Raw genomic sequence first — 55,582 nt, 5'->3', positions numbered from 1 at the left:
TGCCAGTGTGGCGGCGGCTGCGGCTAGCCACCCCGCGGGCCCGTGAGCGGGGCCCGAGGGCGGCGCACCCCCAACGAACAGCGCACAGCGCAACAGCGCACCGTGCCCCGTACGGGAACACTCCCGTACGGGGCACCCGCACCCGCCGCTCAGGCGCCTTCGACGGGCGCCGGATTCTGCGTCAGCTCGTCCGCGTGCTCCCCGGTGACCAGGTACACCACCCGCTTCGCCACCGACACCGCGTGATCGGCGAACCGCTCGTAGTAGCGGCCCAGCAGCGTGACGTCCACCGCGGTCTCTATGCCGTGCTTCCACCGGTCGTCGATCAGGTGCTGGAACAGCGTCCGGTGCAGCAGGTCCATCTCGTCGTCGTCCTGCTCCAGCTGCATCGCGAGGTCGACGTCCTTGGTGACGATGACCTCCGCCGCCTTGGCCATCAGCCGCTGCGCCAGCTGCCCCATCTCCAGGATCGTGGCGTGCAGGTCCTGCGGCACCGCCCGGTCGGGGAACCGTAGCCGCGCCAGCTTCGCCACGTGCTGGGCGAGATCCCCGGACCGCTCCAGGTCGGCGCTCATCCGCAGCGAGGTGACCACGATCCGCAGGTCCGTCGCGACGGGCTGTTGCCGGGCGAGCAGCGCGATCGCCCGCGCCTCCAGGTCGTGCTGGAGGTCGTCCACCTTCTGGTCGGCGGCGATCACGTTCTCCGCCAGTTTCAGATCGGAATCGAGCATCGCCGTCGTGGCGCGCCCGATCATCGAACCGACGAGCCGGGCCATCTCGACCAGGTCGTCGCCGATCGAGTCAAGTTCCTCGTGGTACGCGTCACGCATACTGAGTCGTCCCTCTCTCACATCCGCCCGGGGCCTCGGGTACCCGTCGACCCCACGCTCCCACGTTCCGGCCCGGACGCGTCCGGTTCCGGCACCGCGGGTGAATCGGCCCTTTCCCCTCGGTGAACTCTGGGCGACGAGTGTCGTAGCTGACACCGGGATGGCTGTGGACGCTCCCCGGGGCGTGCCTAACCTGGAGACATGGACGTGAACGCGGCGGTCGCCGCAGCAGCAGCGATCGCCGGGGTGCTCACCGGCGTCATCGCCATGCTGGCGTTCCGCTGGAGCGAGCGCGACCTGAAACGTCCGGCCCGCAGCTCCCTGCACACCGAGCCGGTGCTGCCGCCGGGCGTGGACACCGTGCTCTCGGTGCTGCGCTCGTCGGCGGTGGTCCTGGACGAGGCCGACAGCGTCGTCAAGGCCAGCTCGGCGGCGTACGCCCTCGGACTGGTGCGCGGGGGGAAGCTGGCCATCGAGCCGATGCTCCAGATGGCCCGCGACACCCGGCGCGACGGGGAGATACGCCAGGTGGAGCTGGACCTGCCGCGGCGCGGCGCGGGTCGCGGCGGGGAGGCGCTGGCGGTCTCCGCCCGGGTCGCCCCGCTCGGGTCCCGGCTGGTGCTGCTGCTCGTGGAGGACCTCACCGAGGCCCGCCGCATCGAGGCGGTCCGCCGGGACTTCGTCGCCAACGTCAGCCATGAGCTGAAGACCCCGGTCGGCGCGCTGTCGCTGCTGTCCGAGGCGGTCATGGACGCGTCCGACGACCCGGAGGCCGTGGAACGGTTCGCCGGGCGGATGCAGATCGAGGCGACCCGGCTGACCAGCCTGGTCCAGGAGCTCATCGACCTCTCGCGGGTCCAGAACGACGACCCGCTGGAGTACGCGGAGCCCGTCCGGGTGGACGACCTGGTGGCGGAGGCGATCGACCGATGTCGGCACCAGGCGGGCACCAAGCAGATCACCATCGCCACCGGCGGCACCGCCGCCCTCCAGATCTGGGGCAACCGCGGACAGCTCGCGGCGGCCCTCGGCAACCTCGTCGAGAACGCCGTGAACTACAGCGCCGCCCGGACCCGGGTGGGCATCGCCGCCCGCCGGGTCACCCACCCCGGCGGCGACCTGATCGAGGTCGCCGTCACCGACCAGGGCATCGGCATCCCCGACCGGGACAAGGAGCGCGTCTTCGAACGCTTCTACCGGGTCGACCCGGCACGTTCCCGTGCCACCGGTGGTACGGGCCTGGGCCTCGCCATCGTCAAGCACGTGGCCGCCTCGCACGGCGGGGAGGTCACCGTGTGGAGCACCGAAGGACAGGGCTCCACGTTCACCCTGCGGCTGCCGGAGGCGGGAGCCCCCCGCGACCGCGCACCCCTGGAGCCCGACCAGGCCCCCGACACCGGCGATCCCGGTACCGGGGACGACGACCACGGGCAGTCCGGTACATCCGCTTCACCCCCGTACGCACCGCTTCCCTCCCCGGAGGTCCTTCCGTGACCCGAGTACTCGTCGTCGAGGACGAGGAATCCTTCTCCGACGCCCTGTCGTACATGCTCCGCAAGGAGGGCTTCGAGGTCGCCATCGCGGCCACCGGGCCCGACGGCCTGGACGAGTTCGAACGCAACGGGGCCGACCTGGTCCTGCTGGACCTCATGCTGCCGGGGCTGCCCGGCACCGAGGTCTGTCGCCAACTGCGCAGCCGCTCCAACGTCCCGGTGATCATGGTCACCGCGAAGGACAGCGAGATCGACAAGGTCGTCGGGCTGGAAATAGGAGCCGATGACTACGTCACCAAGCCGTTCTCGTCCCGCGAACTGGTCGCCCGCATCCGGGCCGTGCTGCGCCGCCGCGGCGAGCCCGAGGAGGTCACGCCGGCCGCGCTGGAGGCAGGCCCGGTCCGGATGGACGTGGACCGGCACGTGGTCACGGTGGCCGGCGCCAAGGTGGACCTCCCGCTCAAGGAGTTCGACCTGCTGGAGATGCTGCTGCGCAACGCGGGCCGGGTCCTGACCCGCATGCAGCTGATCGACCGGGTGTGGGGCGCCGACTACGTGGGCGACACCAAGACCCTGGACGTCCACGTCAAGCGCCTGCGGGCGAAGATCGAGCCGGACCCGGGCGCGCCCCGGTACCTGGTCACGGTGCGCGGGCTCGGCTACAAGTTCGAGCCGTAGAGCGACCCGCCGCGCCCGTACGGGCCGGTGGACGCACGGCGAAGGGCGGGACCCAGGTGGGTCCCGCCCTTCGCCGTACGCGTTCCGCAGGTCGGTCGTCAGCCGGTCGCGGGGGTCGACCCGCCGGTGTCACCGGTGGCCGGCGCGGAGGCACTGCCCGTCGCGCTCGACGCGCCGTCGGCGGGCTCCGCAGCCTCACCGGTGGCCTCGCCGGTCGCGTCCGCGGCCGGCGAACCGGTCCCGGACGGCTCCGCCTCGGCGGACGCCTCCTGGCCGGGGGCGGCCGGCGCCTCGGTGGGGCCCCACTCCTCGAAGTAGCTGGCCGCGGGGACCACGAAGCTGTCGATCTTCACGTCACCCGTCGAGCTGAAGGTGTACGTGACGTTCTGCGCGTCGCCGTCCTTCACGGACTCCCGGCCGCTCGGCAGCAGCGCGGACGCGTTGTCCTTGCCGCCGATCACCACGGAACCGCCGGCCGGCACGGTCACCTTCCCGGAGCCCTTCGCGGGCTTCAGTTCGGCCTTGTCGCCCGACCCGGTCAGGGTGATCGCGTCGAGGGTCTGGTCCTTGTCGCCGTTGTTGAAGAGCGTGACGGAGATGGCCGCGGGGCCCTTCGCCTCCAACTCGGGCTGGGTGACGATGTTGGAGTTCTGGATCTGGATCTCGCCGACGGTGACGGCGGCGTTGTCCGGCTTGATCCCCAGCGTTTGGGCGTTCGTGCCGGCGCCACAGGCGGTGAGCGAGGCGATCGAGAACGCGATGGCGGTGGCGGCGAGGGCGCCGCGTCGAAGGCTGCTGCTCACGGCGGCGGCAACTCCTTGAACGTGGGCGGTACGGAACGGTCCTGCGGTGGTGCTGGTCGTAGCGGTTCGTGCGGGTGGAGCAGGTGAAGCGGGTGTGACGACCCCGGAGCCCGGGTGCCGGGCCGATGGGGGCCCGTACGGCGAGCAGGGCGGCCATAAAGCCGCCCTAAGGGTGTGTCAGCGGGCTTAGGTTATCGACCCGCTGTCCGGGCACCGCACCCGACCCGCCCCTTGGCGGTCGGGCGGTGGCACGGGCGGTCGGTCCGCGGGGGGTGCGGGCCGTCCCCGGGGCCGCGAATTGTCCTCTCGTTGACCTTTCACATAAGCCCAGGGAAGCGGGCCGCTAAGCCCGCCGAAGCCGACCCCTCACCTCGACGGAGCGGACCGCAAAGCCGGGGGGAAGTCGACCGTCAAACCCGAGGAAGCGGACGGCGGGTTTTTCCGGCAATCCCGCGTATCAATCAACACCGTACGGTGGAATTGATCAACGCACTCGTGGTGATCAATTCCAGAACGCGGCTCCGGCCGCCGAACGGAGTAGCGGGAACACCGGGGAGTGCGCGGAACTGACCCGAACCGAACCCGGCAAACCGGGACGTTCGCCCCCTTGAGGTCCCCGGCCCGGGTCCGTAACGTGCACGTTTCACCCCGCCCGGACATCGGCTCCCACCTGCGAATACCCGCCGGGGCGCGGTCCCGCGACCCCCGCCGCAGCACGTTCCGGTTGTTGTTGTCAAGCCCCGAGATATGCCCTGACCTGCGAAAACGCCATTCAGAAGACGCCGTATCCGTGTTACCCTTGATAGCCACGGAAGGGGTACCTGTCACATGACGTTCAAGGTTGGCGACACCGTGGTCTATCCCCATCACGGGGCCGCGCTGATCGAGGCCATCGAAACTCGCCAGATCAAAGGCGTGGACAAGACCTACTTGGTGCTGAAGGTCGCCCAGGGTGACCTGACGGTACGTGTGCCAGCGGACAATGCGGAGTTCGTCGGCGTGCGTGATGTGGTCGGTCAGGACGGGCTGGACCGGGTCTTCGAGGTGCTGCGCGCGCCGTACGCCGAGGAGCCCACGAACTGGTCCCGTCGCTACAAGGCAAACCTGGAGAAGCTCGCCTCCGGTGATGTCATCAAGGTCGCCGAGGTCGTTCGCGACCTGTGGCGCCGTGAGCGTGAGCGCGGACTCTCCGCAGGTGAGAAGCGCATGCTCGCCAAGGCTCGCCAGATCCTGGTGAGCGAGCTCGCCCTCGCGGAGAACACCAACGAGGACAAGGCCGAAGCGCTGCTCGACGAAGTGCTCGCGTCCTGACATCCACCCCCGTGCCGACCCGGGAGCGCCCGATCCGGCGCGACCGGTTCTGACGCGGGGAAATGCCGTGGCGCCCGATGACCTGAGAAGGTCGCCGGGCGCTGCGGCATGTCCGCACTCCCTCCCCGCGCCCCAGCGGTCGCCGGGGTCGGGGAAGACGGTGTACCGGGGCGCCCACCGTGCGTCGACGCCCCGTTGCGGGCGGACGCACCGCGCATGCGGACGCGGCGCGACCGGAGCACCGGGCCGGACTCGTGGAATCGTCTCGAAAACGCCCCCGTGCCCCGCCGGTGCCGCCCCTGGCGTGCCGGGTACGCGCAGCGGCTCGACCAAAGGTCACGGAAGGGCTCCGGTCAAGGCGTCGCACCCAACACTCCCCCAACCACCGGCCGGGGGTACCCCCAGGCCATACCCATGTCGGCCGAGCACACAAACCTGAACGGAAGCGATGTCTGACGATTCGCGCCCCGCGCCTCCAGCCGCCCGGACCGCGGCCGTGATCCCCGCGGCCGGCCGCGGGGTCCGGCTGGGCCCCGGCACCCCCAAGGCACTCCGCCCCCTCGGCGGCACCCCGCTCCTGATCCACGCCGTCCGCGCCATGGCGGCCTCCCGCACCGTCGCGCTGGTGGTCGTGGTGGCCCCGCCCGACGGGGCGGCCGAGGTGCGCAACCTCCTCGACACCCATGCGCTGCCCGAGCGCACCGACTTCCTGGTCGTGCCCGGCGGCGACACCCGCCAGCAGTCCGTCCGCCTCGGACTCGACGCCCTGCCGGCGCACATCGACACCGTCCTCGTGCACGACGCGGCCCGGCCGCTGGTGCCCGTCGAGACGGTGGACGCCGTCATCGCCGCGGTGCACGCCGGGGCGCCCGCCGTGGTGCCCGCGCTGCCGCTCGCCGACACCGTCAAGGAGGTCGAGCCGCGCGACCCGGCCCGCCCCGACGACCCCGAGCCGGTGGTGGCGACCCCCGAGCGGGCCCGGCTGCGCGCCGTGCAGACCCCGCAGGGCTTCCACCGGGACGCCCTCGTGCACGCGCACGCCACCGTCCCCGTCGACGGGGAGGGCGCCACCGACTGCGCCGGGATGGTGGAGCGCACCGGGCGGCCCGTCGTGCTCGTCCCCGGGCACGAGGAGGCGTTCAAGGTGACCCGGCCGCTCGATCTGGTGCTGGCCGAAGCCGTACTCGCCCGCAGGAGGGCCAACGATGGCTTCTGAGGTGGTTCTCCCCCGGGTGGGGATCGGTACCGACGTCCACGCCTTCGAGGCGGGGCGCGAACTGTGGTGCGCCGGACTGCGCTGGGACGAGGCCGACAGCGGCGGCTACGGGCTCGCCGGGCACTCCGACGGGGACGTCGCCGCGCACGCGGCCTGCGACGCACTGTTCTCCGCCGCCGGGGTCGGGGACCTCGGGGCGCACTTCGGCACGGCGCGGCCCGAGTGGGCGGGGGCGTCCGGAGTGGCCCTGCTGACGGAGGCCGCGCGGATCGTGCGGGCCGCCGGCTTCGAGATCGGCAATGTGTCCGTGCAGGTGATCGGGGTGCGCCCGAAGATCGGACGGCGCCGGGCCGAGGCCCAGCAGGCGCTCTCCACCGCCGTGGGCGCACCGGTCACCGTGTCCGGCACCACCACGGACGGTCTCGGGCTCACCGGTCGCGCCGAGGGCCTGGCCGCGATCGCCACCGCCCTGGTCCACCCCCGCGACTGACCCACGTCCCGCCCCCGCAGCCACCTCTGCTGCCCCTGTCGCACCGGCCGTCCCCCGGGCACCGGCCGGTCGGCGGGGACGGGACCGGTCGGGTTCGAGGGCGGCCCGGCGGGGTAACGGTGGGTCGGCGCGATGTGCGCGTACCACCAGAACCGGCAGCGAAGGGGAACCCCGTGTCCACCCAGCTCTCCGACGACCTCAAGGCCCTGCTCGACGGCCCCGTCTTCATCACCGTCGCGACCGTTCAGCCGGACGGCAGCCCCCAGCTGTCGCCGGTCTGGGTGAAACGGGACGGGGACGACGTGCTGTTCTCCACCACGATCGGGCGCCGCAAGGAGCAGAACCTCCGCCGGGACCCCCGGATCACGGTGCTCCTCCAGCCCTTCGACGCCCCTTACTCCTACGCGGAGATCCGCGGCACCGCCCAGCTCACCACGGAGGGCGGCCCCGAGCTGATCGACGAACTGTCGGTCAAGTACACCGGCAAGCAGTACGCCGACTTCAACCCGGCCTCCGCGGACGACGCCCAACGCGTCGTCGTCCGCGTCACCCCGCGCAAGGTGGTTGGCCGGATCTGACCCTTGGGAACCGGTGTCCGGCCCACCACCGCGTTGTCGCGAAATCAGTGCCCCGTACGCCCTAGGGGTCGCGGGGCACTGCCCCGCGACCACTACCCTGGGGGGGTGACTATTCGCCTGTACGACACCAGCGCCCGGCAGGTCCGTGACTTCGCCCCCCTCGTTCCGGGCTGTGTCTCGATCTACCTGTGTGGCGCTACCGTGCAGGCCGCTCCGCACATCGGGCACATCCGCTCGGGCCTCAACTTCGACATCATGCAGCGGTGGTTCGCCTACCGCGGCTACGAAGTGACGTTCGTCCGCAACGTCACCGACATCGACGACAAGATCATCCACAAGTCCGCCGAGCAGGGTCGCCCCTGGTGGTCCATCGGCTACGAGAACGAGCGCGCGTTCAACGACGGGTACGCCGCGCTCGGCTGCCTGCCGCCCACCTACGAGCCCCGCGCCACCGGCCACATCACCGAGATGGTCGAGATGATGCGCGGCCTCATCGAACGCGGACACGCGTACGAGGCCGACGGCAACGTCTACTTCGACGTGCGTTCGTTCCCCGGGTACCTGTCGCTGTCCAACCAGGACCTCGACGAGCTGCGCCAGCCCGCGGGCGAGGGTGAGACCGGCAAGCGCGACCCCCGCGACTTCGCCATGTGGAAGGCCGCCAAACCGGGCGAACCGGACTGGGAGACCCCCTGGGGTCGCGGCCGGCCCGGCTGGCACCTGGAGTGCTCGGCCATGGCCCACAAGTACCTGGGCACCGCCTTCGACATCCACGGCGGCGGCATCGACCTGATCTTCCCGCACCACGAGAACGAGATCGCGCAGGCCCAGGCGTACGGCGACGAGTTCGCCACGTACTGGGTGCACAACTCGTGGGTCACCATGAGCGGCGAGAAGATGTCGAAGTCGCTCGGCAACTCCGTCCTGGTCAGCGAGATGGTCAAGCACTGGCGGCCCATCGTGCTCCGCTACTACCTGGGCACCCCGCACTACCGCTCCACGATCGAGTACAGCCCCGAGGCCCTGCGGGAGGCCGAGTCGGCGTTCGCCCGGATCGAGGGGTTCGTGCAGCGGGTCGTGGAGAAGACCGGGGGCCCCGTCGAACCGGCTAGCGAGGTGCCGCCCGCGTTCGCCGAGGCCATGGACGACGACCTCGGCGTCCCGCAGGCGCTCGCCGTCGTCCACACCACGGTCCGCCAGGGCAACAGCGCGCTGGCCGCCGACGACAAGGAGGCCGCGGTGGCACGGCTCGCGGAGGTCCGGGCCATGCTCGGCGTCCTCGGGCTCGACCCCCTGGACCCGCACTGGTCCGGGGAGAACGACCGCGGCGAGGACCTGCACGGCGTCGTCGACACGCTCGTCCGGCTGGTCCTCCAGCAGCGCGAGTCCGCCCGCGCCCGCAAGGACTGGGCCACCGCGGACGCCATCCGGGACCAGCTCAACCAGTCCGGGCTGGTCATCGAGGACGGTGCCCAGGGCCCCCGCTGGACGCTCGGACCGCGCTAGTGCCGCACGCGAGGTGCCGCCCGCTCCGCCGGGCGGCACACTCGTACACACATACGCACACTGACCCGTACGCGGAACCGTACGCGGTCTCATCCACAGGAAACGGGTAGGTCATGGCCGCAAACAACCGCCGCATGTCCGGCAAGAAGGGCGCGCAGGTCGGCAGTGGCGGCCAGCGGCGCAAGGGCCTGGAGGGCAAGGGCCCCACCCCGCCCGCCGAGATGCGTAAGGGGCACGTCAAGCAGCGCGCCGCGAACGCCCGCACCCGACGCGCGCAGGGTCGCACCGCGACGCCGCGCGGCCGGGGCGGCAAGGGCACGTCCGAGCTGGTCGTCGGGCGCAACCCGGTCGTCGAGGCGCTGCGCGGCGGGGTCCCCGCCTCCACGCTGTACGTCCAGCAGTTCATCGACAACGACGAGCGGGTCCGCGAGGCGTTGCAGCTCGCCGCCGAGCGCGGCGGGATCAACCTCATGGAGGCGCCCCGGCCCGAGCTGGACCGGATGACCGACGGGCTCAACCACCAGGGGCTCGTGCTCCAGGTGCCGCCCTACGAGTACGCGCACCCGGAGGACCTCGTCGCCGCCGCGTACGACGCGGGCGAGGACCCGCTGATCGTCGCGCTCGACGGGGTCACCGACCCGCGCAACCTCGGCGCCGTGGTGCGTTCCGCGTCCGCCTTCGGGGGCCACGGGGTGCTGGTGCCCGAGCGCCGCGCCGCCGGCATGACCGCCGGTGCGTGGAAGACCTCGGCCGGCGCCGCGGCCCGGACCCCGGTCGCCCGGGCGACCAACCTCACCCGGGCGCTGGAGGCCTACAAGAAGGCCGGCATCGCCATCGTCGGGCTCGCCGCGGACGGCGAGGCGGAGGTCGCCGACGTCGCCGCGCTCGGCGGTCCCGTGGTCATCGTCGTCGGCAGCGAGGGCAAGGGGCTGTCCCGCCTCGTCGGGGAGACCTGCGACGTGCGGGTGCGCATCCCCATGCCCGGCGGCGCGGAGTCCCTGAACGCCGGCGTGGCGGCGGGCATCGTGCTGTACCAGGCGGCCCAGTCGCGCCGCTGATCCACCCGCGGGGCCCGGCCGGTCAGCCCGTCCGGGCCGGCCGGTCCGCCACCCGCGCCCTGCTGGCGCGTCCCCCTCGGGACGGGCCCGGGGCGGGGTGCCGGCGCTTGTCGGGGGTCGGACATCTTGGGGTGGTCAAGGCAGTGTCCTAACCTCGCGTCACTCGGTTAGATGAGTGTGGACACCAGAACACCCCGCACACTCACGGGGGCCCGCTCGTCGGGATTCGACGACGCTCCCGCGCTGAGCATGGTGAAGGTGCCGAGCGATCCGGCGCAGGTCATCGTCAACCATGCGAGCTTCCGCGTGCAGCTCAACGCCACGCCGACGCGCTCCGCGCGGGTCGCGCGGGCCGCGGGCGCCGCTGACACCGGGCGCGTCCCCGTGGCGGGCGCGCGCCGGCGCGCGCCCGTCGTCTGGAGCGGCCGTTCGGCACCGGGCGACACCGGTGCCACCGGGCTGCTCCAGGCCGTGCGGGAGACCGGGGTACGGCGGGTCGTCGGGGCCGAACCGGGCGACGGTGGAGCCACCCAGGTCATCCCCCGGGTCACGCCCAGGACCGCGTTCGACGACACGGTGGAGACCCCCGGCGCCGGCGGTCCCGAGACCCGACTGCTGCCCGCCCAGATGCGCAGCACCGGTAGCGCCTACGAAGAGACGGCCGGCATGCCCGTCGTCGGCGCCGACGACCGCCGCCCCGACGACCACGCCGACTACGACGGGTACGCCGGCTACGGGGGCTACGGGCCCCACGACGACGGCTACAGGGGCTACGACGACGGGTACGAGCTCGACGCGGACGGCACCGGGGAGCCGCGGCACGGCGACGGCCGGCGACCCCACCACGCCTACTACCCGGGCCGCCGCCTCAACCTCGGCGTGGTCCTGCTGCCGCTGCGGGTCTTCCTCGGCCTGATCTCCGTCTACGCCGGCCTGGGCAAGCTGAGCGACCCCGTCTACTTCGACGGCGGCGAACGCGGCTCCATGGTGAAGTGGCTGAACTCCCTCCACCCCTGGGCCCTCGCGGAACCGTTGCGGGACTTCGCGCTCCAGCATCCGGTGGGCGCCGGGCTCACCATCGCCTTCCTCCAGGTCATCGTGGGCGTGCTGACCGTCCTGGGGCTCTGGCAGCGGGTCGCCGCGGTGGTCGGCGCGCTGCTGTCGGCCGCGCTGATCGTCACCGTCAGCTGGCGGACCGTCCCCGCGTACGACGCGCCCGACATCATCTACCTGGCCGCCTGGTCACCGCTGATCATCGCGGGCGCCCCGGTCTACTCCGCGGACGGCCGACTCGGCTCCGAGGCGTGGCGCACCCTGGGTCCGCGCGCCGAACTGTGGGAGCTGCGGCGCCGGGTGCTGCGCCGGGGCACGGTCGTCGCCTCCGTCGCGGTGGGCCTCACCCTGCTGCTGGGCTCGGTGCTCGGCGGCGCCGTGCGGGACGCCGACCGGGTCACCGTGCCGGGTCCGGGCCAGGCGCCGCGCAACGAGCTGCCCGGTTCACCGCTGCCGCAGGAGCCCGGCAAGCGCCGGGCCGAGCGGAGCGGCACCCCGTCCGCATCCGGTACGCCGACCCGACCGGCGCGCGAGGCGTCCCCGGAGCCCTCACGGGCGGCGGCCACCCCCGGCGCCGCGACCGGCGGCACCCCGCCGTCCTCGGGGACCGCCAGCGCCGGGACGCCCAGTCAGACCCAGGGCACGGCGCAGCAGCCCCCGGCCCGGCAGCCGGCGCCCACCAGGGCGCCCGCCACCAGTGCGGGGCCCACCTCGGGCGGCAGCGCCTCGGCGGGCGCCACCGGCGGGGTCACGGGCGGCGGCGAGTCCACCGGCAGCGCCACCGGCGGCAGCACCGGGACCGGCGGCAACGGGACGACCGGCGGCGGCGCCGAGCGGCGGCCCGGGCTCGTCGGCAGCCTGATCGGCGGCGACTGACCGGGCCCGTACGGCAACGCCGGAGGGGTCCGCGCATCGTGCGCGGACCCCTCGGGCGTTGCCGTACGAAGCAGGTCAGCGGGCTAGGGCGGCGAGCTCCTTCGAAGCCTCCGTGAGGTCCTTCGCCGTGTCGATGGCCCTCCAGTACGCGCCCTGCGGGATCGGGAAGCCGGCGAGGCGCTTGGCGCGCGCCAAGCCGGGGAAGGTGGTGCGCTCGTGGTCCCCCTGGTCCGGCAGCAGCTCGGTGAACTCCGCGGAGAAGACGTACACGCCCGCATTGATGAGGAACGGGGACGGCGGGGCCTCGATGAAGTCCGTGATGTGGCCGAATCGGTCCGTCTCGACGGCGCCCCACGGAATGCGGGGGCGGGCCAGGGCCAGGGTCGCGGTGGCGGCGCGCTCGGCGTGGAACGCGGCCATCTCGCGCAGCGAGAACCGGGTCCAGATGTCGCCGTTGGTGGCGTACCAGGGCCGGTCGGGGTGGGGGAGGTGACCGGCAGCGTACTTGAGACCGCCGCCCCGGCCGAGCGGCTCCTTCTCGACCACGGTGGTGACCCGCAACGGCAGGTCCGACGACTCCAGCCACTCCTGGAGGACCTCGGCGAGGTGCCCGCACGAGACGACGACGTCGGTCACGCCCTCCTCGGCGAGCCAGGCCAGCTGGTGCCCGATGATCGGGGTGCCGGTGCCGGGGATCTCCACCATCGGCTTGGGCCGGTCATCGGTGTAGGGGCGCAGCCGCGTTCCCTGGCCCCCGGCCAGGACGACGGCTTGAGTCGGACGTGCGTGGACGTGCGGATCGGTCATGACGGAACTGTACGTGGCGCCGCCGCGCGCCTCGCGGGGCGCACCCGCGACGGTGCGGGTGACCCGCGCGGGGCGCGCGGCGGCGGGTGCGGGCCATGAGGACCCGGGGGTGTCGGACCTGGGATGTCAGACCTGGGATGTCAGACCTGGGTGGCGACGCCCGAGGCGAAGGCCGTGTCACAGACCGGGCGGGAGTACGACTGCGCACGGGCGGGCCCGTAGGCGCGGACGGCGGCCCGACCGAGGGAGCGGGCGATGGAGACGCAGTGCTTGGACAGCGAGGGCCTGCGGTCGACCTCCTGCTGGAGGCGGGTCAGGGCGACGCCCGGATCCTTCTCCTGGAGTTCGACCAGCAGTCGGTCGCGTAGGACTTCGTGGGCGGCGGGGGCCTTGGCCTCGGCACGGCGCGGCAGGTTCTCCGCGGAGGCGGTGAGCACCGAGTCCTGGGAACCCGACCAGTTGACGGAGGTGACCGCGAGGGTGCCGGACAGCACCAGCACGACAGGCAGGACGAAGGCGAGGGAGCGGCCGATGCGGCGGGCAGGGCCACGCCTCCGGCGCTGCTTGTAGGTGTGGGAAAGCGTCACGCACGGAAGCGTAGCGGGCGGTAGTCATGCGAAGACACTTAGTCACTCTCTTGAGGGACGATGCAGGGCCTCATTCGCCCGCCCGTGTTGACGAACGCCGCTCGAAACGCCCGGTGTGCAGCGATTTCGGCCCCGGAGTGCCGCGGACGTGACGCGACGGAGCCCGGTGTTCCAGGGAGGACGTCCCTGGAACACCGGGCTCCGTCAAGGCGCTTCGGCCCGCGGCCCGCGGCCGACGATCAGTCGCTGAGGCGCTCGCCCGTGGAGGTCGAGAACACGTGCAGCTCGCCCGGCTTCGGCACGACGTGGATCGAGGTGCCCTTCTCCGGGACCTGGCGACCGTTGACGCGGACGACCAGTTCCTTGCTCTCGCCGTCGAGGTCGGCGCCACCGTAGACGTAGCCGTCGGCGCCGGTCTCCTCGACGACGTTCACCTGGACCGCGAGGCCGGCGGGCGCGTCGGAGGTGTCCTTGGCCAGGGACTTCGCGGCGGCGCCGTTGTGCTCGACGACCTCGAAGTGCTCGGGGCGGATGCCGACGGTCACCGTGCGGTCACCGCGCTCGGAGGCGGCCGACAGGGCGTCGCGGCTGACCGGCACCACGGAGTTGCCGAACTTCACGCCGCCGTCCGTGATCGGGACCTCGACCAGGTTCATCGCGGGGGAGCCGATGAAGCCGGCGACGAAGAGGTTCGCCGGACGGTCGTACATCTCGCGCGGGGAGGCGACCTGCTGGAGCAGACCGTCCTTGAGCACGGCCACCCGGTCACCCATGGTGAGGGCCTCGACCTGGTCGTGCGTCACGTACACGGTGGTGATGCCCAGCCGGCGCTGGAGCGAGGCGATCTGCGTACGGGTGGAGACGCGGAGCTTGGCGTCGAGGTTCGACAGCGGCTCGTCCATGAGGAACACCTGCGGCTCGCGGACGATGGCACGGCCCATCGCGACGCGCTGGCGCTGACCACCGGAGAGGGCCTTCGGCTTGCGGTCCAGGTACTCGCTCAGGTCGAGGATCTTCGCCGCCTCCTCGACCTTCGCGCGGATCTCCGTCTTGTTGACGCCGGCGATCTTCAGGGCGAAGCCCATGTTGTCGGCGACCGTCATGTGCGGGTACAGCGCGTAGTTCTGGAACACCATGGCGATGTCCCGGTCCTTCGGCGGCAGGTGCGTGACGTCGCGGTCGCCGATGCGGATGGCACCGCCGTTCACGTCTTCCAGGCCGGCGAGCATGCGCAGGGAGGTCGACTTGCCGCAACCGGAGGGACCGACGAGGACGAGGAACTCGCCGTCCGCGATGTCGATCTCCAGGCTGTCCACGGCGGGCTTGGTGGAGCCCGGGTAGAGGCGGGTCGCCTTGTCGAACGTGACAGAAGCCATGGCTGTGAAGCCCCCTTCACCGGCAGGAACGTGCCGGACGATCCGAGTAAAGGTGGTCCGCTCCGGGACCCCGGAACGGGCAACTCAGTGGTGTAGTCCACTCGGGTGAACTGCCTCAGGACGCTACCTGCCGTTCACCCGATCTGTCATCCGTTGCAGGGGTGTGAACTTCGTCGTTGTTTCCCCGCGGGCGGGCACCCTGCTCCCGGTACACTGCACGGGCACGCCTCCTTAGCTCAGCTGGTCAGAGCGCCGCTCTTGTAAAGCGAAGGTCGTCGGTTCGAATCCGACAGGGGGCTCCAGACACCACCTGGGAAAACGCCCTCACGATCATCGATCGTGAGGGCGTTGACGGTAGTCCTTGACGGCAGCCCCCTCTAACGGCGCCGCTTTAGCAGCCGATCCATGTGGCCCATGGCCTCTCGCCGGTCACCGTCGCTCACGTGCGTGTACACGTTCATCGTCACCGCGATCTGTGAGTGCCCCAGGATCTCCATCACGGTCCGGGGCGCGACTCCAGCCGCGAACAGCAGCGACGCGCACCCGTGCCGGGTGTCGTGCAGGCGGACCTTCGGGAGCTTCGCCGAAGACCCGATCCGCAGGAACGACCGGTACAGGTTGCGCGGCTCGATCGGCCGACCGGACCGGGTGGTGAACACGTGATCGCTGTCGTACCACTCGGGGCCAGCCGCCGCGCGCCGGTCGGCCTGGCGGAGCCGCTGCCACCGCAGCGGCGCTACGCACATCAGCGGGATCGGGATCATGCGGGCCCGCCGGTTCTTGGTCGAGTCCAGGTACAGCTCCTTGCCACCGCGGTTCAGCGTGGTCCGCACTGTCAGGACGCGCCGGTCGAGGTCCACGTCCTTCCACTGCAACCCGAGGATCTCCCCGCGCCGCAGGCCCAGGGCGACCGCCAGGACGAACGCCGCGTAGAGCGGGTCCGTCCGCGCTGCCTCCAGGAACGTCAGCGTCTCGTCCAGGGACCAGGGACGCAGTTCGCGCGGTTCGACACGTGGTGACGGAACCAACTGGACGACGTTGCGACTGATCAGCTCCTCCCGGCAGGCGGCCGTCAGCGCGGTGCGGAGCACGCGGTGAGCCTCCTTGGCCGTCGCGGCCGACGCCTTCGTGGTGACCTCCGAGATCATCCGCCGCACGTTCGCCGTGGTCAGGGACTCCAGCCGTCGGCTCCCCAGGAGCGGCACCAGGTAGAGCCGAACATGCATCTCGTACTTCACGTACGTGGTCCGCTTCCGGTTGGGCTTGATGTGGTCCTCCAGCCAGTACGGCAGCCACTCGGAGAGCTTGGCGGACCGGGAGGGCGTCGGGATGCCCTGCCGGTCACGGCGGACGAGCTCCTGACGCTTCTCGTCGCACTCATCCCAGGTGGCGCCGTACACGGTCTTGCGCTTGCGAGTGCCGTCGGGCTGCGGGACGTAGACGCGCGCTTCGAAGCGTCCGTCCTTGCGCTGCCAGATGCTCCCGGCACCGTTCGGATTCCTCTTGCGGGGTGCCATCAGGCCGCGTTCTCCTCGATCTGTTCTTGAATGAAGGCGCGCAGACTGCCAGGGGAGACACGTCGTGCGCGCCCGATGGTGAAGCTCGCCAATTGCCGGGATCGGATGAGGTCGTAGACCTTGCTTCGGCTCAGCCGAAGCGCGGTCATGACCTCGGGGACGGTGAGTGCGTGGAGCTCGCTCGGGACGACGGTGAACACGTCGATACCTCCGTGGAGGGGCGGGCAATACCTGAGCCAGGCGTCGGGTGGCTGGTGTTGTCCGAGGTGGGGATTTCTGCGTCATCGCGTCATCTGCGTCATCTAGGCGTCTGACCTGCTGTTTTCGGTGACGCAGAGGTCTACCGGCTGCGTCACCGGGTGACGCGGGCGTCTGCCCCGGGGTGACGCAGGTGACGCGGGGTGACGCAGGGTTCGGGGCTCTGCGTCACCCTTGTTCCCGCAGGTCGTCGGGGGTTTTGGGGCCGTTGGTGACGCAGGTGACGCAGCGTCTCTCTTCTTAGGAAAAGAGAGGGTGGGTGTCTGTTGTGGTCCGGCCCTCAGGGCTTGAAGAAGGAGCCGCTTCGCGGCGCGTCCTGAGCGCGGCGGCGAGCCGCCGAACAGCAAGAGGAGCACCCGGCGCGTACCGCGTGGTGCTCCTCTTGCTTGTCCCGCACACCCTGCGGTCAGAGCAGGGAGGGCTGCTCGTCGGCCGGGTGGTGGGGGCGGGTCATTTCGATAGACCGGGCGGCCTTGGTGCGGCCCCATTCGATCTGGACACCGCGGGCGGCGAGTACGGGCTGCAACCTCTTGAGGCGGTCGGAGAGGACTTTGCCGGTGGTGGGCCAGCCCTTGGGCAAGGGGCGGAAGTCCCCGTCGCCGGTGTAGAGCAGGGTGAGGGCGTGGAGCCACTCGGCGGACGTCATCCGCGTCGCCGCGCCCGGTTCGAGGGTGGCGGCGTGCTTGAGGACGGTCTGTGCCAACAGGTCGCCCTCGATGACGTCGTCGTTGAGGTCGTCGAGGCTGGCACGGTACGCCTCAAGCGCTCCGAGGCTGGTGGCCGTGTCGAGCTGCGCGCACAGGTGGGCGAAGTCCGCCATGCGCAGGTCGGTGGGAATGTCGGCCCGGGTGGCGCGGACGGTGACGGCCAGATCGAGGACGGACCCGAGGATCACGGGCAGCACCTCAGCGAACTCGGCCCACAGCTCCGCTTCCGTCCGCCGCACCATTGGCCGCTCCAGCCGGAGCGGGAGGAGGCGTTCGGCGAGGTCGGGGCGGATGACGCCGACGTCGATACCGGTGAGCAGGAGGGGGCGCCGGTAGCGGGAGCGGACGACGTCGCCATCGGTGAACAACGCGCGCTTGATGTTCTCCGCCCCCGTGACGACGCAGCACATCAGGTCGGACAGGTCCGGGCCCAGGTGGGAGAGGTTGTCGAGGGCGGTGACCCATCCGGCGGCGACGGCGGTGATCAGGTTCTCCTCGTCCTTCGGTGCGCGTCGCAGGTCGCCGCTCATGCCTTCGATGATCCGCACCAGCATCCGCCCGGCGGTCGACTTCCCTGCCCCCTGGGGGCCGGTGAGGAAGGGGGCGGGGACGGGGACGTCGGGGCCGAGGCAGCCGATCAGCCACGCGAGGGCCAGGGTCTCAGCCCCGGCGGTGGCGAAGTTGCACAACCGCAGCAGAGCGTCGATGCCCTTGCCGTCGGTGTCCTTGACCGGCAGGGGGAGTTCCCCGGTGAGTTGGGTGCGGCGCCAGCAGACCTCGCGCGGGTCGGGGGTGAGGATGTCCCACCCGGTGGGGTGGATACGGACGGACTGGCCGTCGTCCCGCCCGAGGTCGAGCCAGGTCGCCCCGTCGAACCCGGGGGCGACGCGGATGTGCACGGGCTGGACGTCCTCGGTGAGCGCGAGTGCTTCGATCAAGTCGAGTGCCTCCTTCAAGGCCGTGCCGTTGAAGACGCCCATGCCGTCGCGGAACATCTGGGCCATGAGTTCCTGGCGGTGGCTGCCGGTGGTGCCCTGGGAGCGGATCGGGCGGGCGACGGGATGGCCGTTGCGCTGGGCGTAGACGGTGCCGTCGACGGTGCGGAAGTACCGGAAGTGGGCCTGCGCGTAGTCGGTGATGATCTCGCGGGCCGGTGTCTTCTCGTCCTCGGACACCGGCTACATCCCCAGCGCGGTGCGGGCGTTGGACCAGGCGTCCGCGCAGTGCCGGGGCGACTCGCCCTTGACGTGGGCGGCGACGAACAGCCGCTCGACGTGGGCTTCGGTGAGGCAGCCGCACCGGCCGTGGGTGGACAGGACGGCGAGGAAGACCCGATACACGCTGTTGTGGATCGCGCTGTGGGCCTCCGCGATGCCCTGCTCCGCCATGGAGATGCCGCGTTCCAGGTAGGCGGGGGAGCGGTGACGGCACACCCCACCCCGCACCGCCGCGGGAACGGCGATGGTGCCCGGAACGGAGCGCTGAACAGGCTGGGTCTTCACGGCCAGCGCCCGGACGTCGTCTGGCAGGGCGGTGATGGTCCCGGTTCCGTGGCCGCGCCAACGGGCGTAGGCCATGCGCGATTTGATGTCGACGCCGGGCCGGACGGCGTTGGTGGACTGCATCGCACCGCGGTACACCCAGTGCTCGCCTCGCGTGGTGGCGACGGTCCGGGTCGGGGGCAGCTCGGCTTGGGCCCAGGCGACCGCGGCGGGGCTGTCGAGGTCGACCACGGTGAGGTCGGCGCCCCCGGGGTGGTAGGCCACGGACCCCGCGGCCCGCCACGCGGCCGACCACGCGGGGGAGGTCAGGGTGCGCGGGTCGGTGGTGGCGGCGGCCCACCCGTGGCACGGGCGCGGGCACTGGCAGGGCCCGCCGGCCTTCATGTGCGGCCGGTCCCCGCAGGCACTCTCCGTGCAGGAGGGGCAGTTGCCGAACGGGAGCTTCCCCGCCCGCAGGGGCAGCACCGGAACACCGGCTGCGGCGAGGTCGAGCGCGACGACGAGTAGGGGCGGAACCCTTCCGGGGGCTCGCCGAATGTCAGTCGGGTGGGTCATGCTGAGACCTCCACGGTTCAGTTGATAGGTGGATGAGGGCGGCCCCGGTCTTTGGCGAGAGGGGGGCCGCCCTTGCTTGTTGCTGGGTTAGGCGGGGTTCGGTGCGGAGATGACGATGGCGGTGGCGTCGTCGCGGTAGCCGGTCTCGTCCGGCTGTGCGGCGTTGACGAGTGCGTCGGCGAGGGTCTGCGGGTCGGTGGCGTGGTCGCGTACGAGGCGTTCCATCAGGTCCGTGGGGATCTGGTCGTGGACGCCGTCGGTGGTGAGGATCAGCAGGGGGTCGGGCACGTCGGTCTCGCGGGTGGTGGCGACGGTCGCGGAGTGCAGGGAGATGCGGACCCAGTCGCCGTAGCGGGCGGTGACGTCGACCGGCGGGCCGTACTGGCTGACCCATTCGGCCATGGTCTGGTCGGTGGTGTGGAGGGTGAGGCGGTCGCCGTCCCAGCCGTAGGCACGGCAATCACCGACCCAGGCGACGCGAGCACCGGCCGTGTCCACCAGGGCGACAACGGCCACCGCGTCAGCCTCATCACCGTCCAGACCCTCGTCGGCGACGAGGAGTCCGGCGCTGAGGACGCCGGACAGGGCACCGCGGTGCGCGCAGACGCGGGCGGCGGTCTCCGCGAGCAGGGGCACGGTGCGGGAGGTGTGGGGCCCGTGGCCGATGCCATCGATGACGGCGGCTCCGACGGTCCCGTCCGCGAGAACGTACACCCGGGCGGAGTCGGCGTTGTCGAGGGCGGTGCCCTCACGGGTGGCGTGTCCCGTACGAATCATGCGGGTCCTTTTCAGTGGTGGTGGACGGCTCCGTTGGCGCGGCCGAACAGGCCGTTGGCGGTGATGTTTTGGGTGATGTGGGTGGAGGCAGTCGGGGTCTGTCGGGTGGTGCGGAGGATGACGGGGATGGCGATGACCGCGGCGACGAGGAGCGCGGCGGCGGACCACAGGGCATGGGTCATGGCGATCAGTCCCGGGGCGGCGTAGGAGAGGCCGACGCCAGCGGCGGCGATGCCCCCGCCGACGGTGGGCGCGAGGAGCGCGGTGGTCTTGGCCCACGCAGGGATGGGTTGCGGGGCCGTAACCGGAATCTGGGGCGGGGGTGCGGGTTGGGTGTAGGCGAGGGTGCGAACCCCGTTGGGGAGGGTGACCCAGTCGACGCCGGGCGGGATCTCCGCGGGGAGGATCACCGGCCGCCGGGCGGGTACCCCGGGCGGGGTGTGAGGGCGCGTGGTGGTGATCTCGTACGTGGCGTGTTCGTGCACAAGGTGCCCCTTTCGACAGGGCGGGCAGCACCCCGTGTGTGGGGTGCTGCCCGGTGACTTGCTTGTCGTGTGGCTTGTCTTGTCGCTTGTCGTGTGGCTTGTCGCTTGTCTTGTCTTGTCGCTTGTCGCCTCCCAGGTCAGACACCGTTCCCGGGCCTCTCAGGGCCCGCCGGGGGTGTTCCTGCGGTGCGGGGGCGACAGGCGACAAGGTCAGCCGTCGGCGGGGGTGCCGGGGGTGTTGCGGTGGTGGACGTAACGGGTCTTGGTACCCGCACCGATCCGGACCGCGACACCCTCGTCAGCCCATTCCTTGAGCCAGCCGACCACGGTCTGTCGACTGGTGCCGTGCTGCTCGGCGAGTGCGCGGGCGATGGCTGATGCGCCGGTGCCCTCGTGGCCGGCGGCGAGGAGAACGGCGAGCGCGGCCGTGCGGGCTTCGCTGTCGCCCTGCTCGTTGCGGAATGCCGACAGGTTCAACCCCGCGGGCGGCTCCGGCTCCGGCTCGGCCGGGGCCGCGGGTTCGGGGGCGGTGCCGTACTGTGCGTCGATCTGGTCCATGAACGCCCGCACCGCAGCGTCCTCATCCACCCCCGCCGCCCCCGCCGGGGCCGTGGGGGGCTGCCCGGTGCGGTGCGCGGACAGGTTCAACCCACCCGTGCGGGGCGCCGGGGAGATGGCGTTCGTTTCCACGGGCGGCTCGGGCTGGAGGGTGGTGTCGTGCATCCACGCGGTGCGGGTGGTGTCCCAGCGGCGGGTGTAGGCGGGGCCGGCGGCTTTGGCGGACACGTCGTCCAGGCGTGGGTGGAGCGGGGAGGTGGCGTGGACGATGTCGGCGATCTGGTTCGGTGTGATCCGCCATGCCTTGAACAGGCCCGCGGCAGATTCGGGGGTGCCCATGAACCCGGCGCCCTTGTAGGGGGCTTGGGTGACCTTGAGTCCGCGGGAGCCGGGGAACACCTTCGACAGGTCCATGCCCTCGACCTCGCCGCCGGTCAGGCAGACGCGGGTCTTGGCTTCCCGGCGGATCATGAGGTTTCCGAGGACGGAGCCGGTGGCGCCCAACGCGGTGAGGACCGTGCGAATCCCCATGGCGCGTAGAAGGCGGATGACTTCCAGGATCTTGGCCGCGAGCTTCCGCATTCGGGGGTCGTTGCTGGCGAGGATCTCGGCGCCTTCATCGATCACGACCATGATCTGCGGGATCTGCTCGGAGATCGGGAGCAGGTCGGTGTTCGCGCGGGCCATGAGGTCCTGGTAGGCGACCTTGCGGTGCTTGCCGACCGCGACCGCCGCATCGAGCATCAACATCGCTTCCTCGTAGGAGGCGGCGAGCCAGTCGATCCCCGGCCGCACCGCCTCCCCACCACCGAGGGTGGGTCGGACCCAGGGCAGGCCGGCCGACCCGGCGTTGAGGTCGATGACCCAGGTCAGCATGTCCTTGGCGCGGGCGAACGAGGCGAGGACATCGTGGACGAAGTTCGTCTTGCCCGACCCCGTCGGCCCCACGATCAGCGCGCACTGCTCACGCAGGAACGCCCGCACCTCACGGCCATCGGTGCGCACCCCCCACGGCAGGCCGGTGTGGATGGACAGGGGGCTGTAGTCGGTGGGGTAGTGGATCTCCCCGGCGAGCACGTTCACCGTGGTGACGTCGATCAGGACGCGCCCTTGGTTGACGCCCTGAGAGGCAGCCGCGGTGCAGCCGTGCGGCAGACGCGCGTCGGCGGACAACTGCGGGGCGTACTGGGCGATCTTCTCGTGAGTGGTACCGCCCGGAGGGAGTTCAGCGTCGATGGTGAACCCGGTCCCGGTGGGCCACATCTCCACCGCCAACACCCGCAACGTCACCCCACACACCCGCTGCACCCGATCCACCCACTCCGCAGCGATCGCCCGCCGCTCCGCCGACAGCTCACGAGCAACCTGCCGGTCCGCAGCAGCCAGCGCCTCCAACTCGCGCGCTTCTTCGCGCAGGAGGGTGGAGCGGGCGGCGGCGCCGATCCCGACGCCGAGGGTGGCGAGGGACCCGAGAGCGGTCCAGGTGAGGGGGCCGGTGGTCATGGACCATGTGGTCCACCCGGCGCCCACGAGCCAGGATGCGGCTCGCATGCCGATGGTGCGGGCGGCGAGCCGGTCACGGAGGCTGGTGACGGTGTGGCCGATGGCCCCAGCGGTACCAACAACCATGGCCCATGCGGGGGGCATCCCGGCGGCGGCGCCGGTAGTGGCGACGGCGAACGCCCCGGTGGTGGCGGACAGAGCGCCGGTCACGGGTCCGTGACCGGCAGCCCAATCCCACACCGGCCCCTTACCAACCTTGGCCTTGAGCTGGGGCTTGGGGGTGTTGGCCTGTGTGGTGTCGCTCATGTCAGACGTTCCAACCCTTCTCCGCCTCGGGCCCGTTGCGGGGGTCCTCGTGCCGGGCGATGTCCTGCTCGTGGGCCTGCCGGAACAGCGGGCCCATGTCCTCAGCCACCGCCACCGCGCTCATCAACGCCCCATAGATCGCGTCGAACCCGTCCGCAACGACCTTCTCCAACGGGAACTCACTGTCGGAACGCTCCGCGAGCGTCTTCATCACGTTCGCCACCGACATCAACGCGACGGGCAGACCCTCGACCATGGCCAGGATCTCCATAGCCGAATCGGGGTCGTACTGCTGCGCGGCGGTCTCCATCTCCGCGGCGTGCTCCTCGAAGTTGAACCCGGAACCAGTCACGTTCACTCCCTTGGTTGTGGGTACCGGACCCTGCGGACGCTCCGCCTGGTCCCCGATCTCCTCGTCGCTGTCCTCGTCGTCGCCCTGCTCGGCCGCGGCCGTGTCCCGCTTGCTCCGCTCGTCCAAAGCGGCCCGCATCAGGTGCTTGTACAGGCGGCGGCCGGGGTGCTGGAGCCACTGCCAACCGAACTTGCGACCCAACGGCGTCGTGATCAGACCGACCACACCGAGCAACGCGGCCAGCAACGCCGCCAACAGACGACGACCCTGGAACCGAGCCGCCGACCTGCGCAACGCCTGACGCATCCGCTTCCGCGCCGCCGCGGAACGCACCTGCGCTCGGTGCTCCTTCACACGCGCCGCAGCCAACTGGTCACGACCCGACCGGCCCCGCTTCACCAACCGATCCCGAGCAGCACCCGCCCGACCCACACCACGACCCACCGACCGCCCCAACCCACCCCGGCCCCGACCTTGGCCCTGCCTGGGAGTAGAACCGCCGGCGGGGCCGGCGTTGGGCTTCGATCGGGCGGCCCGACGCGCATCCGCGACCGCCCGCCGCGCGTTCGTCGTCTCCGTCCGCCGCTCAGCACGCGACGGCGATGCCGCCCGCTGCTCAGCACGCACCGCACGAAGCTGACCCAGCCGCCCCGGCTGACCCCCACCCCGCGAGGAGGAGACCGGCGTACGGGACGACACGGCACCAGACGACGTCGAGCGGCCCCCGCTCCGACCCTTGGCCACGCTCGGGGGCGAGTGCGGGGTGGTTGTGCGGCCAGCGCCCGTCGACCACGGACCGCTCATGGTCCGGGCGTTGCCCGGGGCACGGCGGCCACGGCCACCGCTCTTGCCACCCCCGCCGGCCGCACCCGACCCGACCGACCTGTTCGACCCGACCGAATTGGTCGGTTTGGTCGGCGGGGTGGGGCCCGTCTTGCGGGGCTGTGTGGGGACGCGCCCGGGGTCCGTCGGGGGCATTTTGGGCTGTGGCGTGGTCTTGGGCGGTGTGGTGGCGCGGGGTTTGGGCGGGGTGTTCCCGCGGTTCTTGCGGCGGCTCCGGGTGGCGACCGTGGTGCCGAGGGCGACCGCGCCGGTCGTCGCGAGAGCGAGGGCCGCCGGGCCACCCGCCAACGCCGCCGCGGCCAGCAACGACGTCGTGGCGTTCGCACCGGTCACCGCGAGCGGAACAACCGGCCACCCACCCGCCGTGTGCCCCGCACCCGCCGTAGCCACAGGCTCAACCGGGCCCGGCACCGAGGGCGGCGGCGGTGTGGTGCCGGGAGCGGGACCGGGTCCCACCACCGGCTGGATCGTCGTGTCAGTCATGCCGCGGACTCCTCGTTGGTGAGGCGGGCGGCGATCTGCATGTTTTCGGTGATGAACCGGTGGTGCTGGTCCGGCGTGCACTCGGGCCGCTCGCAGGCCATGGCTTCGCGGATCACGTCCGCGGCAAGTTGCACAGGCCCTCGGGTGTCACTCATGAGGTCCTCCTAGGCAGGGGGCATCCGCGCAGGGCACGCAGGTGCCGAGCGAGGTGGGGATGACGTAGCCGGCGTCCCTCCGACAGGCGGGGCAGGTGCGGCGGGCGGCGTTCGCCTTGGCGAGCGCCGCCCGGCGGCCCGGGGTCATCGGACGCACCGGGCGGGCCCGGTCGACGCGGTACAGATAGGCCACCAGCGGGCGACGCCGCCAGCGCGGCCGTTCAAGCTGCGCGACGACGTCCTGCCCGCCGGGCCGCAACCCGGCGGCCCGCAGCTGTCGGCGGGTCGCCAACCCCTCGGGCGCGAAGCGCCAGGGGTAGATCGGGAGGGTGCTCACGCGCTCACGCCCGCGGTGTCGAGGGCCCGCAGCTGCGGACGTCCGGGCTCTTCCTCGGCGCGGACGGCGAGGATCTGCTTGCGCGCCCACGACTCGCTCATGCCGAACGCGTCGCCCAGCGCACGCGCACTGAGCGGGCGGCCCGCCTGTGCGGACTCGGTGTACGCACGGCGTGCGTCCTGCCGCGTCCGCTCCAACTGTGCATCCTCGAACTGCGCCTGCCGAAGCTCCCCCTCAGCCGTGGTGTCGTCGGCCGTGCGGATGGTGTGCGGGTCCACGTCCCGCATACCATCCGCACGGTCCGCGACCTGCACAGATGCCGCCTCCAACGCCGGGGCCTCTGCTGCTGGGGCGTCCAGGGTGGGGGGGTGTTCGGTGGGGTGTGTGGGGGTGTGCGGATGGTGTGCGGACGCGTCGCGGTCCGGCCCGCACACCGACTCGACAGGGGCCGTGTCCGGTCGATGGTCCAGGATCTTGGCGACCAGATCGGACCCGAAGTAGATCGCCCCGACCGGCAGGGATGTCGCCAGCAGCACGAGTGCGTAGTTGGCGGGGGGCCAGTCGGCGAGCTTGCCCCAGTCGACCGTGCTGCCGTGGAGTTCGGGCACGAGACCGTGGACGTAGTTCAGCACCAGCGACGCGAGCGTGTAGGTGCCCAGCACCCGCAACGCGAACCTGCGATCAGGCCCGACCAGCACCAGCGTCGCGACCAACGCGAGTGCCATCAACCCGTCGACCACGAAAGGGTAGAGCGTCGCCGCGGTGTCATCCGCGCCGATTGCCCGCGCCACGTCCCGCAACGCGTTCCAGGACACGCGGAACGCCATCGCGACGACAGCGACCAGAGCGAGGACGAGCAGGGTCTTGCCCTTGCGGTTCAGCTTCATGCCGCACCCGCCCCGTCCCTGGGCGGGGCCCCGAACTCGTCCGGATGGAACGACAGCTCCAAGATCCGGGCCCGGGCCGCCTCCAGGTCAGCGGTGGTCTCGGCCAGTTCCTCACGCAGAGCCGCGAAATCGGCCCGCGACGCCCGCGCCTGGCGGGTCAGCTCCCGGACTACGACTCGTGCCATGGCCACGCGCCGCCGCGCCCGCGTGGCGTCTTCCACCAGGGCCCGCAACCGCGCCGCCCGTACGATCCGGATCACGCCGTCACCTCCCGCTCCCCAACCCCGACCAGCAGGACCGCAGCACCCGCGAAGCGGGTGGTCGCGGTCAACGCCCACATGCGGCCCTCGCCCCCGGAGTGGGGCGCCGCGGACACCGTGTACGGGTGGACGTCCAGGGCCTGCCGCCACGCCTCGAACGCGGCCAGCCCATCGCCGCCGTGGAACGACAGCTCCAGCCGGTGCGGGAACAGATCACCGATCTGAACGTCCGGGGCGGGCAGATGCCCGTAGTCCACGGCCAGCACCCGCAGCGCCGCCAACGACGCCGACAAGCCCGCCAACACGGTCGTGTCGCTCACCGGACACCCCCGAGGAAGGTGAGGGCGGTTGCGGTGGCCAGCAGGGCGCCACCCACGGCGATCAAGTCGACCGCACGACGCAACCGCCGGTGCTTGGCCACCGCGATCTGCGACAGGGCCCCGATGCCACGGAGCCGACGGTCGAGGGTGATGTGGGCGAACAGGTCTTCGGGGGTGAGGGTGGCCCAGCACGGGAACCCACCAACCGCGGAACGTGCCAGGACCGGGCGCACCACCCACAACGCCACCGCCGCCGCCATGACCAGGAACACCACACCCGCTCCGCCAACCGCCAGGGCGGACGCCGGTGCTCGGGTCGAGGTGGTACTGGTGGCCACGGTCAGGGCCCCGGCCAGGAGCACCCCGACGAACGCGAGCAGGAGACCCGCCTTTTGGTCGGTGCGGGCGATCTCCGCCCGCACCTCCTCGTGTGCGGAAGCCACCCGCTCATCCAACGTCGACGCGCTCATGCCGCAGTCCCCTTCCGCACCCCGCGGCCACCGCGACCCAGACGGGCCGGGCGGGTGGGGCGCTGGGGGAGGGCGACGACGTTGAACAGGTCGGGGGCGTGGTCCTCGATGATTCGGGCGGCCAGGCGCAGGGTGTCGTCGGCGAGGTGCGGGGTGTCGGCCAGGATGTCCCGGGCCGCGTCCAACCGCGCCTCCCGCTCCCACGGGGACTCGTTCTCGATACCGAGCCACAGATCCACCGGGGTGCCGAGGGCGATTTCGATCTGCTCCAGCGGGGTCTCGTCACCCAGCCACAGGTCCACCGGGGTGCCTATGGCGAGTTCGATGAAGTCGGTGGTGTCAGCGGCCACGTGACCGGCCACAATGTGTTTCACGGGTTGTTCCTCTCAGGCGGAACGGCTCGTGGCGGCCCCGGTGTTTGCCCACCGGGGCCGCGCCGTTCAGGAGGTGCCGCCACACGAACGTGGGCGGGAGAAGGACCGCGTGATCGCGGTCGGTGCCCCGGGCCGGATCTGATCCGACGCCCGGTGAAGGGTCAGGTGGTGCAGGCGGCGGCGCGGACCAGGTCGCCCGTGGCTGCGATCGCCGCCGCGCGCAACCGGTCCAGGTCGTGCTGGTCGATGGCGCCGCGCAGGGCGTAGACCGCCGTGGTTGCGGTGCCCGCGGCGGTAGCGAGGGCGGGGGCCAGGATCTCCACGGTCACCAGCGGCGCGGAGATCGCCGACCGAGTGCCGTGCGAGTCAGCCCGGGCCGTGTCGTACTCGACCGCGGGGGCACCAGACAGCCGCAGGGACTCCCGCATCCACATCGCGCGGCGGTGGTCCGCCAACGCGGCGACCAGAGCGGCAACCGCGGCGATCCGCTCCCGCCGGTCCAGATCAGCATGAGCGGCCCGACGCTCCGCCCGAGCCCCATGCTGCTGAAGCAACGCCGTGGTCACCGCACCCAACAAGGTGCCCGCCACGGCGAACAGAGCAATGATCATCACAACCCCCTACGGGGCCGGTACCTCCGGCTCCCCACACGTGACCCGAACCCGCCCAGCGGGGTCGGGCCACGGAGGCAACCGCCAGCACCCAGTGCTGGAACCCTGACCGCCGACGCCCGGGGAACTCCCGGAACGACCGCAGTAGGGGGATGACACGAAGGGCTAGCCGTCCATGCCGGTCCAGCATGAAGGCGCCCAGATCATTCGCTGAGTCATTCGCTGACCCCTCTCGAACGAGCGGACAGGGATGCGCGGTCTTTCACCCGCGCGGCCGTCACTTACAGGGAGACGGCTCAGAAACCCGCACACTGTTCAGTTCTCAAGGAACAAGCACTCCCCGACGAGCGCGGTAACCCCTGATCAGGGGCTCCTGATCCTTCACAGGACAGGACCCGCCGGGCGCTTCCGAAGCAGCCCAAAGAGGACCCCTTCCGACCCGCTGTCCTAGGACTGCGGCTCATGAGAAGACGATGACGCACAGTCCCAGGACTGTCAACAGTCCTGGGACTGTGTTTGACTGGAGCTGTCGAGAGGAGTCCTGCAATGGCGCCGAAGTGGCGAGAGCTGGCGGACAGGTTGGCCGGGAGCATCAAGAACGGCGACTACGCGCCGGGCGAGCGGCTCCCGCACATCAGGGACTTGGTGGAGGCGGGGGAGGGCTCCAAGTCCACGGTCCACGCGGCCTACAAGGCCCTTGAGGCCGAGGGCCTGGTGACCTCATCGCGGGGTCACGGAACCGTGGTGCGGCAGCAGACCCCGCTTAAGCGGCTCGGTATCGCTCGGTACGACAAGGCCAAGTGGCGCGACGGTGACGAGGTGGCGTTCATTGCCGACCGGGTTGCCTCTGGACGCGCGTACCGACGCGGCGAGCAGACCCAGTCCGTGAGCCGCGTCGAGGCGCCTCCGGCCGTCGCCGCAGCTCACGGACTACCGGCCGGCTCCGAGGTCTACGCCCGAGCGCGCCTGGTGAAGGAGGGCGAGCAGCCGACGCACACCCTGACCAGCTACTACCGGCCCGAGCACGTCGAGGGGACGAGGATCGTCAACCCGACGCCCGGACCGGCCGGCCGAGGCGGCGGCTTTCGAGTCCTGTACGACGCGGGATACGAGATCGACCACATGAAAGAGGAGCTGTCCGCGCGCGTCCCCACCTCCGAGGAAGTAAAGCTGCTCCAGCTCCCACCCGGCGAACCCGTGGTCGAGCTGCATCGGACCACGTACACGGCGGATGGCACAGTGGTGGAGTTCGCCATCGGTGTGCACGCCGCTACCCGCTTCGCGTGGGAGTACGACTTCAAAGTCCCCGATTCCGCCCACGCCCAGAAGACCGACGAAAGAGGCTCCAGTGCCGAGTGAAGGAAGGCCGCAGCCGATCGATACGGCGGTCATCGCGACCCCCGACGACATCCCCACCGCCGATCTTTGGCTGTTGGCGGACCGCCGGGAGCGCCACACTGCGGGTATCACTGGACGGAGCGCAAGCGACGCTCCGGCTGGGGACGCCCTCGCCGCACTCGCCCTCGGCACTGCGATCCGCCGTGTCCTTGACGATCAGGAGCAGCATCTGGTCCGTGAGGGACTGCGGCACGGCGCGACGTGGGTACAGCTCGCCGGGGCGCTCGGCGTGGGCGATCCGGAACAGGCGCGGGTGGCATTCAGGACGTGGTCCCAACAGCTTCCGGACGACGAGGCCGCCGAAGCGCTGCGTCTCGCGGGAGACGGGCGGGGCGAGTGATCTCGGTACAGGCATGGGAAGACGCACGACTCGTCTGGGACTACCACCAGATGCACCACGCCCCGACGCCCTGTTCGGTCGCCATCGGCCTCGGCAGCCATGACCTGAGCGTCGCCACAGCCGCATCCGAAGCGTTCAAGACGGGCTTGGTCCCTCTGATCGTGTTCACCGGGGCCAACAGCCCGACGACCCGAACCCGCTTTCCCGACGGTGAGGCCGTCGCCTACCGGGAACACGCGCTCAAGCTCGGGGTGCCGGACAGCGCGATCCTCGTAGAGCCGACCGCCACGAACACCGGGCAGAACATCACCTGCTCACGGGAGCTCCTGGAGGCGAAGGGCGTCGACGTGTCGTCGGTCCTGCTCCTCTCCAAGCCCTACGAGCAGCGACGGGCGTACGCGACCGCACGCAAGCTCTGGCCCGGCGTCGAGGTTGTGTGTGCCTCGTCGCCCATGGAGCTCCCCGAGTACGTCGACAGCATCGGTGACGGCCGACTCGTGATCGACATGCTCGTGGGCGCGCTCCAACGGCTCGTGATCTACCCACAACAGGGGTTCATGATCAAGCAGGACGTACCTGAGGACGTCATGAAGGCGTACGAGCGGCTGTGCCGAGACGGCTTCACGAGCCGTCTCATGCCCGCGGGCGCCCGCCGCTGATCATTTTCCACGGTGCCCTGGGGGCGACGGCAATAGTTGACGGCAACAGAGCTACACAACGCCGTACAACGGCGGCCCCCCTGCACCCCCAAGGTCCCGACCGGGGCGCAAAGCCCTGGTCCGGGCGGTGCCGGGGGGAACTTGTAAAGCGAAGGTCGTCGGTTCGAATCCGACAGGGGGCTCTCCCGCATCACCTGCGCCTACGCCCCCGGGGTCCCACCGACCACGGGGGCGTTTCGCGTGTGCGGACGGGGTCGGGGGCGGGTGGCGGTGATCGCCTCGGTGCGGATGACCTCGTCGAAGCGGCCGTCGGGGCGGGAGGCGAGGAGGGCGGTGCGGAGGTCGCGGGTGAAGGCGTCCTGGTGCTCACCGAGCTGTGCGGGGCTGGAGTAGGAGAGGCTGAGGACGTACCCGATCACCTCGTCCACGGTGCGGGTGAGGGTGCGGTCCCAGTGGGTGGTCTCGACGCGGCAGAACGGTGAACGCTCCAGTACTTGTCGGTGGCGTTCCGTGGGGTGGCTGTACGTGCCGGAGCCGGCTCGGCGCTCGGGGCCGAGGTAGCGGGTGCGGACGTCGGCGACGACGTTCAGCCAGGGGGCGGGTTCCAGGTCGCCGGGTGCGCCCCCGGAGACGATGACGACGGCGCCGCCGGGCTCGGTGATCGGGTCGAGGTCCCGTAGGACCTGGTCGCGGTCCATCCAGTGGTACGCGGCGCCCATCACGGTGAGCAGGACGGGCGGGAGGTTCATGCGGGGGAGGGTGGTGGAGTCGCCCTGTCGCCAGTCGACGGTGGTGATGCCGCCTTCGGCGGCGAGGCGGCGGGCTTCCGCGAGCATGCCGGGTTCGGGGTCGACGGCGATGACCTCGGCGACGTGGGCGGCGAGCGGGAGGGCGAGGACTCCGGTGCCGGTGCCGAGGTCCAGGACGCGTTGGTTGCCGTCGAGGTGGAAGCGTTCGGCGAGGAATGCGTAGAGGGCCGGGTCGTACCCGGGGCGGTACCTCGCGTAGTACGGGGCGGTCGAGGCGAAGAGTTCGGCGGGGTCGCGGTGCGCGGTCATGCGGTCAGCTTTTCGTTCGTCCGGTCGAGGCGGAACGGGGAGCCGGGCATGGTCGGAGTCCACCCCTTCCGCAGGGCGATCCGTACGGCTTCGGCGACGTCGGCCGGCAGTACGGCGCTGGTCTCGTGTCCTAGCCAGTTGCTCGGGTGGGGCCGGTCGGTCGTGACCACGAGCGTGGACCCCGGAACGTCAGCGAGTTCGACCGCGAACGCGCACGGGGTCCAAGCCAGGGCCTGGAGGTACGTGGGTCTGCTCCGTACGCGCCAGCGGTATGCTGTGCCGTCGATGACGATCCGACGCGCCCCCTTGCGGACCAGTGCCAAGGCTCCCCCTTCGACGCGATGATGCTAGCGAGGACCGCCGCGCCGGGCGGTCCTCGGCAGTGGCGCACGGGGGTGGACCCCGCTTCAACCGGCGGACCGACAGGCCGGTGCGCACGCCCAGAGTTGGAACGGGAATCCGAGGTGGTGCGCCTCGCCCAAGCGCTGGCCGTTCGCGCCCAGCGGGCGGGCGCAGAGGGCGCACTCCATGGCCATCTGCTGGTGGGGACGGAGGTGGGCGACATCTGGTAGCGCCAGGTGCGCCGCGGTCGGGTCCTTCACTCGTCACCGCTGACGTGGATCTCGGCCCACACTTCTTTGCACCACGGGTGTCGGCCCCGACGGTGCAGGTCGTAGCCCCATCGGTCGGCGACCGCGTCGATGAGGAGGAGTCCGCGGCCGGACTCGTCCTCATCGCAGGTCGGGCCGAGCGTCGGCAAGCGCGACGGCTCCCGGTCCACGACGCCGACCCGGACCCAGGCCGCTCCCGGACGTCGAATGATGACGCGGACCTCGGGGCAGGGGGTGTGTCTGGTTGCGTTCGCGATCAGCTCCGTGACGACCAAGCCGGCACGGTCCGCGAGATCGCTGAGACGCCATAGGGCGAGTAGCCCTCGAACGAGCATGCGTCCGGTGGAAGCCGTGGACGGTTCGCAGGGGAAGGTCTGACTGTACGTGGGGCTGCCGAGGTGAACGGCCTGTGGTGTTCTCGAACTCGTCATCGAGGCGGAGCTTTCGTCTTGTCTCGGTGCCAGGCACACCTTTGGCAACGCCTTCGGGTGGCCGAGCCGTCAACAGCCGCCCGAAAGGCGAATGGTATGGGCGGCCAGTACCTAGACAACTCCTCTCCAGCAGACACTGGTTAGGGGACTCGTACGTCCGCTGCGTGCTTATACCTAGGAGGTTTTGGCACTTCCTTTGCGTGCTTTGTCGGGATTGGAGGAGCTACCGTGCCGGGATGGAGAACATCCGCAACGTCGTGCTTGAGGCGTGGATGACCGAGCACGGATACAGCTCCAACAGCCTTGCCGAGGCCGTGAACAAAGCGACCGAGCAGCTGTCGGGGCGTCCCGGAGGACACGACGGTTCATCGGTGCGGGGGTGGAAGTCGGGCCGGGTCCGGTGGCCCAAGTCGCTCACCCGCGCCGCACTTGAAGACGTCACCGGCTTATCCGCGATCGCCCTGGGATTCGTGCCACGGGGGCGGCCTGCGCCGGCTCCGGTCCCACCGCAGCAGCAAGAGGAGGACCCAGACATGAAGCGTCGAACTCTCGTCGGCGGCCTGGCGGCAGCTGCCGTGTCGACCACCGCGCCCAGCTCCACATCGACGCGCCGCATCGGCATGAGCGACGTCAGCCGGCTGAACGAGCGCTTCGCCGGCATCGTGGTGAGCGACCACCGCCATGGAGGGCAACTCGGCATCGAACAGGAAGCAGCCGCGCTCGCCGAGGAGGCGCTGGACCTCCAGAACGCCGGGAGCGCGACGCAGCGCGTGCGTAGCGGTCTCTACGCGTCCGCGGCGGCGTTCCGTTCTTCGGCGATGTGGGCCGCCATCGACGGTCGTCGCTACGAGGTAGCCAAGGCGCATATGCGCGAGGCCCAGGCGCTTGCCGAGTTGTCCGGTGACCAAACGATCAAGTTCCGCATCTGGAGCCACGCAGGAACCATGTACCGACACCTGGGCCGTCCCGCGGAGGCCCTCGCCGCCAACGACGTCGCCCGCAACCTGCACCTCACCCGGCGGGACCCGCTGTTCGCTTCCCTGGGCCTGGCTCGGCAAGGAGCCATCCACGGGGTGGAGCAGAATCGGACCGGCGCTCGGCGCGCCATTGAGCAAGCGCAGGAGGCCATGCTGCGCGCCAACAGGGCCGACGGTCGACCGGTATGGATGCTTGCCTTCTACGATCAGGCTGAACTGGATTCCCTCGCTCTCTTTGCCTATTCGGCGCTCGGTGAGTACCCGACCGCCGAGTACCACGCCCATCGTTGCCTGGCGTCTCTTCGACCTCACATGGCCAGGTCCCGAGCCATTGCCACGACCAGACTCGCACGAGCCCAGCTCGCACAGGGAGCACCCGAGGCCGCAACGGTCACTGCAATGAAGGTCCCCGCTCAAGCCGCCACCCAGCACGCCCGGGTAGCTCGCATGCTTCAAGAGTTCGGGATTGCATTGCGCGCCACCGCGCCGGCTACTTCCGTCGTGCGGACCTGGACTGAGCACGTGGCCACCTGGAAGATGACCGCATGAGCAAGGCGTCTGTCATCGAGCTGCGTACCTTCACCACCCTCGCTCCTGCCCGCGGGGACCTCCTCGACGTGTACGCAGATGTGCGCGCTCCACTACTCCATCTGCCGAACTACGCGCTCAACACATTCGGCGAGCGTTTGGACCGGCACGGCATGGAACCGGGCTTTGTTGCGGTCCTCGCATATGTGGACGGGTGTCCGGTTGGCTACGCCTATGGCAACACCATTGAGCATGGTGATCGCTACTGGCAGCGCTCCACACCAGCGCCAGCAGAGAAGTACACCGCGCGTCCTGCGGTGGCCCTGAAAGAGATTGGCGTACGTACGGCCTGGCGGAAGACCGGCACCGCTCGCCGCATCCATGATGCCCTCCTTGCTACCAGCGGCGAGCCGTACGTCACCCTCATGGTCAACCCGACCGCCGGGGACGGAAAGGTCCATGCGCTCTACAGGTCATGGGGCTACGAGGACATCGGGTACAGCCAGCCGTCACCGGCCTCGCCGAGGCTGACCGTGATGGTCCGCTCCACATAGGTCCGCGGGCGCGCTCCGGCCTGGCCTGTCCCTGTGGCGGGCCGCCAAACTACTGAACGATGCCCATCGCCGGCTTCGCTTCTGGCGCCCCGCTCTCAGGGCTGTCGCGTTAATCCCTGGCTGCGTAGGCGTGGGGCTGGCACGATGCCGGTCATGACGGCAATCCGAAGGGCCGATGCCGCGTAGACGGCCTGGCGACCTGCGCGCCCAGCACCATGGTCCTCGCGTTTGGGGGGATCCGCCGCCGACTCGGATCCACGGGCTCTCCGCCCATACCAGCCTGGCAATACACCGAGCAGAGCGCCTCTCGGGTGACTACTACGTCTTCCCTGGTGCCACGGCCCGCGCACTGCGGCGATATCAAGCGTTCCTGCAGCCGCCGGGGCGGCGGCCCTTGTATCCCCAGGACTCCCACTGCTCATGCCGCGGCTGCTCCTTCGATGATGTGCGTCATGCCCGTGACGTGCTCGAAGAAGTTCTGCTGGAGCTGCCCTTCCGGTCCCGCGCCGAACTGAAGCACCGGGTCGCCTCCCTGGACGCCAAGTACCTCGACCGAACTCTGCCTGATCCCTTCGCCGATCGTCGGCAGTGGCGTGCTGACCTTTGGTGGCGGCGCCGTCTCACGGTAGGCGGAGAGGCGATGTGAGCTTCGTGGCCCGGGGCCGACACTGCGAGGATCACCGAGGGACTGGTGTGATCACTGCTTCGGAGCCTTCCTAGATAGCCCTGTTTACCGGGCTCAGCCCACAGCAGTTCGGCAAGCTGGTGACGGTGCTGTGACGCGCAGGTGCGGACGCGGTTCGCAAAGGCCGGTTGTGGAGCCTTCCGCTGAAGGACCGGACCTGGAAGCAGGAACACAACAAGTCCCACAAGCAGGTCCAGGCCCGTGTCGAGCACGTCTTCGTTCGGATGAAGACCTGGAAAATCGTCCGCGACTGCCGCCTCAAAGGAGCCCGGCGTCCCCTACACCGTGCTCAGCATCGCACGGATGCATAACCTCGACCTCGCCGGATAGGCCAGAGGGCCCGCACGGTGGGCCACCTTGCCCGAGACAACTCGGAGATCATTTGCAGGACAGCCCTTAGCTAGACGATCCGAAGGACGGCCGAGGCTGCCTGCCCCTCGCCGAGTTCCCACCCCGCGACCGTATGGTGGCCGGGCCGCTCGCCGAACCAGTCGAGCATCGGCGGACACGAATTGGCACCCGGCCCGCGGTAGAAGGCGCCGCAGCCGCGGGCCCAATGCGCGGTCAGGCAGAGCAGGCTCAGATGCTCACGGAGCGCGAGGTTAGGAACCGCACCCAGCCTCTCCTCCCAGTCGGGCTCCACCTCGGCCCCCTCCTCCAGCGTGACCAGGCGCTCTGGACCCCCCGTTGTCCAGGTGGCGGCCCGCATCGCATCGAACAGCGTCCCATCCGTCCTGATCCGCAGCAGCAGGATCGGCATCACCTCGTGCCTGTCGATACCGGCCACCTCTTCGCCGTGCTCGGCGAGCACCCGCGCGAAGTCCGCTCCGGACACGGGGACCCGACCCTGCCCGTCGGCGGCCGCGGCCTCCGACAGCGTTGCGCCGAGCACCGCGCCGAACGCCTCCTTGCCGAACAGCCAGACCGACTGCCCCAGGTCGATAGACCACTGGCCCCATCCGAACGGGCTTTCGTCGTCCTCCAGATACCGGGCGCCGTCGACCGGCTCACCGCGCGCGACGGCGCCCCGGTCCAGCTCACCGCTGACGAGGTCGTCGAAGATCTCGTACGACAACATCTCGTCTCAGTGGACGAACACGTACTCCGCACCGGCGTCGAACTCCGGCAGCGGCCGGTCCAGCAGAACACCGAAGGCATGAGCCAGCGACGACTCCCAGTCGTCACCGGCTGGAGGAATGGGGAGAGGGGGCATCACGTTCATGGCTTTCGTCGTGCAAGCCGCGACACGGCGGCGGTGGCACGGCTGCCGCCACGACCCGGAACAGGTGGATCACCAGTAACCCTAGGATCAACGGGCCTTGTTCAGGGTCCCGTTCGCCGAACTCAGATTCTTCAGGTTCGAGCGGGCCGATCGAAACCCGTGAACCCGTACGGAGCGGTGGATTCCGGCGGCCCGTGGCACGGCGGGGCTGTCCGGACCGGCGACCGACCGTGCGGGACCAGGAATCGACCCGTCGCGGCGCGGGTGTGAGGGTCAGGTGATTCTGGTGCAGGTGTCGTCCAGGTCGCAGCGGGGGTGGAGGCCCGACCACTGGCCGGGGACGTCGTGCGTGCCGCGGGCGAACCAGGCCACCGCGTCGCCGCGTTGGAACGTCAGCCCGCCTTGTTGGAGGACGGGTCGAGCCTCCAGCAGCCGGGCGAGGTCGGTGCCGTCGAACACGAACTCGTCCCGCCACATCGTGACGATCTCCAGGGCGGAGCACTCGGGACACGGGGCGGTGTTGAAGTGCTCGGGCGAACCCTCGAACTCCAGGAGCGCGGCGAGGCGGGGGGCGTCCTGGTCGCAAGCCGCACGGTAGACCGGGTCGACCGCGGACCGCCAGGACTTGCGGGCGTCGCGCGCGGCAGCCGCGGGCAGCCCTGCGCCGACCTCGCCCAGGTTCGCCTCCGTGCACGCCGGGGACTTCCGCTGCGGAGACGGAGAGGGTGGCGTTCCCGGGGCCGGTGGCGCGGAGCGGTCCGCGTGCTCGTTGCGTTCGAGCGTGCTGAGGGCGACGACGTACGCGAGGAGGAGGGCGTTGATGGCCAGGAGGGCGCCGATGGGCCACGCCCAGCGGGGGTGGCGGGGGGTCATCCGCAGTCCTTGCTCGCCGGGCGGGTCTGACAGAGCGAGAAGCCCTTGTGGAACTCGTAGACGCGGGGGTACTTGAGGTTCTTGCGGTCCTGGCTGCCGTTGAGGGCGGTGAGTCGGAAGGGGCTTCCGCGGTCGTCGATGACGGTGGTCTTCGTCCGGTCGCCGAGCATGTAGGTGACCTTGAGGCGGAAGGCGACGTAGTGGCGCTTGGTTTCGGTGCGGATCAGGACGACCTGTTGCTTGCCGCCCAGGAGGCTGATCGTCCGCTGGGCGAAGAAGGGTTTGCCGGGGGCCAGGGTGTTGCGCTTCTCGTCGAATCCCGCGTCCCGGGCGAGGGGGCGTGGGCGGTCCAGGTCGAACATCATGTTCATCGTGGGGCTGCCGCCCTGCGGCGGGGCGTCGAACAGCGTTCCCGACCAAGGCCGTTCGCGTTTCACGATCTCGGGCGTGATGTCGATGATGTTGATCAACTGGCTGCGGCGGCTGGTGAAGACGACGCGCACGGTCAGCTTGTCGACGTTGACGGCGCCCACCGCGGCGAGCCTGCCGTCGAACTCCGGTGAGGCCGCCACCATCGGGCGGGCGAGGAAGCGCCGTAACGACGCGTCGGGACGGTGGTCCTCGCGGGTGGCCCTGCTCATGCCCTCGTCGTCGAGTTGGACCTTCGCCACGGCCGTTCCGAGGTCGGGGCCGGAGCGGAGGTCGTCCTTGACCGAGGACTTGTCGAAGAGTAGCCACGGGAGTCCGCTGAGCCAGGCGCCGAGTGCCGCCCCGAGCACGACCGCCGCCAGGCCCGCCAACCACATCCTCCCGCTGACGCGTCCGGTGGCACCCGTCGGATCGGGTCCGGCCTCCTGGGTACCGGCCGGGCCCTCGTGCGGGGGGCGGCGTTGCGCGGCGCGGGTCGTCGCCCGGCCCTGTCGTCGGGCCAGCGGACCGCGCCGCTCATCGGTCGATCTTCGGGGCACCGCGCCGTTCCTTCCCGCCGGACGTACCGGCGAGGGTCGGGCCCCGGGCGGGTCGGCCGGGGCCGGGTGTTCACGGACGTGGCGGGTTCACGCCGCCTTGAGCGCGGCGATCTCCCCGGCCCGGTCGGCGAGCCGGGCCACCGGCCGGGCCCGCGCGTGCCGCCGCACCACGCCCCGCAGGGTACGGAAGTGGCCGTCGGCCCGGGCACTGCTCACGTGTTCGTACTCGTCGAGGAACCGCCCCCAGCTGTGACACGCCGCGTCGAGGTGCCCCAGGGCGAGTTGGCGCTCGGCGAGCACCGCGTACGCATGGGCCCGGCCCTGCCGCTCCTGCACCGGCTGGTGCTTGATCGACTGCTGGAGGACGCGGATGCTGCCCTGGAGGTCCCGTTCCTCGTGGAGCACGTGCGCCACGTGGAACAGCCAGGCCGTACGGTCGTAGCCGCCGATCGACTCCCGCCTGTTGTCCGCCCGGGACAACGCGTCCTCGGCCTCGCGCAGTCGGGTGTGCGCGAGGCCGCGGTCGCCGACCATCGCCGCCGCGTGCGCCTGTTGGCCGCGGAGGAAGGCGACCAGTCTGGGCGCGGCCGAGGGCGCCGCCTCGGCCGCCGAGTCGGCCAGTTCCAGGGCCTTGCGGCCGTGGCCCAGGTTCGACGCCTGCAAGGACATCCCGCGCAGGGTGCGGCAGTACGTGACCTGGTCCTCCGCCTCCTGCGCGAGGCCCAGGGCCCGTACGTAGTACTGCTGGCCCAGACCGTGGGCCTTCTCGTACATGGCCATCCAACCGGTGAGGTACGCCAGGTCGGCCGCCGCGGCGAGCATGTCCTTGCGGACCGGTTCGGTGGCCTGGGCCTTGAGCCAGGGGCCGACCGTGTTGACGAGGAACGCGGACGCCATGGGCATGGCGTGCGCGGCGCCCAACTCGTCGAGGATGTCGGCGATCCGGTCGGTCATGGTGCGTACCGACCAGACCTGGGAGGTGCCGATCCGGACGGTGCGGTGCCCGGGTCGCCAGGTCGTCGCGGGTCGGTCGGCGGCGTGCGCGGGGAGCGTGAACGCGGGCAGGGTGAGCGCGGCCGAGAACACGGAGGCCGCGAGCACCCCCCGCCGGGACGGGTCCATCGTGGCCCGGCCCAGCTCGATCAACTCCTCCACCGCGTCCCCGGTGGCGCCGGCCCCGCCGGCCGGTGCGGCGCGTTCGGCGGGGGCGAGCCCCGCCTCGGCATGGGTCACCGGACGGCCCAGCTGCGCGGACAGTGCCTCCACGATCAGGGCCCTGACCTGCGGCCTCGGTGCCGTGCCGGCGATCCAGTGCGCCACCGCCGTGCGGTCGTACGTCAGATTCAACCCGGCCTGCGGGCCGAGCCGGTTGACCTGCTGCGCGAGTTGCGTCCGCGTCCATCCGGCCTCGTCGAGCAGCCGGGCGAGGTTGGGATTGGGGGTGCGCTTCCTCGTGGCCATGACCTCAACTCCCCGTGCCGATCTGGGTGTTCACGGTATTCACGGTCCCACTGGTCTCCAACGGTACCGGTGAACACCGCAAGGACGGTTATCTCTTGCACGGACATTGAAGGCCATCCATCGATATCGATCGACACTGAACGATCCAGGCCCCTTGGAGAACAGGGTGAGCGGCACCAGAACAGTCGACCGCGGAAACGACCATACGGCGGGCACGACGGACACCACGGCGGAAGGCGGATTCGCCGTGAGTTATCTGCGCACCTCACTTCCGGGCGGGGTACTGACGGAACGGGACGGCGCGCGGCCCCGGCAGATCCGCCGCATCGTCCGGGCGCAGCTGCGGCACTGGCGTCTGGAGGAACTGGTCGAGCCGGCGCAGTTGGTGGTGAGCGAACTGGTGACGAACGCGTTCCAGCACGGGTGGGGCGACGAGGTCGGCATCCACCTGAGCCGTACGGCGCGCACGGTACGGGTCGAGGTGCGGACGAGCCCCCTGCCGACGCCCCGCCCCGTAACCGCCCCGGCGGCCCGCCCCGTACCCGCGCCGACCCCCCGCCCTTTACCCGGTCCGCCCGCGACCCCGCCCCCGACCCTGCCCGCGACCGCGACCCCGACCGCGTTTCCGAACGGCGGCCCGGTCCCGTACGCGAACGGCGGGCCCCGCCCCGTACCCGCTGCGCCCCGTCCCGCGGCCGGCCGGGCCCGTCCCGTGGTGGCCCCGCCGAGACCCGCGCCCGGTGCGCCGCCGACCGGACCTCCGGCGCCCCGAGACGTTCCGGCGTCGGCCCGGGCCGCCCCGCCCGCCGCCCGCGAGGCGTTCGCGCGCACCGCGCCGTTCCTGCCCCGCGATCCGCTGGCCGAGCGGGGCCGCGGGCTGTTCCTGGTGGAGGCGCTCGCCGACGACTGGGGCATCCGGGGCGACGGTGCGGTGGTCTGGTGCACGCTGTCGTCGCCGGACGGGCCGGAGGAGCTGGAGAGGGGCGCCGGTGAGGCGACCGGCCGGGCGATCGGCGCTGCGTCCCGGCCCTGATCTGCGCCGAATCAGGTGAAAACCTGTCGGATCGCGTTCGAATTGGTAAGACTGGGAGGTCGAAGAGTGAGCGGTCGGGGCGGAAGGTGCGCGCGGACCGTGCGAGGCGGACGTAAGGGGCGGGCTCGGTGGGGCGGCGTTCGGGTGGGCTGATCGGTGCGTGGGCCGAGGCCCAGCGGCAGCAGCAGCGGCAGTACGAAGAGGGCCGGCGCCAACAGGCCCGTCAGCAGCGCGCGTACGAGCGTGACCAGCGGGCCCGGGAGCGGGACCTCGCCCGGATGCACCGCGAACAGCAGGCCGCGTACCGCAGACAGCGGGAGACGGACGCCCTGCGCCGCACCGAGGAGATCGAAACGCGGGTCGCCGAACTGTCGGGGTTGCTGGTCGCCGGCTGCCGCGCGCCCGCGTTCCGGGTGGCGGCGCTGCGGCGCGAGGAGTCGGTGGAGGCGTTCGCGCCCGGACCGCTCGCCGTGCCGGTGCCGATGCCGGACCCGAGGGCGTACGAAGCCCGGGCCGGTGGCTGGGGTCCAGGTGCCCGGGCACGCGCCCAGCAGGAGGCCCAGGAACGCTACCGGCGGGACTGGGACGCGGCGCGGCTCGCGGAGGAGCGGCGGCTGCGGGAGCTGGCCGACTACCGCCACCGGTACGAGACCTGGGCCGCCGGTCGGCTCGCCGAGGTGCGCGGGCACAACCGGGGTGTCGGTTCGATGACCGCGGCCCTGCGCGCGGCGGAGCCCGACACGGTCGTGGAGTACTTCTCGGCGGCGCTGTACGCCAACTCGGTGTGGCCGGAGGGCTTCCCCCGGCAGGTGAGCGCCGCGTTCGACCCCGGGCCGCGGCAGTTCGTCCTGACCTGGGAGCTGCCGGCGCTCGACGTCGTCCCGGAGACGAAGTCGGCGCGCTACCTGATCAACGCGGACCAGGTGAAGGAGAGCCCCCGGCCGGTCACCCAGCGGCGGGCCCTGTACCGGGAGGTGCTGGCGCAGAGCGTGCTGCTGGCGCTGCGGGACGTGTTCGCGGCGGACGAGCACGGGGTGTTGGCGTCCGTCGCCCTCAACGGTTTCGTGGACGACCACGATCCGGCGACCGGCCGGCGCGCGGAGATCGTCGTCGCCTCCGTGGTCGCGGAGCGGAACGCCTTCGGGGAGCTGCGGCTGGAGATGGTGAACGCGGTGGACTGTCTGACGGGCGCCCTGCGCGGCAGCCTGTCGGCCAAGCCCGACCAGCGGACCGCGGTGCGGCCGGTGCGGCTGCCGGAGCAGGTGGGCGCGGGGGTGATCAGCCATGGCGGGGGCGCCGAGCCGGACCTGCTGGAGATGGACCCGCTGGAGTTCGAGGGCCTGGTCGCCGAGTTGTTCCGGGCCCGCGGCATGCAGGCCGTCACCACCCAGCGGTCGGGGGACGGCGGTGTCGACGTGGACGCGGTCGATCCCGATCCGATCAGCGGCGGCAAGATCGTGGTCCAGGTCAAGCGGTACCGGAACACGGTGCCGCCGAGCGCGGTCCGCGATCTGTACGGGACCGTGCAGGACCAGGGCGCCAACAAGGGGGTGCTGGTGACGACCTCCGGCTTCGGCCCCGGTTCGTACACCTTCGCCAACGGCAAGCCGCTCACCCTGGTCTCCGGTGCGGAACTCGTCGACCTGCTGCATGCGCACGGGCTGCTGGGGCGGCTCGGCGGCGGCCCGACGGCCCCGGGTGCGCAAGGCGGCGGGCCCACCGCACCCACCGGACCCACCGCGCCTGTTGGGCCTGCCGGTGCGGTCGCGGCGTCGGCCAGTGCCCCGACGCTGGTCATGCCCAGTGGCCCGGACGGCCCCGGGTCGGCTGGCGCCCCGCACGGCCGGGCGGCGGGCGCCCGGCACGGCGGCCCCGGCTCCCGGGCCGCGTACGGTCCCGGCGACGACGGCACGCACCGGAGCGGCGACGACGACACGTACGGGGGCGGTGACTACAACGTGCTCGGCATGTCCTGGTCCGGGTCCGTCGCGCTGGACGTCTGCGCGTTGGTGTGCCGGGGCGGACGGGTGCTCGGCGACGACTGGTTCGTCTTCTTCAACAACCCCGGCACCCCGGACGGTTCGGTGCGGATGCTCGGCGGGTTCGCGGGCGACCGGGCCGCCGTCCGGGTCGCGTTCGACGGGCTGCCCGCGGCGGCGGACCGGCTGGTGCTGGTGGCGGCCGTCGACCCGGAGGTCAACCCGGACGCCGACCTCGCCGGGTTCACCGGCGCGGGCATCCGGTTGCGGGACGCCGACGGCACGGAACTCGACCAGTTGGAGGTCTCCGACGGGCGCCCCGGCGAGACGGCCCTGGTCCTCGGCTCGTTCCGGCGCCGCGCCGGCGGCGACTGGAACTTCGTGGTGGGCGGCAAGGGGTACGAGGGCGGGTTGGGCGCGCTGGTGGGGGACTTCGGCATCGACGTGGAGTGACCTCCGGCCAGCCGGTCGCCGCCGGATATTCAGGGGCGGTGCGCGGGGTGCGCTGCCTAGGATCGGTCGGATGACCGAGAAGCAGCGGACGCGTCCCGGGTTCGAGATCCCGGCGGAACTCATCACGAGCCAGCACCGGGCCAAGGGGGAGGCGGGCCGGGCGTTCATCGAGGACCTGCCGCGGCTGGCCGCCGAGTACGTCGACCACTGGGAGCTGACCGTCACCGGCCCCCCGATGCACGGAATGGCGTCCCTGGTCCTGCCGGTGACCCGGGTCGACGGAACGCCCGCCGTGCTGAAGATGCAGGTCGCGGACGAGGACAGCGTGTACCAGGGGCTCGCCCTGCGGATCTGGGACGGTCAGGGGATCATCCGGCTGCTGGAGATCGACGAGAAGACCACCACCCAGCTGCTCGAACGCGCCGACGAGAGCCGCCCGTTGTCGGCCGTCGAGGACTCCCGGGCCGCGGTCGCCGTCATCGGGGACCTGCTGGCCCGGCTGACCGCGGTGCCGGGGCCGGACGGGGTGCAGCACCTCGCCGACATCGGGGCCGACATGCTCGCCGATCTGCCCGGCGCCCTGGACCGGGTCCCCGACCCGACCGCCCGACGCGTACTGACCGCCTGCGGCGACGCCCTGCGCGAGGTGCTGCCCCAGCCGGGGGACCGGCTGCTCCACTGGGACCTGCACTTCGACAACGTGCTGGCCGCCGACCGCGAGCCCTGGCTCGCCATCGACCCGAACCCGCTGGTCGGGGACCCGGGCTTCGACATCATGCCGGCCCTGGACAACCGCTACGAGGACGGCGAGGTGCTGTGGCGCTTCGACCTGCTGTCCGAGCGGCTGGGCCTGGACCGGGGGAGCGCGGCGCGGTGGACGCTGGCCCGGGCGCTCCAGAACTCGCTGTGGGACATCGAGGACGGGGAGCCCCTCCAGGACATGCAGCTGCGGATCGCCGAGCTGATGCTGAGGCACCGTACGCGGTGAGCGGACCGTACGCGGTGAGCGGGGCGGAGCGGCTTCCGCCGACCGGATCGGCTCCCCGGGACGCGTCCCCCTCCCGGGACCCCACCCCGGGGACCGCTCCCTGTGACCACTCCCCGGAACCACTGGACCGGTGGGTGATACACCGGGTTTACTGGCCGGCATGATCCGTACCGCCACCCCCGCCGACGTGCCCGCCATCCACGCCATGGTCCGTGAACTGGCCGACTACGAGAAGGCGCTGCACGAGGTGCGGGCCACCGAGGAGCAGCTGCGCGAGGCGCTGTTCGGCGAGCGGCCGGCGGCGTACGCGCACGTCGCCGAGGACGACGCGACCGGCGAGCCCGTCGGTTTCGCCCTGTGGTTCCTGAACTTCTCCACCTGGCGCGGGGTGCACGGCATCTACCTGGAGGACCTGTACGTCCGCCCCGACCGGCGCGGCGGCGGCCACGGCAAGGCCCTGCTGACGGAACTCGCCCGGATCTGCGTGGACCGCGGCTACGAGCGCCTGGAGTGGTCGGTCCTCGACTGGAACCAGCCCTCCATCGACTTCTACCGCGCGTTGGGTGCCCGGCCGCAGGACGAGTGGACGGTGTACCGCCTCACGGACGACGCGCTGACCGCACTGGGCGCGCCGGCCCCCGGGGCGTAGCCGCTACCCCGCCGCCCGGCGGTACGTGGTGACCTGGACGCCCGCTTCGCTGGTGACCGTGGCGGCGAGCTCCAGGGTGCGCAGCCCGCCGTCGGCGGGGAAGATGCTCTTGCCGCCGCCGAGCAGCACCGGCATCACCATCAGCCGCAGCTCGTCGACCAGGTCCTCGGCGAGCAGGGTGCGCACCAGGGTGGGGCTGCCCATGACGACCAGGTCGCCGCCCTCGGCGCCGCGCAGTTCCCGCAGACGGGCCACGGCTCCGTCGCCGGGGATGAGCGTGGTGGGGTCCCAGGTGAGGTCGGAGGGGGTCAGGGTCCGGGAGACCACGTACTTGGGGAGGGCGTTCATCCGGTCGGCGAACGGGTCGCCCGCCCGGTCCGGCCAGGCCGCGGCCATGGTCTGCCAGGTGCGGCGCCCGAAGAGCAGGGCGTCGGCCCCGGCCAGTACCTCGGTGAAGGCACTGCCGACCACCTCCGGGTCGAAGAACGGGTGCGACCAGCCGCCGTGGGCGAACCCGCCGTCGGTGTCCTCGTCCGGTCCGCCCGGCGCCTGCACGACTCCGTCCAGGCTGATGAACTCGCTGACCACGATGCGCACGACGGTTGCTCCTCTTCGATCGTTCGGTGGTGACGGCCACCCGGTGGTGACGACGGGATAGACCGGGTCGGCCCCGTGGAATCATCGCTCGGAGCGTTCCTGGTGGGCGGGCCGGGGTGGGCCGCTCACGACGTGGGCGTGCGCAGGGGTTCGCCGGCGGGCGTGGGGTGGGGTCGGGGGCGGCCCGTCACCATCGTCCCGGCGACCACCGCCGCCAGCAGCATGATCCCGACGGCCCACCAGATGGCGACGGTGTAGCCGTGCACCACGCCCACGTTGGTGATCCGGGCCACCGCCGCCGGGTCGTGGGCGTCGGACGCGCTCAGGTGGGACGCCACGTACGCGCCCGCGGAGCTGGTGGCGATCGTGTTCAGCAGCGCCGTCCCGATGGAACCGCCCACCTGCTGGGAGGTGTTGACGGTCGCCGAGGTCACCCCGGAGTCCCGCGGGGCCACCCCCAGCGTGGCCGTCGCCATCACCGGCATGAACGTCATGCCCATCCCGAGGCCGAGCAGCAGTTCGGCGGGCAGGACGTGCGTCGCGTACTCGGCGTGCACGGTCAGTTGGGTCAGGATCACCAGACCGCCCGCCGCGAGCACCAGTCCGGGCACCATCAGGACGCGCGGCGCCACGTACTGCATCAGCCGCGCCGACACCTGGGTGGACCCGATGATGATCGCCGCGGTCATCGGCAGGAACGCGAGGCCCGCCTTCAACGGGGAGTAGCCGAGGATCGTCTGGAGGTAGTAGGTCAGGAACAGGAACGTCCCGAACAGCCCGATCGTGACCAGGGCCATCGTCAGGAAACAACCGGCCCGGTTCCGTTCCCGGACGACGTGCAGCGGCAGCAGGGGGTGCGGCGCGCGGGTCTGCCACCAGACGAACGCGGCCAGCAGCGCCACGCCGCCCAGCAGGAGGCCCAGCACCAACGGGTCGGTCCAGCCGCGCGGTTCGGCCTCGTTGAACCCGTAGACGATCGCCACCAGTCCGCCGCAGCCCAGCACGACGCCCGGGATGTCGAGGCTGGCCTCCCGGTGCCCGGGGCGGTCGTGGAGCAGGGTCACCGCGCCGAGGACCGCGATGCCCGCGATGGGCACGTTCACGTACAGGCACCAGCGCCAGTCCAGGAACTCGGTGAGCACCCCGCCCATGATCAGGCCGATCGCCGCGCCGCCGCCCGCGATGGCGCCGTAGATGCCGAAGGCCCGGGCCCGTTCCTTGGGGTCGATGAACGACGTCGTCAGCAGGGACAGCGCGGAGGGCGCGAGGAGCGCCGCGAACGCGCCCTGGAGCGCCCGGGCCCCGAACAGCATGCCCGAGGTGGTGGCCGCCCCGCCGATCCCGGAGGCCACGGCGAATCCGATCAGGCCGATGATGAACGTCCTTTTGCGGCCCACGAAGTCGGCGATGCGCCCGCCGAGCAGCAGCAGTCCGCCGAAGGCCAGGGTGTACGCGGTGATGACCCATTGGCGGTTGGCGTCCGAGATGCCGAGGTCCCGTTGGGCGGAGGGGAGCGCGATGTTCACGATCGTCGCGTCGAGGACCACCATGAGCTGGGCGAGCGCGATGACGACGAGCCCCCACCAGCGGTGGCGGTCCGGCGTGCCGTCCGCCGCCGGTTCGTCGGCCGGTTCACCGCTCAGGGGCGTACTCACCCTGACAGAACACCACGGAACGGGACGGGTCGCATCCGCATCCGCCGCTCCCGCCTCCGTGTCGCGGCGCGGTCAGGGTTCCAGGACGACCTTGCCGACGGTGCGGCGGGTCTCCAGGGCGTGGTGGGCGCGGGCCGCCGCGGCGAGCGGGAAGCGGGTGATCGCCGGGACGAGTCGCCCCTCGGCGGCCAGGGCCAGGGAGCGCAGCTCCAGGGTGCGGATCGGGTTCTCGCCGCCCGCCTTCTCCATCATCGCGGGCCCGAGCACGTAGGTGGAGGTGACGCCCCGCTCCTTGAGGAACGCCCCGTCGGGTTCGTACGGGCCGCCCGTCCCGCTGCCTTCGGCGTCGAACCACCCGAAGACCAGGTGCCGGCCGCCCGGGGCGAGCAGGTCGACGGCGGCCCGCGCGGTGTCGCCGCCCACGCCGTCGTAGACGATCGTCGCGCCCGGCAGCCCGCGCCCGTCGAGGAAGTCCCGCACCTGTGTGGACCAGCTGGGTTCGCGGTAGTCCACGGCGAGGTCGGCGCCGGCCGCCCGGACCCGGTCGAGCTTGGGCGCGCCGCCCGCCAGGCCCACGACCACCGCACCGGCGTTCTTCGCGTGCTGCACGAAGAGGGTGCCCATGCCGCCCGCCGCGGACGGGACGACCACCACGTCCTTCGGGCCCGGCTCGGCGAACTGGACGATGCCCATCGCGGTGCGCCCCGTCCCGATCATGGCGACCGCGGCGGCGAAGTCCAGCTGCGGGGGGACCTCGTGCAGTCGCTCGGCGGGGACGGCGGCCCGGGCCGCGTACCCGCCCGGGTTCATGCCGAGGTGGGCGACCACGCGCCGGCCCAGCAGGGCGGGGTCGGTGCCCTCGCCGACGGCGCTGACCGTGCCGGCGACCTCGCGGCCCGGGACGGTGGGCAGTTCCACGGGGCGGGGCAGGGGGCCCTGGACCCCCTTGCGCAGGTCGGTGTCCAGGACGTGCACCCCGGCGGCGGCCACCTCGATCAGGACTTCGCCGGCGGCGGGCACCGGGTCGGGCACCTCTTCGCACACCAGGTTCTCGGCGGGCCCGAAGGCGTGCAGGCGGACGGCGCGCATGGTGACTCCTCATGGGTGGGGGCTGCCCTCTTCGGCGGTACGATCACAGCCTGCAACCTGAAGCAAACTTGAGGTCAAGCCGCTCCGGGTGGTGGCACCGGAGGGTCACTGTCAGTGGTCGGGTGCACGATGGGGGCCATGACGCGAAGCGCGACGGTGAAGAGGGCGAAGCGGCCCACGGTCAACCTCCCGGCACTGGTCCCGTTCCGGGGCGCCGGGTGGGAGCCCGACGGGGACTACGACGGAGTGGAGTTCACGGACCTGGACTGCTCGGGTCAGGACGGCGGCGGCGCGCACTTCCTGGACTGCCGGCTGTCGGGCGTCACGCTCAACGAGACCAGACTGACCCGGGCCAGGATCGTCGACACCGTCCTCAGCGGTGCCCGTGGCGTGGGTACGGACCTGGCGGAGGCGACCCTGCGGGACGCCGAGGTGGTCGACGCCCGGCTCGGCGGGGTGCAGCTGCACGGCGCCAACCTGGAGCGGGTGGTCGTCCGGGGCGGCAAGATCGACTATCTGAACCTGCGGCAGGCCCGGCTCAAGGACGTGGTGTTCGAGTCGGTCGTCCTGGTCGAACCCGACTTCGGCGGCGCCACGTTGGAGCGGGTGGAGTTCCACGACTGCGTGCTCAAGGGGGTGGACTTCGGCGGGGCGCAGTTGAGGGACGTGGATCTGCGGGGGGCAGACCAGTTGGAGATCACCCGTGGGGTCGAGGGGCTCCGGGGCGCGGTGATCAGCCCGTCCCAACTACTGGACCTGGCCTGGCTGTTCGCCGGCGAGCTGGGGGTGCGCGTCGAGGGCTGAGCGGGCCCGGGCGCCCGAGGGTCCCCGGTCCCCGGGTGGCTGCGGGCCCCAGGGGATACGGGTCCTCAGGCGATGCGGGGGAAGCGGGACTGGAGGGTCCAGATCGTCGGGTTCTCCGCGAGGTCGTCGTGCAGGTCGGTCAGGTCCGCGATCAGGTCGTGCAGGAAGTCCCGGGCCTCGCGGCGCAGCTCCGTGTGCGCGAAGGACAGCGGCTTGTCGTCCACGGGCCGCCACTCCGCCTCGATGTCGACCCAGCCGAAGCGCCGCTCGAACAGCAGGCGGTCCGTCGACTCGGTGAAGTCCAGCTCGGCGTACTGCGGCTCCGCCGCCCGCGCCCCCAGCGGGTTGCGGTCCAGCCGTTCCACGATGTCGCACAGCGCCCACGCGAAGTCCAGGACGGGCACCCATCCCCAGGCTGTGGACAACTCCCGGTCCGCTTCGGTGTCCGCGAGGTACACGTCCCCGCAGAAGAGGTCGTAGCGCAGCGCGCGGACGTCCGCCCGGCGGTAGTCGGTCTGCGGGGGGTCCGGGAAGCGGTTGGAGAGGGCGTATCCGATGTCGAGCACCCCCCGATGGTCGCACGGCGCCACGCCCCCGATCCCCGCCGCCGGACCGCCCCCGTCGCCGGGCGCTCAGGCGAGCAGTCGCCGTTCCGTGGCCACCGCCACCGCCCCCGCCCGGGTGTCGACGCCCAACTTGTCGTAGATGCGCCCCAGGTGCGTCTTCACCGTCGCCTCGCTGATGAACAGCGCCCGCGCGATCTCCCGGTTGCCCAGCCCCCGGGCCAGCTGCCCGAGGATGTCCCGCTCCCGTGCCGTGAGGGACGGCCGCGGACTGCGCATCCGTTCCATCACCCGGCTGGCGACCGGCGCGGACAGGGCCGTGTGCCCCCGGGCGGCGGCCCGGATCGCGGCGAACAGTTCCTCGGGCCGCTCCGCCTTGAGCAGGTAGCCCGTCGCGCCCGCCTCGATCGCCCGGGTGATGTCGGCGTCCGTGTCGTACGTGGTGAGAACGAGGACCCGGCCGCCGGTCGCCGCGATCTGCCGGGTCGCCTCCACCCCGTCGATGCCCTCGCCCAACTGGAGGTCCATCAGGACGACGTTCGGACCGAGCTTCGCCGCCATCGCCACGGCCTCCTCCCCGCCGCCCGCCTCGCCGACCACCTCGAAGTCCGGTTCGCTGCCGAGCAGGGCCAGCAGCCCCGCCCGGACCACGGCGTGATCGTCGCAGAGCAGCAGTCGCACGGGACCGCCGCCGGTGGTGCCGGCGGGCGGGTCGGGCACGGGGTGGCCGTGGGGGGTGCTCATCGTCGCTCCGGGCGTTCGGGTGCGGGCAGGGGGACCGACACGGTCAGGACCGTGCCCTCGTTCGGGGCCGATTCGATGGTGAGGGTGCCGCCCAGGGCGCGCACCCGGGCCCGGATCGCCGGCAGCCCGTGCCCCCGCACGCCCGCCGGGTCCGCGGCGACGGCCTCCAGGACGAACCCCCGGCCGTCGTCCGCGACGTCCAGCACGAGCTGGTCGCCCAGACAGGTCAGGGTGAGCGCCGCGGTGCCGGCCGCGGCGTGCTCCCGGACGTTCGCCAGGGCGCCCTGCGCGATCCGCAGCACCGCCGACTCCGTCCGTTCGGGCAGTGCGGCCGGGGTGCCCTCCACGTGGAAGCGCACGGGCAGTTCCGCGCGGGACTCCCGGTCCGCCAGCCGGCGCAGCGCCCCCACCAGCCCGCCGCCCTCGGCGAGGTCGGCGGGGGCCAGGTCGTGGACGAACCGCCGGGCGTCGGTGAGGCTGCGCTCGGCGATCGAGGCGGCGGCGTGGACGTGCGCCCGGGCCTTCGCCGGGTCCGTCTCCCACACCCGGTCGGCGGCCTGGAGCAGCATCCGCTGACTGGACAGGCCCTGGGCCAGGCTGTCGTGGATCTCCATCGCGAGCCGCTGCCGTTCGATGAGGGTGCCCGCCCGGCGTTCGGTGGCGGCCAGCTCCCGGCGGGTGCGGATCAGGTCGTCGATCAGGGCGCGCTGCCGGGCCGCCTGACGTTGCATGTGGACGAACCCGGCCGCCGCGATCGCGGCCACGGCGGGCGGCGCCAGCAGCAGGTTCGGGTCGAAGCGGTCGGCGAGCCGCATCTGGGCGACCACGACGAACGCGGTGAGCACGGCGATCAGCGTGAGCGCGGGGCGCGCCGGCAGGGTGCGCAGACCGGTGTAGAAGAGGGGGACCGCGCACCAGGCGAAGCTGGGCGCGAGCACGACGAGCACCACCCACACGGCGACGACCATGCCCAGCCACAGCAGCACGGAGGCCCGGGTGCGCCGTCGGTTGCCCGGGGGCGGGTCGGCGGGCGCGGTGGTGCCGAGGGCCGGGCCCAGCACGTACAGCAGGGCGAGGACCACGGACAGCGCGATGATCCAGGGGGTACGGGGTTCGCCGGGGTGCCGCAGCAGGAACCGGGCCAGCGAGGCGCCCAGCAGCAGGAAGAACGCCGTGTGCATCACGACCGCCAGCCAGCGCGCGTCCGGGTCCGCGCCGGGAGACGTCCGGTGCGGTGGGGGAGTCCGCTGCGGCGGTGGAGGCGTCCGGTGCGGTGGGGGCGGTGCGGCCACGCCGTGCCTCCTCGTGGTGCGTACGGGTCCGGCCCGGCTTGGGCATTCCCTCCCATTGTGACCCGGTGCGGGACCCGCGGGGTCATCCGATCGGTCGACCCCCGGATCAGCCGTCCCGCACCGCCACCGTGTCCGGTCCGCCGACGGGGAGCGACCGGTTCCGCCCCCAGGATCGAAGTGAGCCGGTCAGCGCCGCACCGGCACCACCACCCACCGGCCGGTCCGGTCGGACCCGCCAGCGAAAGGCAGTGCCGTCATGAGCCACACCCCCGAGACCCACGAGACCGCCACGACCTCCGAGACGGCCGCGCCCCGGCGGCACCGGTCCCCCAAGGGCCGTCGCGTCCGGATCGGCGTCGGCGCACTCGCCCTCGCCGCGGTGGGCGCCGGAACGTTCGGCGTCGTGTCGGCGAGCGCCGACTCCCCGGCCGCGGCGGGCCGCACCACCGCCACCGCCGACCCCTCGGGCCGTCACCTCCAGCAGACCACGCACCTCACCGTCGACGCCGCGACCCGCGCCGCGCAGGCCACCCTCGACGCGGCCGAGCGGGAGAACCAGCGGGTGACGGTCGCCGTCGTCGACCGCAACGGCAACACACTGGTGACGCTGCGCGGCGACGGCGCGGGCCCGCAGTCCTACGAGTCCGCCGAGCGCAAGGCGTTCACCGCGGTCTCCTGGAACGCGCCCACCTCCGAACTGGTCAAGCGCCTCGCCCAGACCCCGAACCTGAAGGACATCCCCGGCACCCTGTTCCTCGGCGGCGGCGCCCCCGTCACCGTGAAGGGCGCCCCGATCGCGGGCATCGGCGTCGCGGGCGCCCCCTCGGGCGACCTGGACGAGAAGTTCGCCAAGGCCGGCGTCGCCGCGCTGAACAACCGCTAGCCCCCGCTGCCCAGCCCGCCTGCGGTGCCGGCGCCCCCGTCGCACGGGCGCCGGCACCGCAGGCGCGCCGGACCCGGGCTGCTTAGGATCGGTCGCGTGGACCCCGCCCGCACCCGTACCCGTAGGCGCTGCGCCACCGGCGCCCGTACGCGCGCCCGGCTGGGGCTGGGCCTCGCGATCACCGTGCTGGCGGGCTGCACCGCCACGGGCGGCGGGTTGACCGCCGGGTCCGGTGGCCGCGGGGCGGGCGCCGACGGGGTCGGGGACCCGTACTTCCCGCTGATGGGCAACGGTGGCTACGACGTCACCCACTACGACCTCGCCCTCGCCTACGCACCGAAGACCCGCCACCTCACCGGCACGGCCACCCTCACCGCCCGGGCCACCGCGGACCTCACCGCCTTCAACCTGGACCTGCTGGGCCTGACCGTCCGCTCGGTCACCGTCGACGGCGCGTCCGCCCGCGTCGCGCGCGACGGACAGGAACTGACCGTGCGACCCCGCGCCGCCCTCACCCGGGGCGAGGAGTTCCGCACCACCGTGCGCTACGCCGGTCGGCCCCGCACGATCACCGACCCGGACGGCTCCGAGGAGGGCTGGCTGCCCACCGCGGACGGCGCCCTCGCCCTCGGACAGCCCACCGGGTCGATGGCCTGGTTCCCCGGCAACCACCACCCCGGTGACAAGGCGGCCTACGACATCGCCGTCACCGTTCCGGAGGGCCTCACCGCCGTCTCGGGCGGCGAGCTCCGCTCCACCCGCACCGTCGACGGCCGCACCACCTTCGACTGGCACGGCGCGGAGCCGCAGGCGAGCTACACGGCGACCGTGGCGATCGGCCGCTACCGGGTCGGCACCTCCCGGATCGACGCCGACCGGCTCACCGAGGACGACGGCATCAAGGCCACCGACGGGCGCCGCGAACTGTCCGTGTACAACGCGGTCGACCCGCAGGTGGCCGCCGCCGCCCGCAAGCCGCTCTCCCGGCTGCCCGCGATCATGGCCTGGGCGGAGCGCACCTTCGGCCCGTACCCGTTCTCCGCCACCGGCGCGATCGTCGACCGGGACGGTGACGCCGGGTACGCGCTGGAGACCCAGACCCGCCCGGTCTACCCGGGCGCCCCGGACCCCGTCCTGATCGTCCACGAACTCGCCCACCAGTGGTACGGGGACTCCGTCACCCCGAGGACCTGGCGGGACATGTGGCTCAACGAGGGGTTCGCCACGTACGCCGAGTGGCTGTGGGACGAGGAGCACGGGGGGCGCACCGCGCAGAGCGTCTTCGACGCGTTGTACCGCGGTGACTACTACGACGAGCCGGGTGCGGACGCGGCGGTGTGGGCGTTCCCGCCTGCTGCGCCGCCCTCGGCCGCGGATGTTTCGCAGGCGCCCGTGTACCAGCGCGGGGCGATGGTGTTGCACCAGGTGCGGCGTACGGTCGGGGAGGGCGCGTTCCGGGAGGTTCTGCGGGGGTGGCCCACGGTTCACCGGTACGGCACGGTGGACACGGCCGCGTTCACCGCGTACGTCGAGCGGGTCGCGCCTCGGCACCGGGGCGCTCTGCGGCGTGTCTGGGCCACGTGGCTCCACGGTGAGGGCAAGCCGTCGCGGCCCTGACGCCCACGTTGCCCTGCGGGATGCGATGTCCCGTGCGGGTGCGGAGCGGTTGCCCGCGCAGTTCCCCGCGCCCCTTCGGTGCGTTCTCCTGTGGGTGCGTTGTTTCTGTGCGGTGCGCTGTGGTTTTGCGCAGTTCCCCGCGCCCCTGACGGGGCGCTCCTCACCGTCGCCGTCCGCCCCGAAACGGCCCCCGACAGGGGCGCGGGGAACTGCGCGGGCAACCCCCATGCACCCGCAGGGAACGACGTACCCCCTGGGGGCGCGGGGAACTGCGCAAAACAACAGCGCACCCGCAGGGAAGCGCACCGGAGGGGCGCGGGGAACTGCGCGGGCAAGCACAGCGCACCCGCAGGGAACGACGTACCGAGGGCAACCGCTACGCACCCGCACGGGACATCGCAGGGGTCAGCGTTTGTGGGCGACCCACGCGTAGAGGTTGATGTCCTCGTCACGGACGTCCGTGATGTCCAAGTACTTGGTCCGGTCGACGTAGTCCAGCGAAGCGACGTACGCCGGGTCCGCGGGAGCCGCCCGCACCACGTCCTCGATCCGGTCCGGCCGCCACTCGTGCACCCGGACGACGCCCGGCTCGACCAGCTCCAGCCCGTTCTCCGCGGCGAACCGCGCGACCTGCTCACGGGACCGGAGCACGAAGGAGAACCCCCGGGCCCGGAACGTCTGGGCCACCCCGCCGATCGCCACCGGGTTGAAGTCCGCACTGAGATGACTGAGGACGACGACACTGCCGGCCGCCAACCGGCCGATCAGCTCGGCGACGACCGGGTACGCCTCCTCGTCCTCGACGAAGTGCAGCACCGAGACGAGGACCAGCGCCACCGGCCGGGACAGGTCGAGCGTTTCCGCGGCCTCGTCGAGGATGCGCCCCGGCGTCCGTAAGTCGGCGTGCACGTACGCGGTCCGACCCTCCGGGTGACTGGTGAGCAGCGCACGGGCGTGGGCCAGGACGACGGGGTCGTTGTCGACGTACACGACCTTGGTGTCCGGGGCGGTGCGCTGCGCGATCTGGTGCACGTTCTCCCGGGTCGGCAACCCCGTGCCGATGTCGAGGAACTGGCGAATCCCGGTCGTGCCCGTCACGTGGGACACCGCCCGCCGCAGGAAGTCGCGGTTGTGCCGTACGTCCAGGTAGCCCCGGGGATTGACGGCGAGCGCTGCGGCGGCGGCCTCGCGGTCCACCTCGTAGTTGTCCTTGCCGCCGAGCAGCACGTCGTACACCCGCGCCGGGTGCGCCTTGGTCGTGTCGATGGTCGGTCCCGGCCAGTCCGGTGCGTCCGTCGCGCGGTCGGTTCGGTCGTCGGTCCCGCGGGCGTCGCCGCTCATGTGCACCAGCCTCCGTGAGGTTCCCCGTGGGGCTCGCTGCCCCGTCCGGGACGCCCCCGCGTCCCACCCTGCACCAAATTCGCTGAAAACAAAGGAAGTTGCCGAAGTGCCGGTGCCCCTCTCGACGCCGGGTGGGGGGGGGGGCGGGCGCAGGGGGGGGGGGGTTCGGGCCCCGGGGGCGGGTGGTATCCCCCCGGCGGGCCGGGGT

Annotated in this window: 59 protein-coding genes, 1 tRNA gene and 1 pseudogene (1 of these 61 running past the window's edge); 24 read left to right on the top strand and 37 right to left on the bottom strand. The window is 71.8% G+C overall.

Annotated features, from left to right (window positions below; translation table 11 throughout):
• Nucleotides 1-27, top strand: the final stretch of a protein-coding gene (locus ACFV88_RS13635; protein ID WP_385489838.1) for a hypothetical protein. 120 nt of this gene lie to the left of the window's left edge; the window shows 27 of its 147 coding nt (coding positions 121-147); the start codon falls outside the window, past its left edge; it ends in the stop codon at nt 25-27.
• 122 nt (nt 28-149) lie between these two features.
• On the opposite strand, the gene phoU is transcribed toward ACFV88_RS13635, so the two are convergent.
• Nucleotides 150-830: a phosphate signaling complex protein PhoU gene (phoU, locus tag ACFV88_RS13630; RefSeq protein ID WP_385489835.1), complete on the bottom strand. Its 681-nt coding sequence runs from the start codon at nt 828-830 to the stop codon at nt 150-152.
• Between the two features lie 201 nt (nt 831-1,031).
• Here phoU and ACFV88_RS13625 point away from each other — a divergent pair, with 201 nt between their 5' ends.
• Both ACFV88_RS13625 and ACFV88_RS13620 read left to right on the top strand, forming a co-directional pair.
• On the top strand, nt 1,032-2,324 hold the full coding sequence (locus ACFV88_RS13625) for a sensor histidine kinase (RefSeq protein WP_385489832.1): 1,293 nt from the start codon (nt 1,032-1,034) through the stop codon (nt 2,322-2,324).
• Nucleotides 2,321-3,001 carry a response regulator gene (locus ACFV88_RS13620; protein ID WP_385489829.1) on the top strand — a complete coding sequence of 227 codons (681 nt, stop codon included), beginning with the start codon at nt 2,321-2,323 and terminating at the stop codon, nt 2,999-3,001. The genes ACFV88_RS13625 and ACFV88_RS13620 overlap by 4 nt, the downstream gene beginning before the upstream one ends.
• A 98-nt stretch (nt 3,002-3,099) precedes the next feature.
• Here ACFV88_RS13620 and ACFV88_RS13615 read toward each other — a convergent pair whose 3' ends face one another.
• Nucleotides 3,100-3,804: a DUF461 domain-containing protein gene (locus ACFV88_RS13615; RefSeq protein WP_385489827.1), complete on the bottom strand. Its 705-nt coding sequence runs from the start codon at nt 3,802-3,804 to the stop codon at nt 3,100-3,102.
• A gap of 828 nt (nt 3,805-4,632) precedes the next feature.
• Here ACFV88_RS13615 and ACFV88_RS13610 point away from each other — a divergent pair.
• The 7 genes from ACFV88_RS13610 to ACFV88_RS13580 all read left to right on the top strand — a co-directional run bounded on the left by ACFV88_RS13610 (nt 4,633) and on the right by ACFV88_RS13580 (nt 11,892).
• The gene (locus tag ACFV88_RS13610) at nt 4,633-5,115 is read left to right on the top strand and encodes a CarD family transcriptional regulator (RefSeq protein WP_003953493.1); all 483 of its coding nucleotides are present in this window, start codon (nt 4,633-4,635) and stop codon (nt 5,113-5,115) included.
• A gap of 448 nt (nt 5,116-5,563) precedes the next feature.
• Complete coding sequence (gene ispD / locus ACFV88_RS13605) at nt 5,564-6,331, top strand: 2-C-methyl-D-erythritol 4-phosphate cytidylyltransferase (RefSeq protein ID WP_385489825.1); 768 nt, start codon at nt 5,564-5,566, stop codon at nt 6,329-6,331.
• Nucleotides 6,321-6,821 carry a 2-C-methyl-D-erythritol 2,4-cyclodiphosphate synthase gene (gene ispF / locus ACFV88_RS13600; protein WP_385489823.1) on the top strand — a complete coding sequence of 167 codons (501 nt, stop codon included), beginning with the start codon at nt 6,321-6,323 and terminating at the stop codon, nt 6,819-6,821. The genes ispD and ispF overlap by 11 nt, the downstream gene beginning before the upstream one ends.
• A 173-nt stretch (nt 6,822-6,994) precedes the next feature.
• A complete protein-coding gene (locus ACFV88_RS13595) occupies nt 6,995-7,399 on the top strand; it encodes a PPOX class F420-dependent oxidoreductase (RefSeq protein ID WP_385489820.1) in 405 nt (134 codons plus the stop codon).
• A 105-nt stretch (nt 7,400-7,504) separates the two neighbouring features.
• Nucleotides 7,505-8,905 carry a cysteine--tRNA ligase gene (cysS, locus tag ACFV88_RS13590; RefSeq protein WP_385489818.1) on the top strand — a complete coding sequence of 467 codons (1,401 nt, stop codon included), beginning with the start codon at nt 7,505-7,507 and terminating at the stop codon, nt 8,903-8,905.
• 113 nt (nt 8,906-9,018) lie between these two features.
• The gene (gene rlmB / locus ACFV88_RS13585; RefSeq protein WP_385489815.1) at nt 9,019-9,963 is read left to right on the top strand and encodes a 23S rRNA (guanosine(2251)-2'-O)-methyltransferase RlmB; all 945 of its coding nucleotides are present in this window, start codon (nt 9,019-9,021) and stop codon (nt 9,961-9,963) included.
• Between the two features lie 171 nt (nt 9,964-10,134).
• On the top strand, nt 10,135-11,892 hold the full coding sequence (locus ACFV88_RS13580) for a DoxX family membrane protein (protein ID WP_385489813.1): 1,758 nt from the start codon (nt 10,135-10,137) through the stop codon (nt 11,890-11,892).
• Between the two features lie 75 nt (nt 11,893-11,967).
• Here the strand turns inward: ACFV88_RS13580 and ACFV88_RS13575 are convergent, their stop codons facing one another.
• The 3 genes from ACFV88_RS13575 to ACFV88_RS13565 all read right to left on the bottom strand — a co-directional run bounded on the left by ACFV88_RS13575 (nt 11,968) and on the right by ACFV88_RS13565 (nt 14,662).
• Nucleotides 11,968-12,699, bottom strand: a complete 732-nt coding sequence (locus ACFV88_RS13575) for an NDP-sugar synthase (protein WP_385489810.1) — start codon at nt 12,697-12,699, stop codon at nt 11,968-11,970.
• 140 nt (nt 12,700-12,839) lie between these two features.
• Nucleotides 12,840-13,286, bottom strand: coding sequence for a hypothetical protein (locus ACFV88_RS13570; protein ID WP_385489808.1), 447 nt, complete (start codon nt 13,284-13,286; stop codon nt 12,840-12,842).
• A 239-nt stretch (nt 13,287-13,525) separates the two neighbouring features.
• Complete coding sequence (locus ACFV88_RS13565; RefSeq protein ID WP_385489804.1) at nt 13,526-14,662, bottom strand: ABC transporter ATP-binding protein; 1,137 nt, start codon at nt 14,660-14,662, stop codon at nt 13,526-13,528.
• A gap of 225 nt (nt 14,663-14,887) precedes the next feature.
• Between ACFV88_RS13565 and ACFV88_RS13560 the strand changes: the two genes are divergently transcribed.
• A tRNA-Thr gene (locus ACFV88_RS13560) sits at nt 14,888-14,964 on the top strand.
• A gap of 75 nt (nt 14,965-15,039) precedes the next feature.
• Here ACFV88_RS13560 and ACFV88_RS13555 read toward each other — a convergent pair.
• The 16 genes from ACFV88_RS13555 to ACFV88_RS13480 all read right to left on the bottom strand — a co-directional run bounded on the left by ACFV88_RS13555 (nt 15,040) and on the right by ACFV88_RS13480 (nt 27,922).
• Nucleotides 15,040-16,179: a tyrosine-type recombinase/integrase gene (locus ACFV88_RS13555; protein ID WP_385489801.1), complete on the bottom strand. Its 1,140-nt coding sequence runs from the start codon at nt 16,177-16,179 to the stop codon at nt 15,040-15,042.
• A complete protein-coding gene (locus ACFV88_RS13550) occupies nt 16,179-16,379 on the bottom strand; it encodes a helix-turn-helix domain-containing protein (RefSeq protein ID WP_385489798.1) in 201 nt (66 codons plus the stop codon). Before ACFV88_RS13550 ends, ACFV88_RS13555 begins: the two co-directional genes overlap by 1 nt.
• Before the next feature lie 464 nt (nt 16,380-16,843).
• Complete coding sequence (locus ACFV88_RS13545) at nt 16,844-18,319, bottom strand: ATP-binding protein (RefSeq protein WP_385489795.1); 1,476 nt, start codon at nt 18,317-18,319, stop codon at nt 16,844-16,846.
• A 3-nt stretch (nt 18,320-18,322) separates the two neighbouring features.
• Nucleotides 18,323-19,201: a bifunctional DNA primase/polymerase gene (locus ACFV88_RS13540; protein ID WP_385489792.1), complete on the bottom strand. Its 879-nt coding sequence runs from the start codon at nt 19,199-19,201 to the stop codon at nt 18,323-18,325.
• Between the two features lie 87 nt (nt 19,202-19,288).
• Nucleotides 19,289-19,978 (bottom strand): hypothetical protein, encoded by a 690-nt coding sequence (locus ACFV88_RS13535; RefSeq protein ID WP_385489789.1) that lies wholly within the window; start codon nt 19,976-19,978, stop codon nt 19,289-19,291.
• 11 nt (nt 19,979-19,989) lie between these two features.
• Nucleotides 19,990-20,463, bottom strand: coding sequence for a hypothetical protein (locus ACFV88_RS13530; RefSeq protein WP_385489786.1), 474 nt, complete (start codon nt 20,461-20,463; stop codon nt 19,990-19,992).
• 210 nt (nt 20,464-20,673) lie between these two features.
• Entirely contained in the window at nt 20,674-22,830 is a 2,157-nt protein-coding gene (locus ACFV88_RS13525; RefSeq protein WP_385489783.1) for a hypothetical protein, read from the bottom strand.
• Between the two features lies 1 nt (nt 22,831).
• Nucleotides 22,832-23,536, bottom strand: coding sequence for a hypothetical protein (locus tag ACFV88_RS13520; RefSeq protein WP_385489781.1), 705 nt, complete (start codon nt 23,534-23,536; stop codon nt 22,832-22,834).
• Nucleotides 23,537-24,504: 968 nt separating this feature from the next.
• The gene (locus ACFV88_RS13515) at nt 24,505-24,663 is read right to left on the bottom strand and encodes a hypothetical protein (RefSeq protein ID WP_385489779.1); all 159 of its coding nucleotides are present in this window, start codon (nt 24,661-24,663) and stop codon (nt 24,505-24,507) included.
• On the bottom strand, nt 24,656-25,000 hold the full coding sequence (locus tag ACFV88_RS13510; protein ID WP_385489777.1) for an RRQRL motif-containing zinc-binding protein: 345 nt from the start codon (nt 24,998-25,000) through the stop codon (nt 24,656-24,658). Before ACFV88_RS13510 ends, ACFV88_RS13515 begins: the two co-directional genes overlap by 8 nt.
• On the bottom strand, nt 24,997-25,887 hold the full coding sequence (locus tag ACFV88_RS13505; RefSeq protein WP_385489775.1) for a DUF2637 domain-containing protein: 891 nt from the start codon (nt 25,885-25,887) through the stop codon (nt 24,997-24,999). Before ACFV88_RS13505 ends, ACFV88_RS13510 begins: the two co-directional genes overlap by 4 nt.
• Nucleotides 25,884-26,147 (bottom strand): hypothetical protein, encoded by a 264-nt coding sequence (locus tag ACFV88_RS13500; protein WP_385489773.1) that lies wholly within the window; start codon nt 26,145-26,147, stop codon nt 25,884-25,886. The genes ACFV88_RS13505 and ACFV88_RS13500 overlap by 4 nt, the downstream gene beginning before the upstream one ends.
• Complete coding sequence (locus ACFV88_RS13495; RefSeq protein WP_385489770.1) at nt 26,144-26,467, bottom strand: hypothetical protein; 324 nt, start codon at nt 26,465-26,467, stop codon at nt 26,144-26,146. Before ACFV88_RS13495 ends, ACFV88_RS13500 begins: the two co-directional genes overlap by 4 nt.
• Nucleotides 26,464-26,937 carry a Pycsar system effector family protein gene (locus ACFV88_RS13490; RefSeq protein ID WP_385489768.1) on the bottom strand — a complete coding sequence of 158 codons (474 nt, stop codon included), beginning with the start codon at nt 26,935-26,937 and terminating at the stop codon, nt 26,464-26,466. The genes ACFV88_RS13495 and ACFV88_RS13490 overlap by 4 nt, the downstream gene beginning before the upstream one ends.
• Nucleotides 26,934-27,311, bottom strand: coding sequence for a hypothetical protein (locus ACFV88_RS13485; RefSeq protein ID WP_385489765.1), 378 nt, complete (start codon nt 27,309-27,311; stop codon nt 26,934-26,936). The genes ACFV88_RS13490 and ACFV88_RS13485 overlap by 4 nt, the downstream gene beginning before the upstream one ends.
• Before the next feature lie 161 nt (nt 27,312-27,472).
• Entirely contained in the window at nt 27,473-27,922 is a 450-nt protein-coding gene (locus tag ACFV88_RS13480; RefSeq protein ID WP_385489763.1) for a protein kilB, read from the bottom strand.
• Between the two features lie 546 nt (nt 27,923-28,468).
• Here ACFV88_RS13480 and ACFV88_RS13475 point away from each other — a divergent pair.
• Genes ACFV88_RS13475 through ACFV88_RS13465 form a run of 3 tightly spaced genes read left to right on the top strand, consistent with a single transcriptional unit; the run spans nt 28,469 to nt 30,319 of the window.
• Entirely contained in the window at nt 28,469-29,281 is an 813-nt protein-coding gene (locus ACFV88_RS13475; protein ID WP_385489760.1) for a GntR family transcriptional regulator, read from the top strand.
• A complete protein-coding gene (locus ACFV88_RS13470) occupies nt 29,271-29,660 on the top strand; it encodes a hypothetical protein (RefSeq protein WP_385489757.1) in 390 nt (129 codons plus the stop codon). Before ACFV88_RS13475 ends, ACFV88_RS13470 begins: the two co-directional genes overlap by 11 nt.
• Nucleotides 29,657-30,319: a YdcF family protein gene (locus ACFV88_RS13465; RefSeq protein ID WP_385489755.1), complete on the top strand. Its 663-nt coding sequence runs from the start codon at nt 29,657-29,659 to the stop codon at nt 30,317-30,319. The genes ACFV88_RS13470 and ACFV88_RS13465 overlap by 4 nt, the downstream gene beginning before the upstream one ends.
• Before the next feature lie 200 nt (nt 30,320-30,519).
• On the opposite strand, the gene ACFV88_RS13460 is transcribed toward ACFV88_RS13465, so the two are convergent.
• From ACFV88_RS13460 to ACFV88_RS13445, 4 genes are all read right to left on the bottom strand, one after another.
• Complete coding sequence (locus ACFV88_RS13460) at nt 30,520-31,377, bottom strand: class I SAM-dependent methyltransferase (RefSeq protein ID WP_385489753.1); 858 nt, start codon at nt 31,375-31,377, stop codon at nt 30,520-30,522.
• Nucleotides 31,374-31,700, bottom strand: a complete 327-nt coding sequence (locus ACFV88_RS13455) for a hypothetical protein (RefSeq protein ID WP_385489750.1) — start codon at nt 31,698-31,700, stop codon at nt 31,374-31,376. Before ACFV88_RS13455 ends, ACFV88_RS13460 begins: the two co-directional genes overlap by 4 nt.
• A gap of 84 nt (nt 31,701-31,784) precedes the next feature.
• On the bottom strand, nt 31,785-31,979 hold the full coding sequence (locus ACFV88_RS13450) for a hypothetical protein (protein WP_385489748.1): 195 nt from the start codon (nt 31,977-31,979) through the stop codon (nt 31,785-31,787).
• On the bottom strand, nt 31,976-32,419 hold the full coding sequence (locus ACFV88_RS13445; protein ID WP_385489745.1) for an ATP-binding protein: 444 nt from the start codon (nt 32,417-32,419) through the stop codon (nt 31,976-31,978). The genes ACFV88_RS13450 and ACFV88_RS13445 overlap by 4 nt, the downstream gene beginning before the upstream one ends.
• Before the next feature lie 236 nt (nt 32,420-32,655).
• On the opposite strand from ACFV88_RS13445, the gene ACFV88_RS13440 reads away from it, so the two are divergent.
• From ACFV88_RS13440 to ACFV88_RS13430, 3 genes and pseudogenes are all read left to right on the top strand, one after another.
• The gene (locus ACFV88_RS13440) at nt 32,656-33,945 is read left to right on the top strand and encodes an XRE family transcriptional regulator (RefSeq protein ID WP_385489742.1); all 1,290 of its coding nucleotides are present in this window, start codon (nt 32,656-32,658) and stop codon (nt 33,943-33,945) included.
• Entirely contained in the window at nt 33,942-34,478 is a 537-nt protein-coding gene (locus ACFV88_RS13435; RefSeq protein ID WP_385489739.1) for a GNAT family N-acetyltransferase, read from the top strand. The genes ACFV88_RS13440 and ACFV88_RS13435 overlap by 4 nt, the downstream gene beginning before the upstream one ends.
• A gap of 843 nt (nt 34,479-35,321) precedes the next feature.
• Nucleotides 35,322-35,493: pseudogene (locus tag ACFV88_RS13430) on the top strand (IS5/IS1182 family transposase); the annotation flags it as partial.
• 70 nt (nt 35,494-35,563) lie between these two features.
• Here the strand turns inward: ACFV88_RS13430 and ACFV88_RS13425 are convergent.
• The 5 genes from ACFV88_RS13425 to ACFV88_RS13405 form a co-directional block, all read right to left on the bottom strand.
• On the bottom strand, nt 35,564-36,241 hold the full coding sequence (locus ACFV88_RS13425) for a hypothetical protein (protein ID WP_385489736.1): 678 nt from the start codon (nt 36,239-36,241) through the stop codon (nt 35,564-35,566).
• Nucleotides 36,242-36,247: 6 nt separating this feature from the next.
• Complete coding sequence (locus ACFV88_RS13420) at nt 36,248-36,385, bottom strand: hypothetical protein (protein ID WP_385489733.1); 138 nt, start codon at nt 36,383-36,385, stop codon at nt 36,248-36,250.
• A gap of 273 nt (nt 36,386-36,658) precedes the next feature.
• Nucleotides 36,659-37,258 carry a hypothetical protein gene (locus ACFV88_RS13415; RefSeq protein WP_385489731.1) on the bottom strand — a complete coding sequence of 200 codons (600 nt, stop codon included), beginning with the start codon at nt 37,256-37,258 and terminating at the stop codon, nt 36,659-36,661.
• Nucleotides 37,255-38,226, bottom strand: a complete 972-nt coding sequence (locus ACFV88_RS13410) for a hypothetical protein (protein WP_385489728.1) — start codon at nt 38,224-38,226, stop codon at nt 37,255-37,257. Before ACFV88_RS13410 ends, ACFV88_RS13415 begins: the two co-directional genes overlap by 4 nt.
• Before the next feature lie 87 nt (nt 38,227-38,313).
• Nucleotides 38,314-39,687 (bottom strand): hypothetical protein, encoded by a 1,374-nt coding sequence (locus tag ACFV88_RS13405; protein ID WP_385489726.1) that lies wholly within the window; start codon nt 39,685-39,687, stop codon nt 38,314-38,316.
• A 166-nt stretch (nt 39,688-39,853) separates the two neighbouring features.
• Between ACFV88_RS13405 and ACFV88_RS13400 the strand changes: the two genes are divergently transcribed.
• The 4 genes from ACFV88_RS13400 (at nt 39,854) to ACFV88_RS13385 (ending at nt 44,789) form a co-directional block, all read left to right on the top strand.
• Entirely contained in the window at nt 39,854-40,720 is an 867-nt protein-coding gene (locus ACFV88_RS13400) for an ATP-binding protein (RefSeq protein WP_385489723.1), read from the top strand.
• Between the two features lie 128 nt (nt 40,721-40,848).
• Nucleotides 40,849-43,152, top strand: a complete 2,304-nt coding sequence (locus ACFV88_RS13395) for a restriction endonuclease (RefSeq protein WP_385489720.1) — start codon at nt 40,849-40,851, stop codon at nt 43,150-43,152.
• A 70-nt stretch (nt 43,153-43,222) separates the two neighbouring features.
• Nucleotides 43,223-44,140 (top strand): aminoglycoside phosphotransferase family protein, encoded by a 918-nt coding sequence (locus ACFV88_RS13390; RefSeq protein ID WP_385489717.1) that lies wholly within the window; start codon nt 43,223-43,225, stop codon nt 44,138-44,140.
• Nucleotides 44,141-44,300: 160 nt separating this feature from the next.
• Nucleotides 44,301-44,789: a GNAT family N-acetyltransferase gene (locus ACFV88_RS13385; protein WP_385489715.1), complete on the top strand. Its 489-nt coding sequence runs from the start codon at nt 44,301-44,303 to the stop codon at nt 44,787-44,789.
• A gap of 3 nt (nt 44,790-44,792) precedes the next feature.
• On the opposite strand, the gene ACFV88_RS13380 is transcribed toward ACFV88_RS13385, so the two are convergent.
• From ACFV88_RS13380 to ACFV88_RS13370, 3 genes are all read right to left on the bottom strand, one after another.
• Nucleotides 44,793-45,386, bottom strand: a complete 594-nt coding sequence (locus ACFV88_RS13380) for a dihydrofolate reductase family protein (protein WP_385489713.1) — start codon at nt 45,384-45,386, stop codon at nt 44,793-44,795.
• 125 nt (nt 45,387-45,511) lie between these two features.
• Complete coding sequence (locus ACFV88_RS13375; RefSeq protein WP_385489711.1) at nt 45,512-47,041, bottom strand: MFS transporter; 1,530 nt, start codon at nt 47,039-47,041, stop codon at nt 45,512-45,514.
• 72 nt (nt 47,042-47,113) lie between these two features.
• Entirely contained in the window at nt 47,114-48,130 is a 1,017-nt protein-coding gene (locus ACFV88_RS13370; protein ID WP_385489709.1) for a zinc-binding dehydrogenase, read from the bottom strand.
• 138 nt (nt 48,131-48,268) lie between these two features.
• Between ACFV88_RS13370 and ACFV88_RS13365 the strand changes: the two genes are divergently transcribed.
• Nucleotides 48,269-48,934 carry a pentapeptide repeat-containing protein gene (locus ACFV88_RS13365; RefSeq protein ID WP_385489707.1) on the top strand — a complete coding sequence of 222 codons (666 nt, stop codon included), beginning with the start codon at nt 48,269-48,271 and terminating at the stop codon, nt 48,932-48,934.
• Nucleotides 48,935-48,999: 65 nt separating this feature from the next.
• Here ACFV88_RS13365 and ACFV88_RS13360 read toward each other — a convergent pair whose 3' ends face one another.
• The 3 genes from ACFV88_RS13360 to ACFV88_RS13350 form a co-directional block, all read right to left on the bottom strand.
• The gene (locus ACFV88_RS13360; RefSeq protein ID WP_385489705.1) at nt 49,000-49,500 is read right to left on the bottom strand and encodes a hypothetical protein; all 501 of its coding nucleotides are present in this window, start codon (nt 49,498-49,500) and stop codon (nt 49,000-49,002) included.
• 66 nt (nt 49,501-49,566) lie between these two features.
• A complete protein-coding gene (locus ACFV88_RS13355; RefSeq protein WP_385489703.1) occupies nt 49,567-50,241 on the bottom strand; it encodes a response regulator in 675 nt (224 codons plus the stop codon).
• Nucleotides 50,238-51,533 carry a sensor histidine kinase gene (locus ACFV88_RS13350; protein WP_385489700.1) on the bottom strand — a complete coding sequence of 432 codons (1,296 nt, stop codon included), beginning with the start codon at nt 51,531-51,533 and terminating at the stop codon, nt 50,238-50,240. The genes ACFV88_RS13355 and ACFV88_RS13350 overlap by 4 nt, the downstream gene beginning before the upstream one ends.
• Nucleotides 51,534-51,789: 256 nt before the next feature.
• Here ACFV88_RS13350 and ACFV88_RS13345 point away from each other — a divergent pair, with 256 nt between their 5' ends.
• Both ACFV88_RS13345 and ACFV88_RS13340 read left to right on the top strand, forming a co-directional pair.
• The gene (locus tag ACFV88_RS13345) at nt 51,790-52,416 is read left to right on the top strand and encodes a heme-binding protein (RefSeq protein ID WP_385489698.1); all 627 of its coding nucleotides are present in this window, start codon (nt 51,790-51,792) and stop codon (nt 52,414-52,416) included.
• An 87-nt stretch (nt 52,417-52,503) separates the two neighbouring features.
• Nucleotides 52,504-54,033 (top strand): M1 family metallopeptidase, encoded by a 1,530-nt coding sequence (locus ACFV88_RS13340; RefSeq protein ID WP_385490186.1) that lies wholly within the window; start codon nt 52,504-52,506, stop codon nt 54,031-54,033.
• 405 nt (nt 54,034-54,438) lie between these two features.
• Here ACFV88_RS13340 and ACFV88_RS13335 read toward each other — a convergent pair whose 3' ends face one another.
• On the bottom strand, nt 54,439-55,374 hold the full coding sequence (locus ACFV88_RS13335; protein ID WP_385489695.1) for an SAM-dependent methyltransferase: 936 nt from the start codon (nt 55,372-55,374) through the stop codon (nt 54,439-54,441).
• Between the last annotated feature and the right edge of the window lie 208 nt (nt 55,375-55,582).

The organism is Streptomyces sp. NPDC059816, from assembly GCF_042732055.1.
Taxonomy (GTDB): domain Bacteria; phylum Actinomycetota; class Actinomycetes; order Streptomycetales; family Streptomycetaceae; genus Streptomyces.
The sequence above is the reverse complement of the archived record's forward strand: the minus strand, read 5'-3'. Positions and strand labels throughout refer to the sequence as shown.

Coding starts and splice junctions, on each gene's coding strand:
- phoU (WP_385489835.1), bottom strand. CDS start 830: ATGCGTGACGCGTACCACGAGGAACTTGACTCGATCGGCGACGACCTG.
- ACFV88_RS13625 (WP_385489832.1), top strand. CDS start 1,032: ATGGACGTGAACGCGGCGGTCGCCGCAGCAGCAGCGATCGCCGGGGTG.
- ACFV88_RS13610 (WP_003953493.1), top strand. CDS start 4,633: ATGACGTTCAAGGTTGGCGACACCGTGGTCTATCCCCATCACGGGGCC.
- ispD (WP_385489825.1), top strand. CDS start 5,564: ATGTCTGACGATTCGCGCCCCGCGCCTCCAGCCGCCCGGACCGCGGCC.
- ispF (WP_385489823.1), top strand. CDS start 6,321: ATGGCTTCTGAGGTGGTTCTCCCCCGGGTGGGGATCGGTACCGACGTC.
- rlmB (WP_385489815.1), top strand. CDS start 9,019: ATGGCCGCAAACAACCGCCGCATGTCCGGCAAGAAGGGCGCGCAGGTC.
- ACFV88_RS13580 (WP_385489813.1), top strand. CDS start 10,135: ATGAGTGTGGACACCAGAACACCCCGCACACTCACGGGGGCCCGCTCG.
- ACFV88_RS13575 (WP_385489810.1), bottom strand. CDS start 12,699: ATGACCGATCCGCACGTCCACGCACGTCCGACTCAAGCCGTCGTCCTG.
- ACFV88_RS13565 (WP_385489804.1), bottom strand. CDS start 14,662: ATGGCTTCTGTCACGTTCGACAAGGCGACCCGCCTCTACCCGGGCTCC.
- ACFV88_RS13555 (WP_385489801.1), bottom strand. CDS start 16,179: ATGGCACCCCGCAAGAGGAATCCGAACGGTGCCGGGAGCATCTGGCAG.
- ACFV88_RS13540 (WP_385489792.1), bottom strand. CDS start 19,201: ATGACCCACCCGACTGACATTCGGCGAGCCCCCGGAAGGGTTCCGCCC.
- ACFV88_RS13535 (WP_385489789.1), bottom strand. CDS start 19,978: ATGATTCGTACGGGACACGCCACCCGTGAGGGCACCGCCCTCGACAAC.
- ACFV88_RS13525 (WP_385489783.1), bottom strand. CDS start 22,830: ATGAGCGACACCACACAGGCCAACACCCCCAAGCCCCAGCTCAAGGCC.
- ACFV88_RS13515 (WP_385489779.1), bottom strand. CDS start 24,663: ATGAGTGACACCCGAGGGCCTGTGCAACTTGCCGCGGACGTGATCCGC.
- ACFV88_RS13505 (WP_385489775.1), bottom strand. CDS start 25,887: ATGAAGCTGAACCGCAAGGGCAAGACCCTGCTCGTCCTCGCTCTGGTC.
- ACFV88_RS13490 (WP_385489768.1), bottom strand. CDS start 26,937: ATGAGCGCGTCGACGTTGGATGAGCGGGTGGCTTCCGCACACGAGGAG.
- ACFV88_RS13480 (WP_385489763.1), bottom strand. CDS start 27,922: ATGATCATTGCTCTGTTCGCCGTGGCGGGCACCTTGTTGGGTGCGGTG.
- ACFV88_RS13475 (WP_385489760.1), top strand. CDS start 28,469: ATGGCGCCGAAGTGGCGAGAGCTGGCGGACAGGTTGGCCGGGAGCATC.
- ACFV88_RS13460 (WP_385489753.1), bottom strand. CDS start 31,377: ATGACCGCGCACCGCGACCCCGCCGAACTCTTCGCCTCGACCGCCCCG.
- ACFV88_RS13445 (WP_385489745.1), bottom strand. CDS start 32,419: ATGACGAGTTCGAGAACACCACAGGCCGTTCACCTCGGCAGCCCCACG.
- ACFV88_RS13440 (WP_385489742.1), top strand. CDS start 32,656: ATGGAGAACATCCGCAACGTCGTGCTTGAGGCGTGGATGACCGAGCAC.
- ACFV88_RS13435 (WP_385489739.1), top strand. CDS start 33,942: ATGAGCAAGGCGTCTGTCATCGAGCTGCGTACCTTCACCACCCTCGCT.
- ACFV88_RS13425 (WP_385489736.1), bottom strand. CDS start 36,241: ATGTTGTCGTACGAGATCTTCGACGACCTCGTCAGCGGTGAGCTGGAC.
- ACFV88_RS13420 (WP_385489733.1), bottom strand. CDS start 36,385: ATGAACGTGATGCCCCCTCTCCCCATTCCTCCAGCCGGTGACGACTGG.
- ACFV88_RS13415 (WP_385489731.1), bottom strand. CDS start 37,258: ATGACCCCCCGCCACCCCCGCTGGGCGTGGCCCATCGGCGCCCTCCTG.
- ACFV88_RS13405 (WP_385489726.1), bottom strand. CDS start 39,687: ATGGCCACGAGGAAGCGCACCCCCAATCCCAACCTCGCCCGGCTGCTC.
- ACFV88_RS13390 (WP_385489717.1), top strand. CDS start 43,223: ATGACCGAGAAGCAGCGGACGCGTCCCGGGTTCGAGATCCCGGCGGAA.
- ACFV88_RS13385 (WP_385489715.1), top strand. CDS start 44,301: ATGATCCGTACCGCCACCCCCGCCGACGTGCCCGCCATCCACGCCATG.
- ACFV88_RS13370 (WP_385489709.1), bottom strand. CDS start 48,130: ATGCGCGCCGTCCGCCTGCACGCCTTCGGGCCCGCCGAGAACCTGGTG.
- ACFV88_RS13365 (WP_385489707.1), top strand. CDS start 48,269: ATGACGCGAAGCGCGACGGTGAAGAGGGCGAAGCGGCCCACGGTCAAC.
- ACFV88_RS13355 (WP_385489703.1), bottom strand. CDS start 50,241: ATGAGCACCCCCCACGGCCACCCCGTGCCCGACCCGCCCGCCGGCACC.
- ACFV88_RS13345 (WP_385489698.1), top strand. CDS start 51,790: ATGAGCCACACCCCCGAGACCCACGAGACCGCCACGACCTCCGAGACG.
- ACFV88_RS13335 (WP_385489695.1), bottom strand. CDS start 55,374: ATGAGCGGCGACGCCCGCGGGACCGACGACCGAACCGACCGCGCGACG.